We start from the raw sequence: 57065 nt of genomic DNA, 5'->3' as shown, positions 1-57065 counted from the left end.
TGAATTTCACCCTTGATCACATGCGCATTGTTGCGCCCCGTGACGGTTGGCCCAATCCGGCCGCTGTTGCGATGGCCTCTGGCGCGGGCCGGGTTCTGGATGCGGCGCAACTTTGCCCTGATCTGCCCGATGCCCTGTCCGATTGTGATTATGTCTATGCCACCACGGCGCGGGGCCGTGATCTGACCAAACCGGTGTTCAGCCCCGAAGCCGCGATGCGCGACGCCGCCGCCCGGATCGGGGAAGGACAACGTGTTGCGGTTCTGTTCGGGCCGGAACGTGCGGGTTTGGAAAACGATGACGTGGCCCGCGCAAATGCCATCGTAACCGTGCCGGTGAATCCGGAATTTGCCTCGCTCAACCTCGCGCAATGTGTGTTGCTGATGGGCTATGAATGGATGCGTGCCAGCGCCGAGGTGACGGATCTGACCGTCGAAATGGCCGGCACCGATTGGGCCAAGGGTCAGGACATCGAACATCTGGCGGGCCATTTTGAGGACCGTCTGGAGGAGGCCGGGTTCTTTTTCCCTGAACACAAGGCCCAATCGATGAAGATCAACCTGCGCAATATGTGGTCGCGCATGCCGCTGACGCGGGCGGATGTGCAAATGCTACATGGTATGATGCGTCAAATGGTACGCTGGAAAGAGCGCGACTAGACCTTTCGCGCCCGCTGCCCTACCTATCTGTGCAAGATGAAAAGTGAGGCGCAGCATGGCGGAAAAACGCAAGTTGTTCGAAGAGGTGGGCGCGGCAGAAGCCGAACGCCCCATGGCACAAACCGGAGTGATTGACCGGGGCAGGGGCGGCGCACGCGGCGCCATCCGCATCTGGCTCATGATCCTCTTTGCACTGGTGTTTGTGATGATCGCTGTGGGCGGTCTGACCCGTTTGACCGACAGCGGATTGTCGATTACCGAATGGCGCCCCCTGACCGGCGCAATCCCACCGCTGAGCGAGGCAGACTGGCAAAGCGAATTTGCCAAGTATCAAGAGATCGACGAATTCAAGGTCCAGAATGCCTGGATGCAGCTGTCTGATTTCAAAACAATATACTGGTGGGAATGGGGGCATCGCCAATTGGGCCGGGTGATCGGCCTTGTCTGGGCCATCGGCTTTCTCTGGTTCCTTGTGCGGCGGCAAATTCCCACCGGCTGGACCGGACGATTGGTGTTCATCGGTGCGCTTGGCGGTGTGCAGGGCGCGATCGGCTGGTGGATGGTTGCCTCCGGCGTGACCAGCGGCGAGGGCATCACCGATGTGGCCAGCTACCGCCTTGCCACGCATCTGGGGCTGGCCTTTGTGATTCTTGGGTTCATCACCTGGTATGTGCTGTTGCTCGGGCGCAGCGAACGCGACCTGATGCAGGCCCGCCGCGCCAAGGAGGGCAAACAATTTGGGCTGGCAACAGGCCTGCTGCATTTTGCATTCCTGCAAATCCTGCTTGGTGCCTTGGTCGCGGGCATTGATGCGGGCCGCTATTTTGTTGATTGGCCGCTGATGCAGGGGCAGTTCTTTCCGCCTGACGCCTTTGACATCGCACCCGCATGGCGGAATTTCTTTGAGAACCCCGGTTTGGTGCAGTTTATGCACCGGATTGCGGGGTATCTGCTGTTGGTTTTCGGGATTGTGGTCTGGCTGCGCGGGCGGCAATCGGCCCATCCCAACACCCGCTTTGCCTTTAATGCGGTGATGGCGGCCCTGGCGCTGCAAATCGCAGTTGGCATCACCACGGTTGTTTATGCCGCGCCTGTGCATATTGCCCTTGTCCATCAGGCACTTGCCGTGATCCTCTGGGTCTTGATCCTGCGCGCCCGTTTTCTGGCCGCCTATCCCGTTGCAACATCCCTGAGAGGAAATTGAGCATGTCTGCCTATGATGAATTGATGGCGTTCCAGCGCGACACAGAGGCACTGTCGCAAGTGGCAGGCCGCCTTGGCTGGGATCAGGAAACCATGATGCCGCGCGGCGCAGCGCCCCAAAGGGGCGAGGAAATGGCAGCCATGGAAGGGGTGCTGCACGCCCGCCGCACCGATCCGCGCATGGCGGACTGGCTGGACTCCATTGACGAGACCAGACTGGACGACGTCGGCCGCGCCAATCTGCGCCACATCCGCCGGAGTTATGAGCGAGCCAGCAAGGTGCCCGCCGCATTGGCCGCCCGCATCGCCCGCGTCACATCGGAGGCGCAGGGCACTTGGGCAGAAGCCCGCGCCAACGACGATTTCAAAGCTTTCGTGCCAACCCTGACCGAGGTCGTCGCCCTGAAACGCGAGGAAGGGCAGGCGCTGGCCTCTGGCGGCAATGCCGATGTCTATGACGCGATGCTGGCCGATTATGAACAAGGCACCACGGGCGCGGAACTTGAGGCGATGTTTGGCGCACTTCGCCCCGAACTGACCGAATTGCGCAGCGCAGTACGCGATGCCAAGGCGCCGCCGAAACTGGAAGGCACATTCGACGAGGGCGCGCAGATGAAACTGACCCGCCACCTTGCGCGCTGCTTTGGCTACGACATGAGCCATGGGCGCGTTGACAAGGCGGTGCATCCCTTTGCCTCCGGCTCTGGCCTTGATGTGCGGATCACAACGCGGACCAATGACACCGATCCGTTTAATTGTTTTTACTCAACAATTCACGAGACTGGTCATGGCGCCTATGAGCAAAACATCAACCGCGATTACCTGTTGACCCCACTGGGGCGCGGCGTGTCGATGGGGGTGCATGAAAGCCAAAGCCGGATCTATGAAAACCAGCTGGGCCGCAGCCGCGCATTTACCGGGTATATCTTCGGCCAGATGAAAGACGCCTTTGGCGATTTTGGCGTGGCGGATGAAGAAACATTCTACAAGATCGTGAACAGGGTTTCTGACGGCTTCATCCGCACCGAAGCGGACGAGCTGCAATACAATCTGCATGTGCTGATGCGCTTTGACATGGAACGGGCGCTGGTGAGCCATGATCTGCAGGTGCCGGACCTTGAAGCGGCCTGGAATGACCGTTTTGAGGCCGACTTTGGCTTTGCTGTCGACAAGGCCTCAAACGGGGTTTTGCAGGATGTGCATTGGTCGGTTGGCCTCATCGGATATTTCCCCACCTACAGCCTTGGCAATGTCTATGCCGGCTGTTTGAACGAAGCGATGCGCAGCGCCGTGCCGGATCTGGATGATCAACTTGCCAAGGGTGACACCACCGCCGCGACAAGCTGGCTTCGCGATAATGTGCAGGTGCATGGCGGTCTTTATGAACCCAAAGAAGTGATCACACGGGCCTGCGGAAAAGCGCCAAGCGAGGCACCTTTGGTCAGCTACCTCAAAGCCAAATTCTCGGACCTTTACGGGTTGGGCTAAGGCCCGACAGGGGAAGCGCGAACATTTGTTCGCATTTTGTTCCAAATCTGATAATCTTCACAAAACGGGAGACATCAGATGGACAACAGAGCGGAAAAATACAAACGGTTCAAAGGCCTGCACCATCAGGGGCGGGCCTTTGTCATGCCAAACCCATGGGACGCAGGCACGGCGCGCCTGCTGACCCATGCGGGGTTCGACGCGCTTGCCACCACCAGCGCGGGCTATGCCTTTGCCGCTGGCAAGCGGGACAGCTTCTCAAGTCTGACCCGCGATGAAATCATGATCAATGCGAAGGCCATAGTGGACGCCACGGACCTGCCGGTTTCGGCCGATCTGGAGGATGGGTTTGGCCGAGATCCTGCGACTTGTGCCGAAACCATCGCATTGGCAATAGACATCGGGCTGGTGGGCGGCTCGATCGAGGATGCAACGGGCGATCCGGACGCGCCTGTTTTGCCTATAGACCTTGCCGCAGACCGGATCAGGGCGGCGGCGGAAACGGCAAAGGACCGGGGTTTCCTGCTGACCGGACGGGCCGAAAACTTTATCTCCGGATGCCCGGATCTGGCTGACACGATCAAGCGTTTACAGGCCTATTCGGAGGCAGGTGCAGATGTGCTTTACGCGCCCGGATTGCCCGATCTAGACGCAATAAAAACAGTTTGTGCCGAGGTGGATAAGCCGGTGAACGTGGTGATGGGGCTATCAGGACCGGCCTATACCGTTGAGCAGCTTTCCGCTGCCGGTGTCAGCCGGATCTCGGTGGGTGGGTCATTTGCCCGTGCCGCTTTGGGCGCATTGCGCCGCGCCGCCGAGGAAGTGATGACCAAGGGCACCTTTACCTACGCAAAAGCGGCCATCCCCGATGGAGAAATGGCCGCTTTGATGGATCAGTCCAAGAAATCTGATCGGTCTTAGAATTACGCCTCTTCACCGCCAGAGCCGTCTTCGGCGTCTTCGTCGCCCTGATCGGCAATCCATGCGACGCTGACAACTTCCTCGCCCTTGCCGGTGTCAAAGACTTTGACCCCGCCCGCAGAGCGCGACCGGAAAGAAATGCCCTCAACAGGCACGCGGATTGACTGCCCCTTGGAGGTGGCCAGCATGATCTGATCGTCCATTTCAACCGGGAAGGAGGCAACAATGTCACCGCCGCGCATCGCCTTGTCCATGGCTGTCACACCCATACCGCCGCGCCCGCGCACCGGGTAATCATGGCTTGAGCTGAGCTTGCCAGACCCTTTGGCGGTGATGGTCAGGATCAGGTTTTCATGAGCGGACATTTCCGCATAGCGTTCCTGGCTGATGGTGGCATTGGCATCGACCGCGTCCTCATCGGACACATCAACATCATCCGCCAAGCCCGCAACCGCACGGCGCATTTTCAGATAGGCGGCACGTTCATCTGCCCCCGCATCAAAGTGACGGATGATCGACATCGAGACCACTTTGTCAGATCCGCTGAGCTTGATCCCGCGCACCCCGACCGAGGCGCGGCTGTTGAACACCCGCACATCGGTCGCCGGGAACCGGATCGCGCGGCCCGAATTGGTGGTCAGCATCACATCGTCATCATTGGAGGCAATCCGCGCGTTGATCAGCGTGGTCTCGGCGTGTTCGTCCTCGAATTTCATTGCGATCTTGCCGTTCGACTTCACATTTGTGAAATCAGACAACTTGTTGCGGCGGACCGTGCCTGCGGAGGTCGCAAAGACCACCTGCAGATCGTCCCATTCCTTCTCATCGCGGTCGACCGGCATGATCGCGGCAATGGAAACGCCCACTGGGATCGGCAGGATATTCACAATCGCCTTGCCCTTGGAGGTACGTCCGCCCTGCGGCAAACGCCATGTCTTGAGCTTGTAAACCATGCCATCGGTGGTGAAGAACAACAGCTGCGTATGGGTGTTGGCCACAAAGAGGGTGGTGACAACATCCTCTTCTTTGGTTTGCATCCCCGATACACCTTTTCCGCCGCGCCGTTGGCTGCGGAAATCGATCAGAGGGGTCCGTTTGATATAGCCGCCCGATGTAACGGTCACGACCATGTCCTCACGCGCAATCAGGTCTTCGTCGTCCATATCGCCGGACCAATCGACAATCTCGGTGCGGCGCGGCACGGCAAAGAGATCACGCACTTCGCGCAGCTCATCGGCGATGATGCCCATGATCCGCTCGCGGCTGCCGAGAATCTCGAGGTATTCCTTGATCTTGGAGGCCAGCTCTTCCAACTCGTCGGTGACTTCCTTGACGCCGATCTGGGTCAAACGCTGCAACCGCAGCTCCAGAATGGCGCGGGCCTGGGTCTCGGACAGGTTATAGGTGCCGTCTTCGTTGGCCGTATGGGTCGGATCGTCGATCAGCTTGATATAGTCCAGAATGCTGGCGGCAGGCCAACGGCGCGTCATCAGTTTTTCACGCGCCTCTGCGGCATCGGCAGAAGACCGGATGGTCTGTACCACCTCGTCAATGTTGGTCACAGCCACGGCCAGACCACACAACACATGTGACCGCTCACGCGCCTTTCGCAGCAGATACGCGGTGCGCCGTGCAACAACATCTTCGCGGAAATCAATGAAGGATGTCAGGAACCTGCGCAGTGTCAGGGTCTCTGGCCGGCCGCCATTGAGTGCCAGCATATTGCAACCGAAATAGGTCTGCATCGGGGTAAAGCGGTACAGCTGGTTCATCACCACTTCGGCTGTGGCGTCACGCTTCAGCTCGACCACAACCCGCACGCCGTTGCGGTCGGATTCGTCCTGCACATGGGCGATGCCTTCGATCTTTTTCTCGCGTACCTGCTCGGCGATTTTCTCGATCATCACCGATTTGTTCACCTGATAGGGGATCTCTTCGATGATAATGGCCCAGCGGTCCTTGCGGATCTCTTCCACACGGGTTTTGGCCCGGATGATGACACTGCCGCGCCCTTCTAGATAGGCTTTGCGCGCACCGGAGCGGCCCAGGAGGATACCGCCCGTGGGAAAGTCGGGACCGGGCACGTAATCGATCAATTGCTCGGAGGTCAGGTCAGGCTCTTCAATCAAGGCCAGCGTGGCATCGATCACTTCACCAAGGTTGTGGGGTGGAATATTGGTGGCCATACCAACCGCAATACCGCCAGCGCCATTGACCAGCATATTGGGGAAGCGGGCGGGCAGAACCGTGGGTTCCTTATCCTTGCCGTCATAGTTGTCCTGGAAATCGACAGTGTCGCGGTCGATATCCTCCAACAGATATTGCGCGGCTTTTTCCATCCGCACTTCGGTATAACGGTAGGCGGCTGCCTTGTCCCCATCCATGGAGCCAAAGTTGCCCTGACCATCCAGAAGCACCAGTGACATCGAGAAATCCTGCGCCATCCGGACCAGCGCATCATAGATCGCGCTGTCGCCATGCGGGTGGTATTTACCCATCGCCTCGGCCACCGGCCGCGAGGACTTGCGGTAGGGTTTGTCGTGGGTGTTGTTGGTCTCGTGCATGGCATAAAGGATGCGCCGGTGCACAGGTTTCAGACCATCCCGCAGGTCGGGAATCGCACGGCTGACGATCACGCTCATCGCATAGTCGAGATACGAATTGCGCATCTCTTCTTCGATGGTCACAGACGGGCCGTCATAAACGGGGCGCTGTGGCGTATTTTCGTCTTCGTTTTCAGGGGTTTCTGGCGTATCGCTCACGTTCACTGCTCAGCTGTTGGGGCGCTCTATATCTTGCGGTGATTTATAGCAGAAGCGGAAGATCAGGTGCAATGCCTGTGGCCCAAACGCACTGGCAGCATCCCACTTTGAGTGCCAACACACTGTTTTCATTGAAAAGTAATTCGTTCCGGTCAAACTGGTCCGGCAACAGGCCAAAGAGGAGGGAAAAATGACCCCGAGCGAAACCGAATTGATGCTCAAGGGCTATGGATTAACCACTGCTGAGATCTTTTACCGGATGCCCGATTACACCCATGTGCTGAACAGTTACATCTGGCAGGATTACGATCTGGCGCCAGATCACGAGAAACTGTTTGGATTTGTCGAGTTTTGGCAATCGGAGATCGAGGGCAAGCTGCACTCCCTGCGGTTTACCCATCGCAAGCTGATCGGCCCCGGTGAATGGCAAAATCAGGTGGGTGAATTCACCCTGCATTGATTTTCTCACGCAACGTCGCGGAAAAATCGCTGGCGACAGCGAAAGCGGCTGCCCTAGGCTGTGACAAACAGCAACTTGAGGGCCGACATGCACAGACTTCTGGTGGACCACCGTAATATCACGCAGACAAAGCTGGAAGCCGTGGACCCTGCGCCACTGTCTGATGGTCAGGCGCGGCTCAAGCTGGAAAGCTTTGCCCTGACGGCCAACAATGTGACCTATGCCGCCTCCGGCTTTGCCATCGGGTATTGGAAGTTCTTCCCGACGGGCCAAGACGGTCAGGGTTTGGTGCCGGTTTGGGGCGTGGCCGAAGTGACCGAAAGCACCAGCGATGATCTGGCGGTTGGCACCCGGCTCTATGGCTATTACCCCATGGCGGAGGAACTGGTGATCACCCCCAAGGCCGACGCCCATGGCAGCATTCTGGACGCCGCGCCGCACCGCAAGGATTTGCCGCTGATCTACAACCAATATGTGCCTGTCCATGGCGGCACGGCAGAGCAAGACCACCTGCGGGCGATTCTACAGCCGCTGTTGGCAACCTCCTATCTGCTGTTTGACTGGCTGCTGGACAACGATTGGTTTGGCGCAGAACAGATCATCATCGGCAGCGCGTCCTCAAAGACCGGGCTGGGCCTGTGCAAATACCTCGCTGAGCCGGAACAGCGCCCTTACAAGATTGTCGGCCTCACGTCAGAGCGCAATCGCGCCTTTGTCGAAGGTTTGGGCGCCTGTGATCAAGTACTCAGCTATGATGAAGTGGGCGATCTGGTGCAGGTGCCTTCGGTTTATGTGGATATGGCGGGCAACACTGAGGTCAAGGCAGCGCTGCACAGCCATCTGGCCGATCAACTGCGCCATTCCGCCGCCGTGGGCCTCAGCCATTGGGACAAGTTTGAGCAAAAGCAAGAGCTTGCCGGGCCAAAGCCGGTGTTTTTCTTCGCCCCCGCGCAAGTCGCCAAACGCCGTGAGGATTGGGGGCCCGGCAAGATTGAACAGCAGATCACGCAGGCTTGGAAACGCATCGCGGCGGATGCATCGGGCTGGATGAACGTGGTGGTGCATGACGGCATCGCCGCCTCGGATCCGGTTTACAAATCGCTCGCGGATGGCAGTGCCAATCCCCGCGATGGCCATATCATCCGGCTGTGAACGGCAAGGGTGGGGCAGGGCGCAATGCCCTCAGGCCGAACAGCTTGCCCCGCCCAACACGCAGAACTTTGCACAATGCGGGTGGTTCAGCGCCACGTCGCGCTCTGCCTCTTGCAAGGTCGTGCCCAGCTCGAATTCGGGATCATAGGGCAACAGGGTACAGGCCAGAACTGCCGGGGCCGCAGCACCCTTGCGTTTGACCACCATGCGCGAGGACGAACACATCACCGCGTCGGGCGATTTGTCCAAAATGCCCCAGCAGGCCGTGGTGATTTCAGGCACTTCCACACTTTCGTCCATCTCGGGGAAAAGTACTGTTTTGGCAGGGTCTTGCGCGTCGATCTTAAATCCATGCTCGGCAAAGAACCGGCCATAGCCCGCGCGGCTGTCTTCATCGCTGTCGGCAAAGACCGAACGGCCCGCAACCGCCATCTGGAACCCGTTGTCGCGCAGCCATTTCATGCCGGTCAACGTCTTGTCAAACGCCCCTTCACCGCGCTCTGCGTCATGCAGATCCGCGCGGTAGTGATCGACGGAGATTCGCAAGGTCAGCTTGCCCGGATAGGTCTTGTTCAGCCGCAACAAACCAGCCTGCATGGTCTTGCGCATCATCGGACGCATCGCATTGGTCAGAATCAAAACCTCATAACCCGCCGCCAGCGCGGCCTCGGTCATCTCGATCATTTGGGGGTTCATAAACGGCTCACCACCGGTAAAGGCGATTTCGCGCACCGGCCAGTCGCGGGCTTTGATCTGGTCCAGATAGTCACGCACCTCGTCCGCCGAGATATAGACCAACGCATCATTGCTGGGGCTGGAGGCAATATAACAGTTCACACATTCGATATTGCACAGGGTGCCGGTGTTGAACCAAAGCGTCTCAGGATGGGTCAGCGCCACCCTCGCACGCGCCTCGCCCTTGGCCGTGACAGCGGGATCTTTGAATTTGTCGAGATTTGCCCCGGCAAGATCTTTCATGTTTGGTCCTTGTGCGATGGGTTGTGATGTCCATTATCTGCTAAGGTATAGCGGCAGTGCGCGAAAGTCCTAGCATGAGGTGATGCACAACCTTGTGATGCCGCGTAGAATATGCATGTTAGCGATAACATTCCTGGTGCAGGTACGTTTGGAACAAGAAAGGTCACAGCGATGGTTTCGAGAGTGATTCCCGTGGATCCCTTTGATCTCGTGATTTTTGGCGGCACCGGTGATCTGGCGCGGCGCAAAATCTTGCCGGGACTGTTCCGCCGTTTCTGTGCCGGTCAGGTCCCCGGCGATGCCCGTATTGTCGGCGCCGCCCGTACCGAACTGGACAGTGACGGCTATCGCCAGATGGTCCGCGAAGCGCTTGCAGAATTTGGCCGTGACATTGCTTGCGATGAAGGCACGCTCAGCGGTTTTCTTGATATGATCCAATACCTTGCCATCGATGCCCGTGGCGAGACCGGATGGGCCGAGCTGGCCGAACTGATGGTCGGCAAGGGCAGGGTGGAAGCCTTCTATTTCTCAGTTTCTCCGGCCTTGTTTGGCGATCTGGCCGAACGGCTGCAACACTGGGGGATGGCCGATGAGGACAGCCGGATTGTAGTTGAAAAACCCTTCGGGCACGATCTGGCCTCTGCCAAGGCATTGAATGCGACGCTGGCCCGTTATTTTGACGAAAAGCAGATCTACCGGATTGATCACTATCTGGGCAAAGAGACCGTGCAAAACCTGATGGCTGTGCGCTTTGGCAACATGCTGTTTGAACCTTTGTGGAACGCTCAATACGTCGATCATGTGCAAATCACCGTGGCCGAAACCGTCGGCGTTGGTGGGCGCGGCGAATATTACGACAAGGCCGGTGCGATGCGCGATATGGTGCAAAACCACCTGATGCAACTGCTCTGCCTGATCGCGATGGAGCCGCCCGCGCGGTTTGACCCGGACGCGGTGCGTGACGAAAAGCTCAAAGTGATCCGTTCCCTCGATCCGGTGCTGCCGCACCACATTGCGCGGGGCCAATATGATGCCATGCCCGGCAATGAGGCCGAGATGCCCAGCTATCGCGAGGCGGTCGATCATCCGCGCAGCCGCACCGAAAGCTTTATCGCGCTGAAAACCCACATCAGCAATTGGCGGTGGGCCGGCACGCCGTTCTATCTGCGCACTGGCAAACGCATGGCGGCACGATCCTCCGAGATCACAGTGATTTTCAAGGACACCCCGCATTCGATCTTTGCCGAAGACGCCGGACGCCACCGCAATGTATTGTCCATCCGCCTGCAACCGAACGAAGGCATCACGCTGGGTGTGACAATCAAGGAACCGGGGCCGGGCGGCATGCGTTTGATCGACGTGCCGCTGGATATGACCTTTGCCGAAACCCTGGGCGTCGATGGCTCTGACCACGTAGATGCCTATGAACGGCTGATTACGGATGTGATCCGGGGCAACCAGACCCTGTTCATGCGCGGCGATGAGGTCGAGGCCGCCTGGGCCTGGACCGATCCGATCATCGAAGGCTGGGAGGCCCGCAACGACGTTCCGAAACCCTATGACATCGGGTCCGACGGGCCCACCGATTCAACCGAGATGATGCGCCGCGACGGACGTGAATGGCGAAAGGTAACACCATGAAATTTATCGAATATCCAGACCGTGAGCTTTTGACCATGCGGGTTGCGGACGAACTGGCAGGCGAAATCGAAAATGCGCTTTTCACCCATGCCAGCGTGTCTTTTGCCGTGCCCGGCGGCACCACACCGGGGCCGATCTTTGACATTCTCAGCGGCACCGATCTGGGCTGGGAAAAGGTCAATGTGATGCTCACTGATGAACGCTGGGTGCCCGAAGATCACGATCTGTCCAACACACGGCTGGTGCGCGACCGGCTGTTGACCGGTCCTGCCGCTGCCGCGACCTTCCTGCCGTTCTACCGCGCGGGTCAAACGGCGGCAGACGCCTGTCCGGAAGTGGCGGAGACGCTGACGCCTCATATGCCGCTTTCGGTTCTGGTGCTGGGGATGGGCGATGACATGCACACCGCATCGCTGTTTCCCGGCGCACCGGGGCTTGAGGCCGCTTTGGATGGCCACGCCCCCTTGCTCTGCCCGATATCGCCGCCCGATCAGGACATTGACCGCGTGACCCTGCCGGCCCATGCGCTCAAAGGGGCCTTGTCCACGCATGTGGTGATCTTTGGCGCCCTCAAGCGCAACGCACTGGAAAAGGCACAGCATCTCGCCCCGAAAGACGCGCCCATTGCCGCAGTTCTGGGCAACGCAACTGTACATTGGGCCGCATGATGGACAATTGGACCCGCCTGAAAAGCCGCTTTGACGCCACCAGGGATCGCCCGCTTCTGGCGCTCTTCGAAGAGGAAGGCCGCGCCGCACATTACGCCGTGCAAACCGAACACATGCGGTTTGATTATGCAAAGACCAACATCGATGCGGACACCCGCGCCGATCTGATCGCCCTGACCGAAGCCGCGGATGTGCCGGGCAAACGGGACGCAATGTTTAGCGGCGCAGCGATCAACAGCACCGAAAACCGTGCCGTATTGCACACCGCCCTGCGCAATCTGGATGGTGGGCCGGTCTATGTGGAGGGGCAGGATGTGATGCCGGGCATCCATGCCACTTTGGCCCGGATGCGCGCCTTCGCAGATGAGATCCGCAGCAGCGACATCACCGATGTTGTCAATATCGGCATTGGCGGTTCTGACCTTGGTCCCGCGATGGCCACGGCCGCGCTCAAACCCTATCACGATGGCCCGCGCTGCCACTTTGTTTCAAACGTCGATGCCGCCCATATCGCCGATACGCTGGCGGGGCTCGACGCCAAAACCACGCTGGTGATTGTCGCCTCCAAAACCTTCACCACGATTGAAACCATGACCAACGCCCGCACCGCACGGGCCTGGATGCAGGATCATGGCGGCGATCCCAAAACCCAGTTCGCCGCGCTCAGCACGGCAGAAGAAAAAACCAACGCCTTTGGTATCGACCCCAAACAGGTCTTCGGTTTTGAGGACTGGGTCGGCGGGCGTTATTCCGTCTGGGGGCCGATCGGGCTTTCACTGATGATCGCCATTGGTCCCAAAGCGTTTGACAGTTTCCTGCGCGGTGCACAGGCGATGGACCGGCACTTCCGGGCGGCAGAACCGTTGGAAAACATGCCGATCATGCTGGCGCTGGTCGGCATTTGGCACAACCAGATCTGCGGCTATGCAACCCGCGCCGTGCTGCCTTATGATCAACGACTAGCATTGCTGCCCAGCTACCTGCAACAGCTTGAGATGGAATCAAACGGCAAATCTACCTTGCTCGACGGCTCGGATCCCCTGCGCCACAGTGGCCCCGTGGTTTGGGGCGCGGCAGGCACCAATGGCCAACACGCCTTTTACCAGCTGATCCACCAAGGCACCCGCGTCATTCCTTGCGAATTCATGGTCGCCGCCAATGGGCATGAGCCGGATCTGGCCCACCACCATCAACTGCTGATCGCCAATTGCCTTGCCCAATCCGAAGCGCTGATGCGCGGCCGGTCCCTGACGGAGGCGCGCAAATTGATGCAGGCCAAAGGCCATGAAGGGGATGAGCTGGAACGCCAGGCCCGCCACCGCGTCTTTCCGGGAAATCGCCCCTCCACAACGCTGGTCTATGACCGGCTTGACCCCTTCATCCTTGGCCAGATTATCGCGCTTTATGAACACCGCGTCTTTGTCGAGGGGGTGATCCTCGGCATCAACTCCTTTGACCAATGGGGCGTTGAACTGGGCAAGGAACTGGCCACCTCGCTGCAACCGCTTGTCGAAGGCAGCGCGCCCGCGACCGGCAAAGACGGATCAACCGCCGCGCTGCTGGATTATATCCTCAACCGGCGCAGTTAACCTTCTTCATTTGGCCGGAAAAACCTCCGGGGTGTTTGAGGGGCAGCGCCCCTCATTCCCGAACAGATCAAATGCGGCGCAGCCGCGCCTTTGGCTACATCAGATCCGGGGCGCGACCGACGCGATTGGCCAGCTTGCCCACCGTAAGCCCCTGCACAATAATGGAAAACACCACCACGATATAGGTGCAGGTCAGGATCAGCGGCTTCCATTCCCCATCCGGCAGGGACAGGGCCAGCGCCACTGATATCCCGCCTTTCAGGCCACCCCAGGTCATGATCGGGGTCACGCCCTGACTGAACGTGCGAAACGGCTTCAACATACTGATCGGCACGGCCACAGCAGCCAGACGCGCCAAAAGCGCGATAAAGATCGTGACCACGCCGGTCAGCAACATATCGCCGGAAAAAGCGATGGCAAAAACCTCGAAGCCGATCAAAAGGAACAGAACCGCGTTCAAGATCTCGTCGATCAGCTTCCAGAAGGCATCAACATACCGACGGGTTTCCTCGGACATGCCCCGTGCCGCGCCGACATCACCGATCAGCAAACCGGCACACACTGCCATAATCGGCGCCGAGACATGCAGCGCCACAGCCAGCTCATAGCCGCCAAAGGCCAGCCCAAGCGTCAGCAGCACCTCAAGCGAGTAATCATCAATCCGCCGCATCACCCGAAAGGTGATCCAGCCCAGCACAAGTCCCAGCACCGCGCCGCCAAAGGCCTCCTGCACAAACAGCAAGACCGCCGCGTTCAGGGGGCTGCCGTCACTGCCGTGGTGTGCGCCTGATGGAAAGGCCAGCCCCACCAGCACCAGGAACACAACATAGCCAACCCCATCATTAAACAGGCTTTCTCCGGCGATCTTGGTCTCCAGCGTCTTGGGCAGATCCGCCTCACGCAGCACCCCAAGGACCGCCACAGGATCAGTGGGAGAGATCAGTGATCCAAAGACCAGCGCAATCAGGATCGGCATGCCGGTCAGCCATGAAAAGGCAAAGCCCACCACCAAGGTGGACAGCGCCACACCCAGTGTCGCCATCAAAAACACCGTCACCCATTCGCGGCGCAGATCGCTCAGCTTCACATGCAGCGCCCCGGCAAACAGCAGCAGGCCCAGCATCCCCTCCAGCAGCGCTTCGGAAAAGTCGATGCCGGTGACAAAGCCGCGCACAGTGTCCGCGATGCCAAGGGCGGGCCAAATCAGATCAAGGCCCAGCAATCCAAAGGACGCCAAAAGAGAGACCACCAAAATCCCGATCGCCGCAGGCAGTTTGAGATAGAGGTAATTGATCGCCCCGAAACACCCCGCCAGAACAATCAACAACGAGGTGACTTGCAGGACATTCATGCCCCCGTGGCCATGTCATAGGTGATCCACATGGTGCGCGTCGCCAGTTGATCATAAACGCCGCGCCCGCGGTAATTGTCATCTGCGGTGATCCAGCGCACCACGGTCCAGCCGTTTTGCTGCGCGATCTCGCCTACGCCTTTGATCAAGGCCTGCGCCGCACCGCTGCCGCGTGCGGCCGGATCCACGAACAAATCATCCAGAAAACACTTCACAGCGGCGCTCAAAGGGCTGGCGAAGGGGCGATAATGGGTCAGTCCGATGGCCGCGCCCTGCTGATCCACTGCCAGCAGTCCGTTCACCTCATGGGCATCATCCATCAGCCAGCCGAACACGCGATCGCGCATCTCTGCGGTTTGCTCCACCTTATAGAATTTCGCATATCCGACATAAAGGCGATCCCAATCAGCGCGGTCTTGGGCGGTTACGGGGCGAATGGTTACACTCATGGCATTTCCTTTGGTTGCAGTGGGGGCAGGGGTTTGCGCTACCTCTACACAGATGCACGTTCAGGGCAACATCACCTGGCCCCCGATGCCCCGCAGATCGCCAGCCGATAACGCCTTACGACATAACGTCATTTCCCCCCCGGCAGAGTGACCGCGCTTGCAAGACCGGGGCAGATTGTTCAATCTGACGCGAAAGTTCACGGAGGAGAACCCGAATGCTTGGTCAAATGATGTCCAAACCCCTGCTGATTTCCAGCCTGATCGAACACGCCGAACGTTATCACGGCGAAGCGGAAATCCATTCGGTCAACACCGGTGGCGGCATCGAGGAAACCAGCTGGGGGCAGGTGGCCCGCAATGCCCGCGCATTGGCATCGGCTCTGACCGCTTTGGGGCTGGAACCCCAGGCCCGTTGCGGCACCATCGCATGGAACAACCGCCGCCATCTCGAGCTGTATTTTGGTGTCTCGGGCGGCGGCTTTGTCTGCCACACGATCAATCCGCGGCTGTTCCCCGAACAATTGGTCTACATCCTCAACCACGCTGAAGACAAAGTGCTGTTCATCGACAAGACCTTTGTGCCGCTGGTGGCCGCGATCCGTGACAAGCTGGAGCATCTGGATCACATCGTTCTGATGGAAGGCCATGACGCCGAAGCCGAAAAGACGCTGCCGGGACTGAAGTTCTATGATGATCTCGTGGCCTCTGGCGATCCGGAGTTTTCCTGGCCGGAACTGGATGAAAACATCGCCTCAAGCCTTTGTTATACTTCGGGAACAACGGGAAATCCCAAGGGCGTTCTTTATTCCCACCGCTCCACCGTCTTGCACAGTTTTGCGGTGAATTTCGCCGACAGCATTTCCTTCTCTGCCGCTGACATCGTACTTCCTGTGGTGCCGATGTTCCATGTCAACGCATGGGGCGCACCCTATGCCTGTGCGCAGGTTGGCGCGCGGATGGTGATGCCGGGGCCGGGCTTGGATGGGCCCTCGCTTTTGGGGCTAATTGAAGATCTCAAAGTGACCGTGGCTTTGGGCGTGCCGACGATCTGGCTGGGCCTTTATGCGGAGGCTAAGAAATCCGGCGCCAAGATGGCCAGTTTGCAACGCACTGTTGTGGGGGGGTCGGCCTGTCCGCCATCGCTGATCACCGCCTTCCGTGAGGAATACAATGTCGACACCATTCACGCTTGGGGCATGACAGAGATGTCACCCGTCGGGTCGGTGAACCGCCCGCTGGCCAAACACGGCGATCTGCCAATGGAAGAGCAGCACAAGCTGCGCGAAAATCAGGGCCGTCCTGTGTACGGGGTGGAGCTGGAGATCCTCGACGAGAACGGTGCGCCGCTGCCTCATGATGGCGTCACCCAAGGCGATCTGGTCACGCGCGGGTATTGGATTGTGGACAGCTACTTCCGTTCCAGCACCGAAGAAACCCTTGAGAACGGCTGGTTTCACACCGGCGATGTGGCGACGATGGATGCAGACGGCTATGTGACGATCCGCGACCGGTCCAAGGACATCATCAAATCGGGCGGTGAATGGATCAGCTCGGTCGAGCTGGAAAACATCGCAATTGCCCATCCTGATCTGGCCGATGCGGCAGTGATTGGCGCGACCCATGAAAAATGGGACGAACGCCCGATCCTGATCGCGGTCAAGGCCGAAGGGGCCGACCCGGCAGAGGCCGATGTTCTGGCGTTCTTTGATGGCAAGATTGCCAAATGGCAGGTGCCGGACCGCGTTGTCTTTACCGATGTTCTGCCGCGCAACGCCACGGGCAAGGTGCTCAAACGCAACCTGCGCGATGAATTTGGCAAGATCCTGCTGGGTTGATCAGGCTTTCCAGCGCTCCAGACGGGGAATGCCGCGCGTGAACATCCACGCCATCACTTTCGGCATGCCCGAACGCATCAGCGCTTCAACGCAGTGCTGCTGAAATTCCTTTACTGTTGCATCGGGGTGCCGAAAGGCGCCCTGATCATAGCAAATGGAACAATATGTCTGGCTTTTGCTGCCGTCGGCCTCCAATCCGCCGCCCTGCGGATCCTTGGACAGCGGCATTCCGCAGCTTTGACAACTCCCTGACATGGTTTTCTCCCTTCCTCTCTTGCGTCACTGCTGGGACCATTCTATAAACCATGGACCACTGTCAATGGTTTTGAGGGAAAAATGCGCATCGGTGAACTGGCCAAACGGGCAAAAGTGTCTCGAGATACGATCCGGTTTTATGAACGCCACGGTTTGATCCGCTCAGACGTCGACCCGGAGGCTGGCAACAGCTACCGGATTTATCCCGAAGACGCGGTGCTGACCTTGGATGTCATCCGCGATGCCCAGGCCGCAGGGTTGAGTATTGCCGACATCAGCATGTTTCTGGCGCAGTTTCTGGCCCAAGCCCCGGAGACCGAGGCCGGGCAGGGGTTTCTGGAGACCAAGATTGCCGAAGTGCGAAGCCGGCAAGAGGCGGGCGCACGGTTCTTGCAAATGCTCGAACAAACCAAAGCCGCACTGGACCGCGCGCCGCAAGATGGTCTGGATGAAATGACAGGCCGCGCCAAGGAGTGATCAAGAACCTGCGTCTTCACGGCCCGTGGCAAACTGCTGCATCTGTTCAAAGGGCGGCAACCACGCCGCGCGGCGCGTGCACCACAACTCATAAGTTGGCGTGAACTGATCGGGTGCATCCATCGCGCCCAGGTGCAGCTCAACCTCATCACCGCTGCAGGCAAAAACGGACGAGCCGCACACAGGACAAAAATGCCGTCCGTTGTAGTCGCGGGTCTCCCCCTCGATCTGAACAGAGGTCACAGGAAAAACCGCTGCCGCATAAAACAGCGCTCCGTGATGCTTGCGGCAATCCACACAGTGACACAGACCCACGCGCACTGGCGGACCCGCCGCCTCAAACCTGACCTTTGCGCAGGCACATCCGCCGGTAATCTGTTTCATCTGCCGAGATCCATTGAAACTTGCTGCCACAGGATAGGACAAGACCGGCTGAGATGCCATGCCGGCCAGCAGGGTCATTCCATCGCGTGAACCCAGATCTCAGCCTCTGGTTCATGGGGCGCCCGCGTTCCGTCCGTCTGCGCGCCCAGTCTTTTCGCCACCGCCTGCGACTTTGTATTGTCGCAGTCTATATAGCTGAAAAGCTGCGTTAATCCCAGATTTTCGCGGGCCCATGATTTGACGGCCACCGCAGCTTCGGTGGCGTAACCTTTGCCCTCAGCACCTTCAAACAGATGCCAGGCCAGCTCAATCTCGGGCCAATCTGAATGCTTGATCAATCCCACGCGGCCAACGGGCTGCCCTGTTTTCTGTTCGACCACCATGAAAAAGCCAAAGCCGTGCCAATGCCAGTGGCCAACACCGGCCATGAAACCGAACCAAGCCTGCTGCGGAGTTCCGGTTTCGCCCTGCGCGACCATAGACGGGGCGCTGGTCATGAAGCGGGTGAATGCTGGCAAATCCGCCCGGTCCGGTCCACGCAGGATCAGCCGCGCCGTGGTCAACACGGGTGCTGTTGTAAGGTCTTGCATCACGGGCTTTCTATTGGCGGTCCTAGGGTGAGGCGATCATAGCGTGGGTCGCCCCCGGCAAAAAGGCAGTGTTGATCGCGAAAGACTGTTTTTCAGGTTGCTAGACCGTCGCTTGATCCGCCTCTATGGGCAGGCTTTCGTCCGGGCCCCATTCGCTCATTGAATTTTCATAGACCGCAACATCGTCATATCCAAATTGATGAAGCCAGAACGCATCGACAGTGGCGAAAATACCGCCGCCGCAATAGGTGATATACCGATCCGCCCCATGACCCGTAGCGCGTTCGAAAGCATGCGATATTTTCTCGGGGGGCAAAAAGGCATGGGTCTTCGGGTCCACCAGCTCGGCCTGCGGGACATTTATGCTTCCCGGGATGCGTCCCGGCCTTCCATAACGTGGATTTTCCCCTAAAAAGACATCGCGACCAAGCGCGTTCACCAGGCATGTCGCCGGGTTCCCGATTGAGGCACGCACCTCATCTTTGCCGACAAAAACCTCCGGTCTTAGCCGGACGGAAAGATTGCCTCTTGGGTAAGTGCTGGCGTCAGTGGATTGCGGGCGATCCTCCGCCACCCACTTTTCAAAGCCGCCATCAAGCACGGACGCATTATCAAATCCCAACCACCTTAACATCCACCAGAAACGGGTTGCCCATGATGGGCTTCTGCGACTGTAAAGAATAACGCGCGTGCCATCGCCTATGCCGGCGCTCTCGAATGCAGCGGCCACGGTTTCGGGGGCAGCCAAGGTCATCCCAAACGGACTGTCATCCTCGGAAAAGTCCCGCTGAAGGTCGAAATAATGCGCGCCGGGGATGTGACCGGCGCGATGCTCATCCGCGCAATTGAGCACGCGATAGGGCCGTTTTCCGCCTTCCTCGAACTGTAAAACAGTCGAGCAGTCAAATATTCTTAGATCGGGATCATGCAAATGATCCGCGAGCCATCCGGTCGTGACAAGGGCATCGGGATACCTGAGAGAACGGCCCATCAGCCTTCCACCAGATCGTAATGCTTGATCGTTCGTGCTTGGACCAATTCGGCCTCTGCCGGATCGACGTGAGGGCTTTGGTAATCATCGCCCACAAATGCCTTCAAGGCGTCCAGACTTTCCCACACCATGACGAAACTGAACTCTCTGGGGGAGTCAGGCCGGGGCGCACCGGGCAGCACCTGCACGATCCCCTTGGTGCCTTTCATCAATGGGATTGCCGTTTCGTGGAAGAAGCGTCCGAACTCCTCCTCCTTGCCAGGTTTGGTCAATACCTGAAATATGCGCATGATCATCCATCCGTCCTCCTTGTTGCACGGCTCTTGGATGTATGACTGCCTCGTATCTCAAGAGCATAGCACATCCTGCACGGCCTGTCTGACTAAGGTCAGGCATTGGGATAAGACACTAGGATATATCAATATTTTTGACGAAGCCGAGCTGTCTGGTCAAAAGCCGTGGTGTTTCACCGGTGGATGGTTCAGCAAATCGGCCGAGCCCGCCAAGTGTTTTCGATGATTAGGAACGTGACAAACCGGTTGCGCCATCGCAACTGGAACTTGTCGCGCAATTTGAGAAGGGTTTGGAGCGGGTAACGAGAATCGAACTCGTAACTAAAGCTTGGGAAGCTGCCGTGATACCTTTTCACCATACCCGCGCTCAGGTTTGAAATATGCGTGGCGGGCAGGGGCGTCAAGGGCAGACCAGCAGCCTGCCCGATATTTCCAGCCGCTTCATTTTATCCGCGCCGCCGCCGTCTGCGGCCGCCGCCAGCCTCTCCGCCATCGCCGCCGCCGGTGTTAAAGGTCTCGCTTGGCAGCGTGACGATGCTGTTCAGGATCGGGAAGGGCTCCACCGCATTGGGGATGGCGGAGGCATTCACAAAATGCTCCTGAAAGCGGGGTTCAATTGCGGTTTCGATCTTGTGGATGGCCCGCACGGTTTGTTCGATCTCGGCCCGTGCCTCGCGATTCAGCAGGGCAATCCGTGCCCCGGTGCCCGCCGCATTGCCCGCCGATCTCACCTTGTCCAGCGGCGCATCAGGGATCATGCCCAGAACCATCGCATGTTTGGTGCTGATATGGGCGCCAAAGGCCCCGGCCAGCACAATGCGATCCACGTTCTGAACGCCAAATTTGTCCATCAGCAAGCGCGCACCGGAGTAAAGCGCCGCCTTGGCCATCTGGATCTCGCGGATGTCGCGGTTGGTCACGGTGATCTTGGGGCCGCCCTGGGCCGTGCCGTCATAAACAAGGTAGGAATTGGTGCGCCCGTCGGCGAAAACCATCGGGGATCCCGTCTGTTCAGCCGTGCCAATCAGACCGGGCGCATCGACGATACCATGGATGCGCATTTCGGCCACCATTTCAATGATACCGGAGCCGCAGATGCCGGTGACACCCGTGGTGGCAATGGCCGCGTCAAAGCCCGCTTCGTCGGACCATAGATCGCAGCCGATGACCTTGAACCGCGCAACCTTGGTGGCGGGGTCAATCTCAACCCGTTCAATCGCGCCGGGTGCGGCCCGCTGACCGGATGAGATCTGCGCCCCCTCAAATGCAGGGCCAGTGGGCGAGGAACAGGCAAGCACCTTTTCCTTGTTGCCCAGCAGGATTTCGGCGTTGGTGCCCACGTCCACCACCAACACCAGATCTTCAGATTTATCCGGCGCCTCGCTCAGCGCCACGGCGGCGGCATCGGCGCCCACATGGCCTGCAATGCAAGGCAGCAAGTACACCCGCGCAGATCGGTGAATGTTCAGCCCCAGATCCGCCGCCCGCAACCGGATCGCATCAGAGGTGGCCAGGGCAAAGGGCGCCTGGCCCAGCTCAAACGGATCAATTCCAAGGAACAGGTGATGCATGACCGGATTGCAGACGAACACCGCATCGACGATCAATTCCTTGTCGATCCCGCCTTCGGTGGCGATCTGGCTAAACAGACCATTCATGCCCTCGCGCACTGCGCGGGTCATTTCATCAGCGCCAGAGGCATTCATCATCGAATAGCTGACCCGGCTCATCAGATCTTCACCAAAGCGGATCTGCGGGTTCATCACACCGGAGGAGGCAATCACCTCGCCCGTGGCCAGATCGCACAGATGTGCCGCAATGGTGGTGGAGCCAAGATCGACCGCAAGACCGTAAACCGTACCCTCATAGTAACCCGGCCAGATCGCCATGATGCGTGGGGCGTTTTCGGCATCCCCAAGATGCACGGCAACCGTCACTTTCCAGTTGCCCTTGCGCAGCACCGGTTGCATCACCTGCAGGATATGCAGATCGGCGGTCACATTCTCCAGCTGCCATTGATCTTTCAGCGCGGCCCGCAGCCGCTCCAGATCGCCGGAAGGGTCGTGCATGTCAGGCTCCTGCACCTCGACATAATAAAGCTTGGTGGTGGGGTTGATGACGATATCGCGCGCCTCGGCGCGTTTGCGCACCACCTGTTTGTGCACCTGGCTTTCTGGTGGCACATCGATCACCACATCGCCCTGAACCGCCGCCTGACAGCCCAGACGCCGCCCGTCGATCAGCCCGCGCTTGTCCTTGTAGCGCTGTTCGACGGCATTCCATTCGGACAGGGCATCATCGCGCACGGTGACTTTATGTTTGGAAAACTCGCCATAGCTTGGCGTGATCTGGCATTTGGAACAAATCCCGCGCCCGCCGCAGACGGAATCGAGATCAACCCCCAACTGCCGCGCGGCGGTCAGAATGGGGGTGCCAACCGGAAAATGCCCGCGCTTGCCGGATGGGGTGAAAATCACCAGAGGATCACTGCTCATTGCCTGCACCTTTGACTGCCTTTGCGGGCAGCATAGCGAGGCAGACCGGAAGGGAAAGCCAGCCTGCGGCAAAAAGCAGGCCAGACCCGTCATTTAGAGAGGGATTTTAGATCTTTACTTGAATGATCTCGCCCTGATCGCGCCCGTTGAAACACGCCACGAATTCCAGAACGTCGATAAGGGCTTCGTCTTTGTGATTTGACGTCACAATAAATCGGTCTTGCGCGGTCCCACTCCCAAGGATCAACGCATCCACATGGTCTTCAAGCGCTTCACATCCTTCGCCAAATATCGCGATGAGGCTGGCCCGCTGCGAAAGCCACTGCTCTACCATGCGCGAAAGAACAAGGAAATCTGATACCGGACTATGCAGAACAATCTTTGGGCCGCCATCACATGTCATCCAAGAAATCCGAAACCAAGGGTGCATTCCGCAGCACCGCGGCCATCAACATTTATTCAACCAAAGAGTCTCCTCAACAAACTTTGTTTGACCGGTGCATTCAAGCAATGGAACTGATCGACTTCGCTCGCCTCCAAGTAACTATCATAGCGGAAGCCGATTAGCTCTTCGATCAATTCAACAGGAATCTCAAAAACAAAATCGACACCTGTTTCTCCGCGTTGTTCGTTGAACAAAGCAGATCTTCTCAATTCATATGTATCAGGTAGATCGCCGGTCGCTTCGATCTGGAAAATGTCGTCCCCGTCGCCGGCATGCGTGACCCGCCAAAGCTCTGTCCCACCCCTCCAGAAAGTGGCCGAACTCCACATCGTTGTCTCGTTGATCTCGCACAGACAGATGTCGTGATCTTCGGAAAAAGCCTCAATCTCTGCAAGTTTGGTTTGACCGAAAGTTTCCTCTTCGCTCCACAAAACCGTCCAGCCAGAGGACTTGATCTGAGCCACCCACCATTCTTCCTGTGGCATTTCGCTGCACAGCTGTTCAGCCGATAGTCCGAAGGCATTCAAGACCTGCGCAGGGCTGGCCTTCGCTCCCAGAAAACAAATGCGAAACCCCATGGCTGGCCCTCCCTAAAAACGCGAATTACCTAGCAAAAAACATGTTTGGCGTGTGTTGACAAGTCAGCTTGGGTTTTGCTCCGATTGATCCTGATCTGGACATTTCACCACCAATGCGCCATCACACGCCCTATGAAAACCTTGCATCAAAAACCATGCGCCCGCTGTGCGGCGCGAATTACCATCCCGGCCTGATCTGCCGGGCCGGGTCGGTTCCTGATTTTGATGTTTCAACGCGCAAGCTGCGCTTCCACAAGGTTTTTCTCACCATGACACATATACCAACGCTGCACATGCTTTGCGGCAAGATCGCCGCTGGCAAATCGACACTGGCCAACCAGTTGGGCCAAGCGCCCCGCACCGTTCTGATCTCGGAGGATGAATGGCTGGCGGCGTTATTTCCCGGTCAGCTCAACACGTTGGATGATTACATCGCCCATAGCCGCCATCTGCGAACCATCATGGGGCCGCATGTGACCGGGCTGCTGAGTGCGGGGGTGTCCGTCGTGCTGGATTATCCGGCCAATATGGTGCGCACCCGCGCGTGGATGCGCGAAATAATCCGGACCTCTGGCGCAGCCCATGTTATGCACCTGTTGGACCCGCCCGATGCGGTGTGCCTCAAAAGGCTGCGCAAACGCAATGCGCAGGGCGATCATGCCTTTGCCGCGACCGAGGCGCAGTTTCATCAGTTTGCCAAGTTCTTTGAACCGCCCCAGCCGGAAGAAGGGTTTGAGGTCGTGGTGCATCAGGACATAGGCGCCGATCAAAGCTGATCTCAAATGGGTGGGGCAGCCCGCCCTTGGGATTTGCCCGCCCGCGCGCTATCCACGCCCCAGCCACCCGGAGCCGTCCTGATCGCCCTTATTGGCCTATTTCAGCGCCGCGCTGATTGCCGCGACCCTGCTGCCAATGCAATCCGTGGCAGCGCTGGTTGCCCTTTTCCCATCGGCAAATGATCCGGGCACAGCGCTGGTACGCCAGATTTGGCCGCTGGTCGCTGCTGGGCAGTTCGCTGCCGATTGTGGGCGATCCGCTGACCCTTATGGCCAGGGTGATGCGCACGCCGCTGCCGGGGTTTATGTTGCTGGTGACCCCTGGCCAAGGGCGGCAGATACCAGGCCCTGACCGCTGCTACATTGGCTTGGAAGTAGGGCATCTAAACGGGCCCGCTTAAGCGTGTCTTCACACCCATAGCGGTCTGCAACCCTATTCGCGATTGATTGCGCCGCTCTCAGCTATACAAGGAGGTTTTTATCACTATTCTGCCAACCTTTGGCGAAAAAGAAGGACATGTTCGATGATTGCAAGATACAAGGCGTTGCTTCTGTTCCTTTACTTGCTTCCCTGCACAGCCACGTGGGCTGACCCAATTGGCAGAGACTGGTCCAAGCTCGGATCTCTCACCATGCCAAGTTGGCAAACGGTCAATGACCCCTTGGTGGAGAGCGTCTATGACAGGCAAACCACTTTGAACAAAGGCCGTAGGCTCACCATTCATGAGCTTATGCCAAAGGGAAACTCAGGCCCAAACTGGCGAAAACGCCATTGGATCGTTATCATCGAAGACAGCCCGCGCTCGGTGCAGGCGGTGATGGCCAGCTTTGTCAAACGGATTGGGAAAAACTGTTCGGGAAAAGTCTCTTACGCTGACTTCAAAAGACCCCGTGGCGCTTGGCTCTATGTTATTCAGTGCGGGAAGCTCAAAGGTGAAAACCTTGGGCAGGTCTCAATGATCTGGCTGAACAAAAAACGTGGGCACATGGTTAGGGTCTCGGAAGACTGGCGCGGTAAGCCATTTGACCCAGACGGCGCAAACAAATTCTGGAATGAAAATGAGCTTCAGAAGGCAATCTCATTACTTGCTCAGAACAGGATGAAGTGACCGGCCGATCAAGAGCATACCAACCTGGCTTTCTTGTTCGTCCCGATCCTGGTCTCCCGCTCTAAAACTGGCTCCGCTCATGAAAGATAAAGCCCAGAAAATTCAGCAAAATCTGCGCCGCGAGGATCGTGGTGCTGCCCGATTGGTCGTAATCCGGCGCCACCTCGACCAGATCAATGCCGACAATCTCATGCCTTTGAGCTGCCGCCTGCAGCAGCTCAAGTACCTCATAGTATAGAAACCCACCGTGGGATGGCGTGCCCGTGCCCGGCGCGATAGAGGGGCAGAAGGCGTCAATATCGATGGTCACATAAAGCCGCGCCCCTGCGGGCACATGTCCAAGCACCCCGCGCGGCCCCAACTCGCGGGCCTGCCGCACCGAGATGATATCGGACCCCATGGCGCGGGCGTCGTCATAGCCTTCTTTCGAGGTGGAACTGACATTGCGAATGCCCACCTGCGTCAAACCCGTCACATAATCCTTTTCCGCTGCCCGCCGCATCGGGTTGCCGTGTCCATGCCGCACCCCGTGGCGCACATCGACAAAATCCAGATGCGCATCGATTTGCAGGATGTGGATGTCGCCCTGATCGTCAAAGGCACGGATACAGGGGATGTTCACCGAATGATCACCGCCGATGACCACGGGCAGGGCGCCCGCCGCCAATATCGCCCGCACGCCAATTTCGATGTTCCGGTGGCTGGCCTCGGTGTCGGTGTGCACGATATCTGCATCACCGATATCGACGATGTTCACATCGCCGGGCAGATAGGTCACGTCGTCCTCATGGTCATAGGCGCCGGCATGGCCAAAGCTGAACAGGGTCGAAGCCTCACGCACCCCGCGCGGACCAAACCGCGCCCCTGAACGCCACTGCGTGCCCGCATCAAACGGCGCACCCAGCACGGCCACATCCGCATCCAGCGCTTCCCAATCAGGCTCATATGGGCGCTTGCCAAAGGTCGAAATGCCCACAAATGGCAGGTTCAACCTGCCCGCATCATATCCGTGTTCTGCCATATTGCCCCCTTTGCCCGGATCATTGACCAGCACGCCCAACCACGCAAGCACCTTGCACGTGATCAAGGGCGCAATTGCCCCTTTCCAATTGTGGCCATCCGTGAAATAGCAAACCGCCAAATGAACCCATGACCCGAGGTGTATGATGGAGATTCGTGAGGCCCTGACCTTTGATGATGTGCTGCTTGTTCCGGGGGCGTCCTCCGTTCTGCCTTCCACGGCGGATACACGCACATTTGTGACCAAATCCATTGCGCTGAACATTCCGCTGCTCAGCTCCGCGATGGACACCGTGACCGAAAGCCGGATGGCCATTGCCATGGCGCAGGCCGGGGGCATGGGCGTGCTGCACCGCAATCTCGATATCGAACAGCAGGCACGCGAGGTGCGCCGTGTCAAACGTTTCGAAAGCGGGATCGTCTACAACCCGATTACCTTGACCCCCGATCAGACATTGGCCGACGCCAAAGCCTTGCAGGAACGCTACAACGTCACCGGTTTTCCGGTGGTGGATGGCTCTGGCCGGGTTGTCGGGATCGTGACCAACCGTGACATGCGCTTTGCCTCCGATGACAAGACCCCGGTCAGCGTCATGATGTCCACGGACAACCTTGCCATTTTGCACGAACCGGCGGACCGTGAAGAGGCCATCAGCCTGATGAAATCGCGCCGCATCGAAAAACTGCTGGTGACGGACAAAGATGGCAAGCTCACGGGTTTGCTGACCTTGAAAGACACCGAACAGGCGGTCCTGAACCCAACCGCCTGCAAGGACAATCTGGGCCGTCTGCGCGTGGCGGCGGCAACCACTGTTGGCGATGCAGGCTTTGAACGCTCGCAGGCGCTGGTCGAGGCGGGTGTGGATATGATCGTGATCGACACCGCACATGGCCATTCCGAAGGGGTGGCCCATGCCGTGACCCGCGCCAAGGCCCTGAGCAACGAAGTGCAGGTGGTCGCGGGCAACGTTGCAACGGGTGCCGCAACACGGGCGCTGATTGATGCGGGCGCGGATGCGATCAAGGTCGGCATCGGACCCGGCTCGATCTGTACCACCCGTATGGTGGCCGGTGTGGGTGTGCCCCAGTTGACCGCGATCATGGATTGCGCCGCGGCGGCTGGCGACATTCCGGTGATCGCCGATGGCGGCATCAAGTTCTCCGGCGATTTTGCCAAGGCGATTGCGGCGGGCGCGTCCTGTGCCATGGTCGGTTCGATGATCGCGGGCACCGATGAAAGCCCCGGAGAGGTGATCCTTTACCAGGGCCGCAGCTTCAAAAGCTATCGCGGCATGGGATCACTTGGCGCGATGGCGCGTGGATCAGCGGATCGCTATTTCCAGAAAGACGCCGCCAGCGACAAACTGGTGCCCGAAGGCATCGAAGGGCAGGTGCCTTACAAGGGCAGCGCGGGCGCGGTTGTGCACCAGTTGGTTGGCGGCCTTCGCGCGGCGATGGGTTACACAGGTTGTGCGACCGTGGCGGAGATGCGCAAGGATTGCAGCTTTGTTCGGATCACCGGCGCTGGCCTGAAAGAAAGCCATGTCCATGACGTTCAGATCACCCGAGAGAGTCCGAACTACCGGATTGGATAAACACTTATGAACAGCAACTTATCACGCAAATTTAAGGTAGTGATTGCGCCATGACACCGGGTGCACGGGTTGCTGCTGCGATCGAAATACTGGGGGATATGGCCGATGGGCTGGCGGCCGAACAGGCGCTGACCCGCTGGGCGCGGCGCAGCCGTTTTGCCGGGTCAAAAGACCGTGCCGCGATCCGCGATCACGTGTTTGATGTGCTGCGCTGCCGACGCACTGCGGCGCACTACGGTCAAGGCGATACCCCTCGGGCCTTGATGATCGGCGTCCTGCATCAACAGGGTGCAAAACTGGATGATCTTTTTACCGGCGATGGCCATGCGGCTGCGCCGCTGTCGGACCACGAACGGATGTTCCCGGATCCCCCGACGGATCAGGCTATGACATGGAACCTGCCCGATTGGCTGATACCTGCTTTTGTATCCTCGCTTGGCGAAACGGCAGATCAGGTGGCCATTGCCCTGCAAGACCGGGCACCGGTTTTTCTTCGGGTCAACAGCCTCAGGACCAGCCGTGAACAGGCACGGGCATCACTGGCCGCTGAAGGTGTTGACACCGCTGATAACCCCCTGTGCGACACGGCCCTGACTGTCATCGACGGCGCGCGCAAGATCCGCAATTCCAATGCCTACCTCCAAGGACATGTCGAACTGCAGGACGCCGCCAGTCAGGCGGTTGTGGCAGCACTGCCCGCAGCTGGCCGCGTTCTCGATTATTGCGCAGGGGGCGGCGGCAAGGCCCTGGCGATGGCAGCAGACCCGGATCGCAAGATTTTTGCCCATGATATTGACCCGCGCCGTATGGCCGATTTGCCGGGGCGGGCGGAACGTGCGGGCGCTGAAATCAAGACTTTAACCACCGAACAAACTGTTCAATCCGAAAAGTTCGACGTGGTCCTGTGCGACGCGCCTTGCTCGGGCTCCGGCGCATGGCGGCGGGCGGCAGAAGGCAAATGGACCCTTTCGGCGGACCAACTGGCGAGGCTCAACCAAACCCAGGACGATATTCTGGACAAGGCGGCGGCATTGACGTCCTCCGGCGGCCTGTTGGCCTATGCCACCTGTTCGGTCTTGCGGGCCGAAAACGAAGACCGGGTCGAGGCGTTTTTGGCGCGGCATCCGCGCTGGTCCATGACCTATTCCCGCCGGTTTGACCTTGGTCCAGACGGCGATGGGTTCTACACAGCACACTTGACGCAAGATTAATTGACACGGTATGCAACTCAGGGGTGCATAATGAGCGATAGTTAATCGTCGATTAACTCTTCGTGCCCCTAATGCGAGCGGAACTCGTTTGGGGGGACTGGCTTGAATACCGCTAAACCGCAATTGGATCCAACGGAACCGCCGCCCACGGCGGGCCGGATCAGGATGTTTGTTGTGCTGTCCGTGTTGCTGGCTGTATTGGCCGTGATCGCGCCGCACCGCATCGCGACATTGTGTTTGCTCACGGCTGCAACGACGATATTGGCCTTTGCCTGCCTGCGTGCCTATCGGGATGCCCGCCGGATGAAAAAGGACGTTGGCAAGGTCAATATCGTGGCTGATTTTATCGCCAATGACACGGTGGCCAGTCTTGTCACCACGCGGGATGGAACTGTCACGCTGCAAAACGCTGCCGCAACGCGCATGTTCAAGAACGACGATAATGTCACGCTTGCCAATGTCTTGTCCGGCACTTTTGCCAGCCCGCAGGCCATTTTGTACCGCCTGCAATCGCGTGCAACCGTCACCGGAACCGCCCATGAGGATATCGTAACCAAAACCGGCCATATGCGCATCGGCGTCCATGATATCGGGCAGGGCGGTCTGGTCTGGCGCATTGATCAGATACCGGACCGCACACCGCCACGCCAACCCCAAGAAGGCCAGCAATTGCCGATGGTTATGGTGGGACGCACCGATGCAATCCTGTTCATGAACGATGCCGCGCGGCGGCTGGTGGGCGGGCGTGTCAAATCGCTTGACCGGATGTTCACGCGGCTGCCTTTGCTGCCCGGCACACAGGCCGAGATTACCACCGCAGACGGTCCGCAAAAGGCGCTTGTTGCTGAGATCCAGGCCGGGGCAGGCCGACGGGCGATCTATCTTTTGCCGCCGCCCGATGTGCTGCAAACCGGCGAACAGGGATGGCAGGCTTTCCATGATCTGCCCGTTCCGATGATCAAGGTCGCCCCGGACGGGGCCGTCCAATCTTTCAACAAAATGGCCAAGACACTGGTCGGTGTGAATCTGTCCGAAACCGCGCATCTGTCTGATTTGATGGAAGGGTTAGGGCGCTCCATCACCGATTGGCTGAACGACACTTTGGCCGGTCGCAAGGTGCAAAAATCCGAATTTTTGCGGCTTCGGCGCGAGGACAAGGAGGTTTTTGTGCAAGTCGTGCTGAACCCGATCAACGAAGACGGCAACCCCGCATTGATCGCGGTCATGCATGACGCGACTGAGCTGAAATCATTGGAGGCGAAGTTTGTACAAAGTCAGAAAATGCAAGCGATCGGACAACTTGCGGGCGGCGTTGCGCATGACTTCAATAACCTTCTGACCGCGATCTCTGGCCATTGTGACCTGCTGCTGTTGCGCCATGATCAGGGCGACAGTGATTATGGTGATCTTGTCCAGATCAGCCAGAACGCCAATCGTGCCGCCGCATTGGTCGGGCAATTGCTGGCCTTCTCGCGCAAACAGACCCTGCGGCCCGAGACGTTGGATATGCGCGATACTTTGGCCGATCTGACCCATCTGTTGAACCGACTGGTGGGCGAAAAGGTCACGCTCACGCTCAGCCATGATCCGGTTTTGCAACCCATTCGGGCGGACAAAAGGCAGTTGGAACAGGTGCTTATGAACCTTGTGGTCAATGCCCGTGATGCCATGCCCGAGGGCGGAGAAATTCGGATTGTTACCGAATCCATCACCCTCAAAGATCCGCTGCTCCGCGATCAGGTTTCCGTGCCGCCAGGCCAATATGTCACCGTCAAAGTCATCGACGAGGGGTCAGGCATTGCGCCCGACAAACGTGACAAGGTGTTTCAACCGTTCTTCACAACCAAACGCACGGGCGAGGGAACGGGCCTTGGCCTGTCCACGGCTTACGGCATCGTCAAACAATCGGGCGGCTTCATCTTTGTCGATTCCATTGTCGGCAAAGGCACAACCTTTGCGCTCTATTTCCCGGTTCTGGATCTGCCCGCCACGGTGCAGCCCGCAGCGGCAGCCAAATCGCTACCTCAGCGGGCCCAGACCGAAGATGGCGTTATCTTGCTGGTCGAAGACGAGGCGCCGGTGCGGGCCTTTGCCAGCCGCGCCTTGCGTTTGCGTGGCTATACCGTGCTTGAGGCCGATTGTGCCGAGGCCGCGCTTAAAACCCTCGAAGATGCGAGCCTGAGCATTGATGTCTTTGTGACAGACGTGGTGATGCCGGGCATGGACGGGCCAAGCTGGGTGCGCGAAGCGCTGAAAGTGCGGCCAGACGTGCGGGTGGTCTTTGTGTCAGGCTATGCCGAGGACAGCCTTGCGGAGGCGCAGACAAAAATCCCCAACTCCGTGTTCCTCCCCAAACCCTTTTCACTGAGCGAGCTGACAGACACGGTGGGGCAGCAACTGCACTGACGCCAAGGGCCAGAAATCACGATATCGAATCGTAAAGCAGAAATTCCTCCGCACATTTGCGGCGCAGCCGGTCTTCGACCGATGTGGACAGATGTAACTGCATCGGAGGAGAGACATTGAGCTGCTGCAGATCAAGACGCACCTCAAGCCGATCTTGCAGAAAGGCCTGCAACCGGTCTTGATCCTCATAGCGGAACAAATGGCTGATCCCGGTGCCATTCGGCTGTGATTTCAAAAAGTTAGCTTGACTTCCAACATCGGCAAACCCCGGCTTTTTGCCCTTGAGATAGCCCAAAACGAAGTCATCAAAACTGATTCCCGCCGTGCTGTTGGGCTTGCCCGCCATAAAGGGACGCTGGCGATAACGGTACCAACTGCCCAGCCACGATACCGGCTCCCGCATGACCGCCATCAATTCAAGCTCAACTCCGCACACCTTGTCAAACATCGGCCGAAAGAACCGGTTGTAGCGATAAACCGGCGCATGCTTCAGCATCGGCGGATCCGAAACCACCATATCCGCCCGATCCGCCAAAGCCGCCTGATAGGCCGTTGTCCCGGTTTTGGGAACAGACAAAAACGCCAGACGTTCTTTAACAAAAACAAGCACTTTCGGCTCTCCACTTCGCAAATCAGATCATTCAATCAGATGTAAACTACTCCTTAACCAAAGTCGGAAAAAGATAGCAAAGCAAAGAAATTGATTGAAATGTTCTCTTTTTGGTCCCATATGGAACATTAGCAGAACAAAACAGGGTGGCCGGTCAGCGATTGCGGCAGGCAGGCCACTATGACACTAAGGGGCTAGGCAAATGGCAACGGCAGATCTTTTGACAATGGACAATAAGAAATCAGCGGAAAAGCAAAAGGCGCTGGACAGCGCCCTGGCACAGATTGAGCGGCAATTTGGCAAAGGCTCAATCATGAAATTGGGCGCTGAGGGCGCCGTTCAGGACATCACAGCCAGCTCCACCGGCTCGCTTGGTCTCGACATCGCGCTCGGCATTGGCGGTCTGCCGATGGGGCGGATCATTGAAATTTACGGGCCGGAAAGCTCCGGTAAAACGACATTGACCCTGCACTGCGTGGCAGAGCAGCAAAAGAACGGCGGCGTCTGTGCTTTTGTGGATGCGGAACACGCGCTGGATCCGCAATACGCCCGCAAGCTGGGCGTCGATATTGACGAGCTGTTGATTTCGCAGCCCGACACCGGTGAACAGGCGCTTGAGATCACTGATACGCTGGTGCGCTCCGGTGCGGTGAACATGGTCGTGGTGGATTCTGTGGCCGCCCTGACCCCAAAATCCGAACTTGAGGGTGACATGGGCGACAGCTCTGTTGGTGTGCAGGCTCGCTTGATGAGCCAGGCAATGCGTAAATTGACCGGTTCTATCTCGCGCTCCAACTGCATGGTGATCTTCATCAACCAGATCCGGATGAAGATCGGCGTGATGTTCGGCTCTCCCGAAACCACGACAGGTGGCAACGCGCTGAAGTTCTATTCCTCCGTCCGTCTGGACATCCGCCGCATTGGCGCATTGAAAGACCGCGACGAGGTTGTCGGCAACGCCACCCGCGTCAAGGTCGTGAAAAACAAGGTTGCACCGCCGTTCAAACAGGTCGAATTCGACATCATGTATGGCGAAGGCATCTCCAAGATGGGCGAACTGCTGGATCTGGGCGTTAAGGCAGGCGTGGTCGATAAATCCGGCTCGTGGTTCTCTTACGGGGATGAACGGATCGGGCAGGGCCGCGAAAACGCCAAGACCTTCCTCAAGGAAAATGAGGCAATGGCCCGCGAGATCGAGGATAAAATCCGCGCCGCCCATGGGCTGGATTTCGAGGGCTCCGAAAACGACGATATCCTCGAAGCCTGAGGCAAAGCGCGGGCCGGACCGTGCATCATATTTTGCAAGAAGGGCGCAGCATTGAGTTGCGCCCTTTTTTCATGGGTGGCCCTGTGGACAGCCCTCCCTTGCGCGGCTATTTGAAAAGGAAGATTTTTGCCCCGGAAGGCCTGACCCATGAAGACGTTGAACGAGATCCGCTCCACCTTTTTGTCCTATTTCGGCAAACAGGGCCACGCGATTGAGCCATCCGGCCCATTGGTGCCGCGCAACGACCCGACTTTGATGTTTGCAAACTCCGGCATGGTGCAGTTCAAGAACCTCTTTACCGGGGTTGAAACGCGCGACTATGTCCGTGCCACCACCGCGCAAAAATGTGTGCGGGCAGGGGGCAAACACAACGATCTGGACAATGTCGGCTACACCGCCCGCCACCACACCTTCTTTGAAATGCTCGGCAACTTCAGCTTTGGCGACTATTTCAAGGCCGAGGCCATCGCCTTTGCCTGGGAATTATTGACCAAGGACTTTGGCATCGACGCCTCGCGCCTGTTGGTCACGGTGTACCACACCGACGATGAGGCCGCCGAGATCTGGAAGAAGGTCGCCGGCCTGCCCGATGACCGGATCATCCGCATCGCCACCGACGACAACTTCTGGCGTATGGGACCAACCGGACCCTGCGGCCCCTGCACCGAGATTTTCTATGACCACGGCGATCACATCCCTGGCGGCCCTCCCGGCACACCAGAGGAAGACGGCGACCGGTTCATCGAGATCTGGAACATCGTTTTCATGCAGAACGAACAATTTGAAGACGGCTCCATGAAGCCGCTCGCGATGCAGTCGATCGACACCGGCATGGGGCTGGAACGGATTGGCGCATTGTTACAGGGCCAACACGACAATTACGAGACCGACACCATGCGCGCCCTCATTGAGGCCAGCGGCAATGCGCTGCACATGGATCCGTTCACCAGCGGCAACGTGCATCACCGTGTGATCGCTGATCACCTGCGATCCACCTCCTTCCTGATTGCCGATGGCGTGATGCCCTCCAACGACGGACGCGGCTATGTCCTCCGCCGGATCATGCGCCGCGCCATGCGTCATGCGCATCTGCTCGGAGCAAAAGACCCGCTGATGCATCAACTGGTTCCCGCATTGGTAAGCCAGATGGGCTCGGCCTATCCAGAGCTTGGACAGGCGCAGGCACTGATCACCGAGACCCTGATGCTCGAAGAGACCCGCTTCAAACAAACGCTTGAGCGCGGTTTGAAACTGCTCGAAGACGAGGTAAGCACCTTGGAAGAGGGCGCCGCCTTGCCGGGCGCGGCAGCGTTCAAACTGTATGACACCTACGGCTTCCCGCTGGATCTGACCCAAGATGCCCTGCGCGAACAGGGCCGCGCTGTGGACACAGACGGGTTTGACACCGCAATGGCCGAGCAGAAAGCCAAGGCGCGCGCAGCATGGTCCGGTTCGGGCGAAGCGGCAGATGCCACGGTTTGGTTCGATGTGGCGGACAAACACGGCACCACGGATTTCCTCGGCTATGACACCGAAACCGCCGAGGGCCAGATCGCTGCGATTGTGCAAGGCAGCGATCTGACCGAGAAGGCAGGCAAAGGCGACACAGTGCAAATCGCCCTGAACCAGACCCCATTCTATGCAGAATCCGGTGGTCAGGTGGGTGACAGCGGCACAATCCGCACCGAAACGGGCCGGGTAGAGATCACCGATACCCGCAAAACCGCCGGCGTTTTCTCCCATATAGGCAAGGTTTTAGAAGGCGAAGTTGAAGTCGGTCAAGCCGCCGTTCTCGAGGTGGATCACAGCCGCCGGACCGCCATCCGCGCCAATCACTCCGCCACGCACCTGCTGCATGAAGCCCTGCGCGGCGCATTGGGCGATCACGTCTCGCAGCGCGGCTCGCTCAATGCCGCTGACCGGCTGCGCTTTGACTTCTCCCATGCCAAGGCGCTCAGCCCGGAAGAGCTATCTGGCGTGGAACGCGAAGTGAATGACTACATCCGCCAGAACACACCGGTGGAAACCCGCATCATGACACCGGACGATGCCCGCGCTCTCGGCGCGCAGGCGCTCTTTGGTGAGAAATACGGCGACGAGGTGCGCGTGGTCTCCATGGGGCGGCAAGACGGCTCCGGCAAAGGCACGGACAAATCCACCTATTCACTGGAGCTTTGCGGCGGCACCCATGTGCGCCAGACCGGCGATATCGGCGCCTTTGTCCTCTTGGGCGACAGCGCCAGCAGCGCCGGCGTGCGCCGCATCGAAGCCCTGACCGGGGCCGAGGCGTTGAACTGGCTGCGCGATCAACAGGCCGCGCTCTCCCGCGTCGCAGAAACCCTCAAAACAGCCACAACAGATGTGCCAGACCGCGTCCGCGCCCTGATGGATGAACGCAAGGCGCTGTCCAACGAGGTGGCGCAGCTGCGCCGCGAATTGGCGATGTCCGGCGGCGGCAGCGCAGCACCAGACGTGCGCGAGGTCAATGGCGTCAAATTCATCGCCCAGGTGCTCAGCGGTGTTACCGGCAAGGATCTTCCTGCGCTGGTTGATGAACACAAGGCTCAGCTGGGCTCCGGCGCAGTGCTGCTGATTGCCGACGCGGGCGGCAAGGCGGCTGTGGCCGCAGGCGTTACCGATGATCTCAAGGGCGAACTGTCTGCCGTTGATCTGGTCAAGGCGGCAGTGGCCGAATTGGGCGGCAAGGGCGGCGGTGGCCGCCCCGATATGGCACAAGGCGGCGGCAAAAGCGCCGACAACGCGCAAGCGGCCATCGCCGCTGCCGAAAACACAATAAAAGGATAAGACCCATGGGCGCACTTTGGATTGCACATGTCACCGTCACCGACGAAGAGGCATACAAGAAATACGCCGCAGGCGCGACCGTCGCCATTGCCGAACACGGGGGCGAGTTTATCGCCCGTGGCGGCCGTTTCGTTCAGCTTGAAGGCAAGGAACGGCCGCGTAATGTCGTGGCCCGGTTCCCCGACGTGGAAACCGCAGAAAAATGTTACCACTCAGAGGCTTATCAGGCGGCACTGAACCATGCCCGCGGCGCTTCGGAGCGCGAGCTGATGATCATCGAGACCAACGAATAACGCCTGTCTCCAACCTTTCTGGCCTTAAATACTCCGGGGGGTGCGGGGGGCTGGCCCCCCGCTGCGGTCCGGTCGCATCAAGCGACCGGAACCTGATTTAGCCCGCTTTTGCCATGCGCTTGCGCTCATGGGGATCCAGGTAACGCTTCCGCAGACGGATCGCATTTGGCGTCACTTCCACCAGCTCATCATCGTCGATATAGGCAATCGCCTCTTCCAGCGACAGGATCTTTGGCGTGGTCAGGCGCACCGCTTCATCGGTGCCAGAGGCCCGCACGTTGGTCAGCTTTTTACCCTTCAGCGGGTTCACTTCCAGATCGTTCTCGCGCGAATGCTCGCCAATGATCATGCCGGTGTACACATCGGCCTGTGCACCGATCATCATCTTGCCGCGCTCTTCGAGGTTCCAAAGGGCAAAGGCCACCGATGTGCCGTTTTCCATGGAGATCAGAACACCTGCACGGCGGCCCGGAATTGGCCCCTTGTGCGGTGCCCATTCGTGGAACACCCGGTTGATCACGCCCGTGCCGCGCGTGTCGGTCAGAAACTCACCGTGATAACCGATCAAGCCACGCGATGGCACATGGGCCACGATGCGGGTCTTGCCGGCGCCGGCTGGTTTCATCTCGACCAGCTCACCCTTGCGCACGCCGGTGATCTTTTCGATCACGGCGCCGGAATATTCGTCATCCACGTCGATGGTGGCCTCTTCAATCGGCTCATGGCGAACCCCATCAATTTCGCGGAACAGAACCTGTGGACGCGAGATCGACAGTTCAAAGCCTTCGCGGCGCATGTTTTCGATCAGAACGCCCATCTGCAATTCGCCGCGGCCCGCAACCTCAAAGGCATCGCCGCCCGGCGTGTCGCTGATCTTGATCGCGACGTTTGATTCCGCTTCCTTCAACAGACGTTCACGGATCACGCGGGACTGCACTTTCTTGCCGTCACGGCCCGCCAGCGGGCTGTCGTTGATGCCAAAGGTCACGGTGATGGTGGGCGGGTCAATCGGCTGCGCCGGGATCGCCTCACTGACCGATTGGTCGGCCAATGTGTCGGCCACGGTGGCTTTGGTCATCCCAGCAATGGAGACAATATCGCCCGCTTCGGCCACATCGATTGCGGTTTGATCCAGACCACGGAACGCCAGAATCTTGGTGCAACGGAAGTTTTCGATCAAGGAGCCATCACGTGACATCGCCTTGATTGTTTGGCCGGCTTTCAACGTGCCTGATTCAACACGCCCCGTCAGCAACCGCCCCAGGAACGGATCACCGCCCAGAGTTGTTGCGAGCATGGTAAACGGCTTGTCGGTTTCGCTGATCTGCTTGGGGGCAGGGACGTGATCCAGGATCAACTGGAACAGATCGTCCAGACCCTCGCGTTTGCCGTCAAGTTCGTGATCGGCCCAACCGGCGCGACCGGAGGCGTACATCGTCGGGAAATCCAGCTGTTCGTCTGTCGCATCAAGGCTGGCAAAAAGGTCAAAACATTCGTCCAGCGCCCGGTCCGGTTCGCCATCCGGCTTGTCGACCTTGTTGATCACAACGATCGGTCGCAGACCCAGCTTGAGCGCCTTGGAGGTCACAAATTTGGTTTGGGGCATCGGGCCTTCAGCCGCATCCACCAGCAGGACAACACCGTCCACCATCGACAGGATCCGCTCAACCTCGCCGCCAAAGTCGGCGTGGCCGGGGGTGTCCACGATGTTGATACGTGTGCCTTTCCATTCGACCGAAGTCGGCTTGGCAAAGATCGTGATGCCGCGTTCGCGCTCCAGATCGTTGCTGTCCATGGCCCGTTCGGTGGTGGCCTGGTTTTCACGGTAGGTACCGGATTGTTTCAGAAGCTCGTCCACCAGCGTGGTTTTGCCGTGGTCAACGTGAGCGATGATTGCGATATTGCGCAGGTCCATGGGATCAGCCTTTGTGTCAAAGTTGCTGCCCCCTAACGTGCAGGCGGGACAAAGGCCAGCCCAAAAGCGGATCACTCGGCGGGCTGTTGCCCGCTGTCATCCACTTGCCGCAGCGTCATAGCGCAACGGGCCTTTCACAACGCGGCCCGGCGGCCCGACGGTCCTGCGCGGTTCAGTGGGTTTGACTGCCGGAAAACAGATGGATCACAACGATGCCAGAGATGATCAGGCCCAGCCCCAAGATCGCGGGCAGATCCAGCTTCTGACCAAACAGGACAAAGCCGATCCCCGCGATCAGGACAATCCCGAGGCCAGACCAGATCGCATAGACAATGCCCACTGGCATCACCTTGAGCGCCAGCGCCATGAAATAGAACGACAGCCCGTAAAACAGCACGACCGCCACCGATGGCCAGAACCGCGAAAATTGTTGAGAGGCTTGCAGTGCGGTGGTGCCAAGGGTTTCGGTAACGATGGCAACAATCAGCCATATATAGTGAACGGGCATGTCAAATCCTTCTAAGCACGGGCAGTTGCGTGGTTTCCTTGATCTCTTCCATCACAAAACTGGCCGAGACATCGGACAATGGCACCTTGCGGATCAGCGCCTGATAAAGACGATCGTAATCCGCCATATCCGCCACGCGGGCCCGTATCAGATAGTCCAGATCCCCGGTCATCCGGTACACACCCAGGATCTCCGGCATGCCAAGGGTGGCCTTGGAAAAGGTATCCAGCCAATCGGGCGCATGGGCGTTGGTGCGGATCTGCATGAATACCGTCAGACCAAGGTTGAGTTGCACCGGATCGAGCAGCGTCACCCGCGACCGGATCAGCCCGCTGTCTTCCATGGCCTTGATCCGGCGCCAGCAGGCATTGCGCGACAGGCCAACGACCTCACCCAGTGATTCCAGTGATTTGCCCGCATCGCGTTGCAATTCGGCAAGTATTCTCCGGTCTATGTCGTCAATTGATCCCATAAATCCGAGTATCACGGGAAAATTTCACGTGATCAAGAAAATTGGCGCAGACTTTGGGAAAAATGCACAGGCCACTGCGGTTACATTGGGCAAACGCAAATTCAACGTGGAGCCCCCTCATGATCGCACGTCTTTTCCTCGACCATCCGGCCAAAGTGGATGAAACTTTCCTTGAACATATGCTCTTCGCACTGAAATTCTCTGGCCTGCTGTTCGCTGCGGCGGGTGCGGCGCTGATCCACGCCTTTGTGCCTGCCTTGTGTGAAAAGACCGCCAGCGGGATCATCAAGACGCTCTATGAGCGCACCTGCAACCGGGGCTGATCTCTATGTGCAGATGGGCGGCGTGGCAGGGCAAACCCCTGTTTCTAAGCGAAATCCTGACCGCCCCGGATCATTCCTTGATCCAGCAGTCCCGCGAGGCCAGCAAATGCAAAACCGCGATCAACGCGGATGGTTTCGGGCTGGCCTGGTATGACCAACATCCCAATCCCGGCCTTTACCGGGATGTCTATCCGGCCTGGTCGGATGCAAACCTGAAATCATTGGCCGAACAAGTGCGCGCGCGTCTGTTTCTGGCCCATGTTCGCGCCTCGACCGGAACCGCGACCAGCCGCAACAACTGCCATCCCTTTGTGCAGGGCAAGTGGTCTTTCATGCACAACGGGCAAGTGGGCGGCTTTGACAGCTTTCGCAAGGACGCCGACATGATGATCCCTGACGCGCTTTATGCCCATCGCAAGGGCGCCACCGACAGCGAAGCGTTGTTTCTGGTGGCCTGCGGCATGGGGTTGGACCACGACCCAAAAGCCGCCATGCAAGCCGCCGTTGGCGCGTTTGAGGCCCGTTCCCTGCGATCAGGGCAGGGGCCACATATGCGCATGGCGGCAGGGTTCTCGGACGGGGTAACGCTTTACGCACTGCGCTATGCCTCCGACGATCTTGCCCCGTCGATGTTTTATCAGTGGAATGATGACTGGCAGGGCTGGTCGGTGGTCTCAGAACCCTACGACACAGCCTTCGGCAATTGGATCGAAGTGCCCAAGGGCAGCTTTTGCCGGTTCACCGCCACAGAGGTCAAGATTGAGCCTTTTGCGCCCATCTACGCGCAGGCCCAAACGCCGGAACTGCGTGCCGTCTGAACGATAAGGGCCGCAACTCTGCGGCCCATTGTTTCTTACCCTGCCAACGCCTTGCTCAGGTTTTCGTCGATTTTCTCTAGGAACCCCATGGTGGTCAGCCACCCCTGATCCGGGCCAACGAGCAGGGCCAGATCCTTGGTCATCTGCCCGCTTTCGACGGTGTCCACGACCACCCGCTCGAGCGTTTCGGCAAAGTTGGTCAGAGCCGCGTTGTCGTCCAGCTTGCCGCGATGCTTGAGGCCGCCGGTCCAGGCGTAGATCGACGCGATGGAATTGGTGGAGGTTTCTTCCCCCTTTTGGTGCTGGCGGTAATGGCGCGTCACTGTGCCATGCGCCGCCTCGGCTTCAACGATTTTTCCGTCGGGGGTCATCAACTGCGAAGCCATCAACCCAAGCGAGCCAAAGCCCTGGGCAACGGTGTCCGATTGCACATCGCCATCGTAGTTCTTGCAGGCCCAGACAAAGCCGCCGTTCCATTTCATCGCGCAGGCAACCATGTCGTCGATCAGGCGATGCTCATAGGTGATGCCCTTTTCCTTGAACTGGGCCTCGAACTCTTCTTCATAGACCTTCTGGAACAACTCAAGAAAGCGGCCATCGTATTGTTTCAAAATGGTATTTTTGGTGGACAGATAGACCGGCCACCCAATATTCAAACCATAGTTCAATGAGGCACGCGCAAAATCAATGATCGAACTGTCGAGGTTGTACATCCCCATGTAAACACCGGAAGAAGGGGCGTCATAGACCTCCTGCTCCATCACCGTACCGTCCTCACCGACAAATTTCATCGTCAGCTTTCCGGGGCCGGGGAATTTCATGTCGGAGGCGCGGTATTGATCGCCAAAGGCATGACGCCCGATGACAATCGGCTTGGTCCAACCGGGCACAAGGCGCGGCACGTTCTTGCAGATGATCGGCTGGCGGAACACCACACCGCCAAGAATGTTGCGAATTGTGCCATTGGGCGAACGCCACATCTTCTTGAGGCCAAATTCCTCTACCCGAGCCTCATCGGGTGTGATGGTCGCGCATTTGACACCGACACCATACTTCTTGATCGCCTCTGCGGCATCAATGGTGATCTGGTCTTCGGTCTCGTCGCGGGCTTGAATGCCAAGGTCATAATACTTCAGATCCACATCCAGATAGGGCGTGATCAGCTTTTTCTTGATGAAATCCCAGATGATCCGGGTCATTTCGTCACCATCAAGCTCGACGATGGGGTTTTCTACCTTAATCTTCGTCATGGATCGGTTCCTTTGGTATTGGGTATCTTTGAGGCAGGCCATAGCCCAGAATGCCGTGCAGGGGAAGTCTGTATACCTTTGTATACCGCGCAATCCAACCGATCTTGTTCATCATTCGGCAAAAGATCAGGGACAGATGTTATCTGTCCAACGCCGCAAAAAACACCGCGATGCGCTGCTTGGCATAGTCCCACAAGCGCGGGGCACCTATGGCAATTTTGCTGCCGACGCGCTCGGCGATTTGGTCTTGGGTGACGTTGAACTCGGTCCAGCTACCGCCACCCGATTGCAGGTTTTGCATAGGCGGCTGAAACCGGTCGAGAGATTTGGCAAATTGCGCAGATGGGCTTTGCGCCGCTTCGAACTCTTCCCAGATGGCGCGCAACTCATCGCGCAAATCGTCCGGCAACAGCCCAAAAATCCGGTCCGCCGCAGCCTGTTCCAAGGCTTCCATCTGTGCAATGTCGTGATCGCCAAAAATTGGATTGTCGCCTGCGTCAATCTCAACCAAATCATGCAAAATCAACATCTTGATGACCAAGTTTAAATCAACATCCGGGCCGGCCTGATCTGCCAGCACCAACGCGTAAAGGGTCAGATGCCACGAATGTTCCGCCGAATTTTCGTAGCGCGAGTTGTCACAAAGCTCGGTCGCGCGGATCGTGTTCTTGAGCTTATCCGCCTCGTTGAGGAAGGCAATCTGCCGGTCCAGCCGGGAAAGGCCACCGCCGTCTTTCACGAACCGCCCGCGGCGCGATGCGCCTTGAGTTTCTGCGCCAGAAACGACCGGCCTTTATCATTTGCCATCCGGGTTCGGATCGCGGTCAAAAATGCCTCTTCAAGGGTCTGGGAGGAGGCACCAAGCACGGTGCCCACCTCCATAAACAACCGGTCTTCACCGATCTCGTTTTGAACCGCGAGGCATTCTTCGGCCAGTTTGTTGGCCATTTCGATGACGACGGGATCTGCCATCAGCGTGTGGTCTCGGTCAGGCGGCGTTTGACGTAATCCGTGGTCGAGGTGATCAACGTATCCATATGCGGCTCTTCAAAGAAGTGGCCCGCGCCCTCGACCTCCTGGTGGGTGATGGTGATGCCCTTCTGCTCATGCAGCTTGTTCACCAGATTGACCGTATCAGGTGGCGGCGCGACACGGTCGGCGGTGCCGTTGATGATCAGACCCGAAGACGGGCAGGGCGCCAGAAAGCTGAAGTCATACATGTTCGCAGGCGGCGCGACCGAGATAAACCCGGTGATTTCGGGCCGGCGCATCAAAAGTTGCATACCGATCCAGGCCCCAAAGGAGAAACCGGCAACCCAGCAATGCTTGGAATTGTTGTTCATTGACTGAAGGTAATCCAACGCCGAGGCCGCATCCGACAGCTCGCCAATGCCCTGGTCATATTCGCCCTGGCTGCGCCCGACACCGCGGAAGTTAAACCGCAACACGGTGAAACCCATGTTGTAGAAGGCATAATGCAGGTTGTAGACCACTTTGTGGTTCATGGTTCCGCCAAACTGCGGATGCGGATGCAGGACGATCGCAATGGGTGCGTCACGTTCTTTTTGGGGGTGGTAGCGGCCTTCGAGGCGGCCTTCTGGTCCGGGGAAAATGACCTCTGGCATGAGCGTCCCTGTCTGGATGGTTCAAAGCGGCCCGCGAATAGTTGACAAATTCGCTAAGGCTCCTTAGAACGGTTCTAATCTTGTGCCCGAGCGCTATTCACGCGGGCCAGTCTAAGCGTTTATGCATTTTCATGCGCCCGCGTCAATCAAAGCGGGTGCAAATTGGGGGGTCAGCGATGAAGCTGTCAACAAAAGGCCGCTATGCGATGGTCGCCCTTGCCGATATTGCCCTTCAGCCGGAAGGGGCTTTGGTGTCGCTGGGCGATATTTCCGAGCGCCAGTCGGTCTCGCTGCCCTACCTTGAGCAATTGTTTGTGAAGCTGCGCCGTGCCGAACTGGTCACGTCGGTGCGCGGACCGGGGGGTGGCTACCGGCTGGCGCGGCCCACATCGGAGATCCGGGTGGTGGATATTCTGGCCGCCGTGGATGAAACCGTTGACGCGATGCACAAAGGTGCAGGCGCATCGGGCGGGTCGTCAGGCAGCCGCGCACAATCCTTGACCAACCGTCTTTGGGAAGGTTTGAGCGCCCATGTTTACGTCTTCTTGCATCAAACCCGCCTGTCGGATGTGATCTCCAACGAATTGGTCCCCTGTCCGGCTGTACCGAACCTGTTTGCCGTGGTGGACGAGCCATGAGCCGTTATCAAAAGGCCGCGCAAGCGCGACATGATTTTAAAGGGAATGAGGGACGCTGTCCCTCAAACTCCCTGGAGATATTTGAGGCCAAAAAGAAAACATGAGGGTCTATCTGGATCATAATGCCACCACCCCCGTGCGGGCAGAGGCCCGTGCGGCGATGATTGCGGCAATGGATGTGGTGGGCAATCCATCATCGGTGCATGCCGAGGGCCGCGCGGCGAAGGCACTGGTGGAAAAGGCGCGGGCGCAGGTGGCTGCGGCGATGGGCGCGGAAGGGGCGGATATCGTCTTTACCTCCAGCGCAACCGAGGCGGCGGCATTGGCGATGCGCGGGCGTGAATTGGCTGGCGCAGCGATTGAGCATGACGCGGTGCGGGCTTGGCTTGGCGGGGATCTGCAGGTGAACGGTGATGGGCATGTCCAGATCGCCGATCCCGCGCATTCGACCCTGCAATTGGCCAATTCCGAAACCGGTGTGCTACAGGATCTGCCTGCTGGGCTTGCTCTGAGTGATATGACGCAGGCCTTTGGCAAGATACCGGTGGACTTTATCGGCTCCGCTGTGCGCATGGCGCTGGTCTCGGCTCATAAACTCGGCGGGCCAAAGGGCATCGGCGCATTGGTGTTGCGGCGCGGCCAAGAGGTGCCGGCACAGATCAAGGGCGGCGGGCAGGAAATGGGCCGGCGGTCGGGTACCGAGAACATCATCGGCATGGCCGGATTTGGCGCAGCAGCCGAGGCCGCAGCGCGGGATGTGGCCAATGGTCGCTGGGAAGAAATTGCCCAATTGCGCGATATTCTACAGCAGGCTCTTGAGGCTGGCGAAAACAAGACTATTTTTGTCGGGAAAGACGCGGCGCGACTTCCCAATACGCTATGCATGCTAACCCCCGGCTGGAAAGGCGAAACACAGGTCATGCAGATGGATCTGTCAGGATTTGCGATCTCTGCCGGCTCGGCCTGTTCCAGCGGCAAGGTGCGTGCAAGTGCTGTCTTGCGGGCGATGGGCTTTGATGACACTCAGGCCGCGAGCGCGATCCGCGTTTCGCTGGGTCTGGAGACGACACAAGATGACGTGCTGCGGTTTGCGGACAGCTGGACGGCGAAACTGAAAAAACACGAGCAACGGGCCGCCTGAACGCGCCTTCGGAAAGGAACAAGACCTTGGATACTGTGACCCTGAACGAGAACGATGGCGTCAAAGAGGGCGTCGATCAGGAGACCGTGGATGCCGTGCGCGAAGTGGGCGGCAAGTATAAATATGGCTGGTCCACGGACATCGAGATGGAATATGCGCCCAAGGGTCTGACCCCCGACATCGTGCGCCTGATCTCCGAGAAAAACGAAGAGCCGGAGTGGATGACCAACTGGCGGTTAGAAGCCTATGAGCGCTGGTTGACCAAAACCGAGCCGGACTGGGCGATGGTGGATTATCCCGAGATCGATTTTCAGGATCAATATTATTACGCTCGTCCCAAAAGCATGGCCGAAAAGCCGAAGTCTTTGGATGATGTAGACCCCAAGCTTTTGGAAACATACAAGAAACTTGGCATTCCGCTGAAAGAACAGATGATCCTTGCCGGTGTCGAAGGCGCCGAGGATGCGCCTGCGGAGGGCCGCAAGGTTGCTGTAGATGCGGTGTTTGATTCCGTATCCGTTGGCACCACCTTTCAGGAAGAACTGAAGAAAGCGGGCGTGATCTTCTGCTCCATCTCTGAGGCCATTCGCGAACATCCCGAACTGGTGAAAAAATACCTCGGCACAGTGGTTCCGGTTTCTGACAATTTTTATGCGACGCTGAACTCTGCCGTGTTCTCGGACGGATCTTTCGTCTATGTGCCGCCCGGTGTGCGCTGCCCGATGGAACTGTCGACATATTTTCGCATCAATGCCGAAAACACCGGCCAGTTCGAGCGCACGCTGATCATCGCCGACAAGGGATCCTATGTGTCCTACCTTGAGGGCTGCACCGCGCCGCAGCGCGATGAAAGCCAGCTGCACGCTGCCGTGGTCGAGATCATCATCGAAGAAGACGCCGAGGTGAAATATTCCACCGTTCAGAACTGGTATCCCGGTGATGAAAACGGCAAGGGCGGCATCTATAACTTTGTCACCAAACGCGCCGATTGCCGGGGTGATCGGGCCAAGGTGATGTGGACGCAGGTTGAAACCGGCTCTGCGGTGACGTGGAAGTATCCAAGCTGCATTCTGCGCGGCGACGACAGCCAGGGTGAGTTTTATTCCATCGCCATCGCCAACAACATGCAGCAGGCCGACACCGGCACCAAGATGATCCATTTGGGCAAGCGCACCAAATCGCGGATCGTCTCCAAGGGGATCAGCGCGGGCAAGGCGCAGAACACCTATCGCGGGCTGGTGTCCATGCACCCCAAGGCCAAGGATTCGCGCAACTACACCCAGTGCGACAGCTTGCTGATTGGCGATCAATGCGGGGCGCATACGGTGCCCTATATCGAGGTCAAGAACAACAGCAGCCGGGTTGAGCATGAGGCGACGACCTCCAAGGTGGATGATGACCAGATGTTCTATTGCCGCTCGCGCGGGATGGACGAGGAAGAGGCGGTTGCACTGGTCGTGAACGGGTTCTGCAAGGACGTTTTGCAGGCCCTGCCGATGGAATTTGCAATGGAAGCGCAGGCGCTTGTGGCGATCTCTCTGGAAGGGTCTGTGGGGTGATGAATCAACCGTCGAACCACACCAGATTGCATGCAGATGCAGGTCCGGGGCTGGCGCAGACGCCGGTTCTGGGTGCGCTGAGCTTGTTTGTTCTGGTCGGTTTGGGGGGGATGTTCTGCGCCGCCTGGTTTGGCTTGCCGCAGCCCGGTTTCTGGGGCGCGGCGGGCGCTGTGGTGGTCGCGATTTTCTGGATCGCAATCAAAGGTTGGCGCAGGCGTCATTTGCAGGCGCGTGGCGAAGCGCTTCAAGCGCAGCTGCACGAATTGAAACAAGAAGAATTTCGTCTGAAATACGCTCAGGCGCAGCAAGATGGAGAGATCCCTTTTGCCGCCAACGGCAAGGAGAGTGATACGTGATCCTTACAACAACCAATTCGGTCGAGGGCCGCAGCATCGCCGCCTATCGCGGCATTGTCGTGGGCGAGGCGATTATGGGGGCCAATATCGTGCGCGATATGTTTGCGCGGGTCACGGACATCGTGGGTGGCCGCTCCGGCCAGTATGAAACCAAGTTGCGCGATGCGCGCGAAACCGCGATGTCAGAGCTGGAAGACGAAGCCAGATCCAAAGGCGCAGATGCGGTTGTGGGCATTGACATTGATTATGAGATTATTTCGGACAGCATGATGATGGTGTCCGTCTCGGGAACAGCTGTCAGCCTAAGCTGACACATGAAGAATTAGCCGTAAGGCACGGAATAGGAAGAATAACATGCTGAGCATCAAGAACCTGAACGTAAAGCTCGAAGAAGAAGACAAGCAGATCCTCAAAGGTGTGAATCTTGAAGTTGAGGCGGGCAAGGTCCATGCGATCATGGGGCCCAACGGCTCTGGCAAATCCACGCTGTCCTATGTCCTGTCCGGCAAGGACGGCTATGAAGTGACCGAAGGCTCCGCCACGCTGGAAGGCGAAGATCTGCTGGATCTGGAGCCGGAAGAACGCGCCGCGGCTGGCTTGTTCCTGGCGTTCCAATATCCGGTTGAGATTCCCGGTGTGGGCAACATGACCTTTCTGCGCACCGCGGTGAATGCACAGCGCAAGGCGCGGGGCGAAGAGGAAATGTCGGCGGCCGAATTCCTCAAGGTGGTGCGTGCCAAGGCCAAAGACCTGAAGATCGACGCGGATATGCTCAAACGGCCCGTCAACATGGGCTTTTCCGGCGGTGAGAAAAAGCGCAACGAAATACTGCAGATGGCCATGCTTGAGCCAAAGATGTGCATTCTGGATGAAACCGATTCCGGGCTTGATGTAGACGCGATGAAACTGGTTGCCGAAGGGGTGAATGCCCTGCGCAGCGAAGGACGCGGATTTCTGGTGATCACCCATTATCAGCGTCTGCTGGATCACATCAAACCGGACGTTGTGCATATCATGGCCGATGGCCGGATCGTGAAAACCGGTGGTCCTGAACTGGCCCTGGAAGTCGAGAACAACGGCTATGCTGACATTCTCGCCGAGGTGGCCTGAACATGGCAGATGCAGCAGAAAAACTCTCGCCCACCGAGGCGATGATTTCCGGGTTGGAAATGCCCGGTGCAGGTTGGTCCAAAACGGCCCGCGAAGAGGCTTTGGCACGGTTGCGGGCTATGGGTCTGCCGGAACGGCGCGATGAATATTGGAAGTTTACCCGCCCGGACACGCTGATCCAGCCAAGCCCACTTCCCGCCGCGGTCCTTAGCAATGACGAAGCGCCGTTGTTCGACGACATGGACCGCCTCAAGGTGGTGTTTGTAGACGGCGTTTTTGATGCGGATGCCTCGGATGATCTGAGCCTTGAAGGGATCACGATCGAGCGGCTGGCGACAGCCACAAGCGATCTGCATTGGGCGCGTGATCTTTATGGCGCACTTGAGTTGAACGGCCAAGATCCGGTGGAACGCCCCTTGGCCAGCCTCAACACCGCTTTTGCCACAGACGGTGTTTTGATCCATGTGACCGGCAAGCCATCCAAGCCAGTCAGCCTGATTTACCGCCATGTATCAGAGACTTCTGATGCGATCCTGCACCATTGCATCAAGCTTGATGCCGGGGCGGAGCTTACAGTTCTGGAAAACGGACCGGCCGCTGCGCGGTTGAACAAAGTCATGGAAGTCGATGTGGCGGATGGCGCCAAATTCCATCATGTGCGCGCGCAGGGGCGCGATCATGAACGCCGCGCTGCCACCCATATCTTTGCCCGACTTGGGGCGGAATCGCTGTTCAAATCCTTTACGCTGACCGTCAATGGCGTGTTGACCCGCAATGATTGCGTGATCGAATTGACCGGTGACGATGCCAGCGCCCATGTGGCGGGCGCCTGTGTTGGCGATGGGGAATTCCATCACGATGACACGGTGTTCATCACCCATGATGCGGTGAATTGCGAAAGCCGCCAGGTGTTCAAGAAAGTGCTGCGCAACGGGGCAACCGGCGTGTTTCAGGGCAAGATTTTGGTCAAGAAAGATGCCCAGAAAACAGACGGTTATCAAATCAGCCAATCCCTGCTGCTGGACGAAGACAGCCAGTTCCTCGCAAAGCCGGAGCTTGAGATCTACGCCGATGATGTGGCCTGTTCACATGGCTCCACCTCCGGTGCGATTGATGAGGACGCTCTGTTCTACCTGCGGGCCCGTGGGATCTCCCATGCCGAGGCCACCGATTTGCTGACGCTGGCATTCCTGGCCGAAGCGGTTGAAGAAATCGAGCAAGAAGAGCTGCGCGAAGAATTGATTGGGCGTTTGTCGTCCTGGTTGCAACGCCGCAGCGCCTGATGTCGGCAACCCGCGATATCGTGGCCACCTACCGGGGGCCGGGGCAGGTTGTGCGCCGGCTGACCGGGCAGGGGCCGCGCGAGGACCGTGCGTTGATCTACCTGATGCTGGGATGTCTGATGGTGTTTGTCGCCCAGACCCCGCGCCTGGCGCGGGAGGCCCATGAGACAGGTGCTGATCTTGGCATGTCAATGGGCGGCACCTTAATGGCGTGGCTCTTTATCGCGCCTCTGTTGCTGTATCTGATTGCCTCGCTCAGCCATTTGGTGGCGCGGGCGCTTGGCTCATCGCTGAGCGGATTTGGTGCACGGGTCGCACTTTTCTGGGCGCTGCTTGCGGCCTCTCCCATCCTGCTGCTGTGGGGGCTGACTGCCGGATTTGTCGGCCCCGGCATTGAAATGACCTCTGTGGGCGTGATCTGGGTTGCGGTGTTCTTGTGGTTCTGGCTGGGCGGATTGCGCGGCGCGGCCAAAGGTGCGCCATGACACCCGATGTTCTGATCCCTCTGGCGCGGACCACCCTGCGCGAGCCACGGCGTGCCGCTGAAACAATCCTGAGCTGGCAGCTTAGCCGCGAAACCCTTTGGACCGCGATGGCGCTTGTCGCCGCGCTCTATACCTTTGTTCTGTCACTGCTCATTGCACTGACGCCAAACGCCATGAGCCTGCCCGGCTATGCAAATTCGCCACTGGCGTTGTTTGTTCTGGTGGCGGGGATCATGGTTGTCTATGTGCATGCCGCCTATTGGACGGGGCTAGCAATGGGCGGCAGTGGCACGCTCGACGGGCTTTTGGCCGTTATGGTCTGGCTTCAGGTGATGCGGGCCGTGGCGGAGCTGGGCTTGATCGTGCTCTCCTTTGTGATGCCCGCGATGGCCACACTGGCCTCCATAGTGCTGACCGGGTGGAGCCTTTGGGTCATGCTGCATTTTTTGGTCGCCGCCCTGCATCTGCCCTCGATGGGCAAGGCGTTTCTTGTTTTGATCCTGTCCGGTATCGGGCTGGTTGTGGGTCTTGGGATCCTTCTTGCATTGATCGGGCTGACCGCCCAAGGAGTTTTGAACTGATGTATGATGTTGCGCAGATCCGCCGCGATTTCCCGATTCTGTCGCGGGAGGTCAACGGCAAGCCCTTGGTTTACCTCGACAATGGCGCCTCGGCCCAGAAACCACAGGTGGTGATCGACGCCATCACGCAGGCCTATTCGATGGAATATGCCAATGTGCATCGCGGTCTGCATTTCCTGTCCAATCTGGCGACCGACAAATATGAGGCGGTGCGCGGCAACATTGCAAAATTCCTCAACGCCAAGACGGAAAACGAGATCGTGCTGAACTCCGGCACAACCGAGGGGATCAATACGGTTGCCTATGGCTGGGCCATGCCGCGCATGAAAGCCGGTGATGAGATCGTGCTGAGTGTCATGGAACACCATGCCAATATCGTGCCTTGGCATTTCCTGCGCGAACGGCAGGGCGTTGTCCTCAAATGGGTCGACACCGACAGCACCGGCGCGCTTGATCCGCAGGCGGTGATTGATGCCATCGGCCCCAAGACCAAGCTGGTTGCAATCACCCAATTGTCCAATGTCCTGGGCACCAAGGTCGATGTCAAAGCGATCACCGAGGCGGCCCATGCCAAGGGTGTTGCGGTTCTGGTGGATGGATCGCAAGGCGCGGTGCATATGCCTGTGGATGTGCAGGACATCGGCTGCGATTTCTATGCGATCACCGGTCACAAGCTTTATGGCCCGTCCGGCTCGGGCGCGATTTACATCAAATCCGAACGCATGGCCGAGATGCGCCCGTTTATTGGCGGCGGCGACATGATCAAGGAGGTGCACAAGGACAGTGTCACTTACAACGACCCCCCAATGATGTTTGAAGCCGGCACACCGGGCATTGTCCAGACCATCGGCTTTGGCGCGGCACTGGATTATATGATGCAGATCGGCATGGATCGTATCGCCGCACATGAAGACGCCCTGCGCGATTATGCTGTCTCGAGGCTTGGCGGGCTGAACTGGCTGCAGGTGCAGGGCACCACGGCGGACAAAGGCGCGATCTTCAGCTTCACGCTGGACGGCGCGGCGCATGCCCATGACATCTCAACCATTCTCGACAAAAAGGGCGTGGCGGTGCGGGCAGGCCACCATTGCGCCGGTCCGTTGATGGAACATCTGGGGGTCACCGCCACCTGCCGCGCGTCCTTTGGGATGTACAACACCACCGGTGAAGTGGACGCATTGGTGGACGCGCTCGAACTTGCGCATGATCTCTTTGCCTAAGGTTTGATTTTCGATTGCAGGGGCGGGGCAGGCTGGCTATACCGCCCCTTGCGGGACCATTAGCTCAGCTGGATAGAGCGCTGCCCTCCGAAGGCAGAGGCCAGAGGTTCGAATCCTCTATGGTCCGCCATTTTTCCGCCCCTGTACTTGTCGCAAGTAACAGAAACCTTTCCCCCTCAAGATAGGTCACTCGGAGCGCAGCCCAATAGTCCAGCCTAGCCCCAATTTGGATCCACCGCTTTCGGTTGCCCACTTGCCGCCTCGATCACTGCACCTGCGGCCAGCAGGATATCCTCGCGGTACCGCGGGCCGACCAGTTGGACACCATTGGGCCGCCCTGCGGTTTCCCCCATCGCCACGGCGAGGGACGGCACGCCTATCGTCGGCACTGCCCTTTGGGTGAGCTGCGCCTCATAAAGGGCGGCAAAGCCTTCGGGGGATTGCACGTCCTGCTGTTGATCAAAGGGCAGGGTGCCGGACACAGGACAGATCAACACAGGGTACTCTTGCAAGAACATATCCCATGCGCGCATGAGGCCCACGCGGGTTTGCAGGGCATTCATCAGCTCTGCCTGGCCCACGTCACCTGCATCTTTTGACATCTGTTCAAATACGAACTGCGCCTCAACGTCGCCTTCCTTTTCGATCATTGCGGTTGCGGCCATTTGCGTGTCGGCCATCCACAGGCAGGCGTTTGTCTCTGCGGCACGGCGCATGGGCGGGCCGCGGACCTCATCCACCGTCCAACCTGCATCTTTGAGCTGATCGGCGGCCAGTCTCAGTGCCGCTTTGACCTCATCATCAACGGGCATGCCGTCCGGCGCGGTGACGAGGGCGGCACGTTTTGGAAACTCAACACCTGTCAAAGGTGCCGCTACATGCCACGGATCGCGCAGATCGGGGGCTGACATGGCCATCAAGGACAGCTCGATATCCGCAACACTGCGGGCAATAGGTCCGGACACCGCCATCAATTGCGCACCGATCAAACGATCGGGGGCCGATGCATTATAGGCCGGAACCCGGCCCAGGGTGGGCCGCAACCCCTGCAATCCGCAGGCATAGGCCGGATAGCGGATGGAGCCGGCAATATCCGTGCCATGTCCGATCGCGCCAATGCCCGCCGCAACCGCCGCCGCCGCACCGCCGGAAGACCCGCCGGGGGTAACGGCCTTGTTGCGGGGATTCAACGTCAGCCCATGCAGATTGTTCTTGGTGAACCAGCGCATCGAAAAGGCGGGTGTGTTGGTGCGTCCGATGATGACCGCGCCGGCCTTGCGCATGTTGGACACCACCGGGCTGTCGGCCTCGGCGATCAGGGTTTCCTGCAACTGGAGGCCGTTTGTCGTGGCATGCCCGGCCTGATCGACATTGACCTTGATGGTGACAGGCACGCCGCACAGCGGGCCGGGATCAACGCCGCGCGCGATGGCCTGATCAACCTTTTGTGCCGCGCTCAATGCCTCGTCGGGGAACTGCTGCACCACGGCGTTGATCTTGGGGTTCACCTCCGCCATGCGGTCCAGATGCGCTTGCGTCACTTCGGTGGCCGAAATGTCCTTGTTGCGGACCGCAGTGGCCGTCTGGGCGGCGGTCCATTGCCAAACCTGGGTCATGTCAGCTCTCCTTTTGTCCGCAAAACCGGATCTACGCCGACCAGTTGGCGCGGCGTTTCAAGGGCAGTTTAGGCTGTTGCAGGATGCTGGCAACCAAGATGCTGTCAAAGCGGCGGGGCAGCGTCCCGGCCTGGATTATTGGCCTGCGGTTTATTGACCTTAACTTGAGTGAAAAGGGCGTTGTTTTTGGGCTTCACAATAACAATTGACTGATCTCAGGTGCAGGCGTAATGACTCATCTGCGCCTTGATCATGACCCGGATTCGGCATGGGGCAAGGCGGTGCGTGTCGCTTTGGGGAGTGATGCAATGAAATTTTCTAAACTGTTGTTTCCGCTTGTATTTTGCATGTTCTCTGCCGGTCCGGTAGCGGCAGATTGGCCTGTGGGCTTGTGGCAATCACCGCCTGACACATCCGGTCTTGTCGTGCATGTGCGCACCAAGCCTTGCGGCCGGTCGATCTGTGGCCAGATTGAGCGGACAAAAGACAGGTTCGGCTATGACACACCGTCCAGTTTTGTCGGCCGCCGGATGCTGCTGGATATGCAGATCCAGCCAGATGGCAGCTATCAAGGCAAGATATGGGAGCCGCAAGGCAACCGCGTCCTGGCCTCGCGAATGCAGGTGAGCGGAAACATTATGCGGTTCCAGAACTGCGACAGCGGAACCTGTGTGAACGTCGACTGGACCCGCCTGCGTTGATTTACGCAAAAGGTGTTGAAACGAAAAAACAGCCGCGCAGGACAATAACAATGTGAGGTGCAAAAGTTGTTTGCGCTCTAACAAATGCTGGTTGCGCTAACCTGTCGGGCGCAGCAGGGCAAAAATATCCTCAAAAATAGCTTTTCCTAGGTCAATGTTACCGCTAGCCTCCTAAGCTTGGGAGGATATTACATGAAATTAATGAACACTCTTTTGTCTGGTGCGGCTTTTTCGCTGACTTTGGCCATCGCCGGACCCGCCGCCGCTGAGGATTGCCCGCGCGGTGATCTGGACAAGCGATTTTGCGATGTGAACGGGGATCTGATTGCGGACACGCCCACAGATCCGGCCGATCAGGTCGATCCCGATACACTGATCTTTGCCTATACACCTGTCGAAGATCCCGCCGTCTATAAAGAGGCATGGTCTGATTTCCTGACCCATCTGGAGAAAGAGACCGGCAAGTCTGTGGTCTTCTTTCCCGTTCAGAACAACGCCGCCCAGATTGAGGCGATGCGGTCGGGACGTTTGCACATTGCGGGCTTCAACACCGGGTCCAACCCTTTGGCTGTGAACTGCGCCGGGTTTAACCCCTTTACCATTATGGCGTCCAAAGACGGCAATTTCGGCTACGAGATGGAGATCATCACGTACCCCGGTTCCGGCATCGAAAAGGTTGAGGACATCAAAGGCAAACAATTGGCCTTTACCTCGCCCACGTCAAACTCAGGCTTCAAAGCGCCAAGCGCGATTTTGAAAGGCGACTTTGACATGCTGCCAGAGCGGGACTTTGAACCGGTCTATTCGGGCAAGCATGACAATTCGATCCTGGGTGTGGCCAACAAAGACTACATGGCGGCCTCTATCGCCAATTCGGTCAAGGCGCGGATGCTGAGCCGGGACGTGATCACCGAAGATCAAGTCAAGGTGATCTACAAATCGCAAACTTTCCCCACCACCGGTTTTGGCACGGCACACAACCTCACGCCCGAGCTGAAGGACAAGATCCGCAATGCGTTCTTTAACTTTGAGTGGGAAGGCACATCACTTGAGGCCGAATTCGAAAAATCGAACGAGGGCCAGTTCCTTGAGATGACTTATCAGGAATTCTGGGAAGTGATCCGCAAGATCGACGCGGCAAATGGCGTCAGCTACGCTTGCGAATAATTCTTGATCGGGCGGGCCAATGTGCCCGCCCTTTCCAACAAAAATGTGCTTGGGGTAGGGGGGGCTTTCATGCTGCGGCTTGAGAAGCTTGTAAAGACGTATAAGACCGGGGATCAGGCGCTGAAGGCGGTTGATCTGGAAATACCGGAAGGGCAGGTGTTGGCGCTTATCGGCCCATCGGGGGCGGGCAAGTCCACATTGATCCGGTGCATTAACCGATTGGTCGAACCGACCTCGGGCAATGTCTATCTGGGCGATGTTGAATTGACCGGCCTGTCCTCGGGGATGCTGCGCAAGGAACGCCGGCGCATGGGCATGATCTTTCAGGAATACGCCTTGGTGGAACGGCTTTCTGTGATGGAAAATGTACTGTCGGGGCGTTTGGGGTATGTCGGATTTTGGCGCAGCTTCCTGCGCCGGTTCCCCCAAACGGATGTCGACGAAGCGTTTCGCCTGCTGGACCGTGTTGGCCTTGCTCATATGGCGGACAAACGCGCGGATGAACTGTCTGGCGGGCAACGGCAACGGGTCGGCATTTGCCGCGCCTTGATCCAAAACCCCGCGCTTCTGCTGGTCGATGAACCGACCGCATCACTTGATCCCAAAACCTCCCGCCAGATCATGCGCCTGATTTGTGAACTGTGCAAAGAACGCGGGCTGGCTGCGATCATCAACATCCATGATGTCGCCTTGGCCCAGAGGTTTGTTCAACGGGTGATTGGCCTGCGCTTTGGCGAGATGGTCTATGACGGGCCGCCCGATGGGCTGACGCCGGACAAACTGACCGAGATTTACGGCGAAGAAGACTGGGAAGCGACCATTGAGGCCGTCGATGAGGACGAGCTTGAGACCGAAGGTGCGGTGTTATGAGCGATACAGCCTTTGACGTCGCGGGCCGCATTGGCAAACCGTGGAAAAAACCGCCCTTCATTCAGCGGCCCTGGCTGCGATGGACATTGCTGCTGGCCGCGCTCGCCTATCTGATCGCCGCATATATGACCATCGAAGTAAATTGGACGCGAGTCTATGAGGGGCTAGAACGGGGTAAAAAGTTTGTTCTTGCCTTTGCCAACCCCGACTTCACCACCCGGTCCTCTGACATCTACGAAGGCATGATGGAAAGCATCGTAATGACCGTCGCTGCCTCTGTGGTGGGGATCGCAATCTCGATCCCGATTGCCTTGGGCGCCGCCCGCAATGTTGCGCCTTTGCCGGTCTATCTGATCTGCCGCGGCATCATCGCCATCAGCCGCGCCTTGCAAGAGATCATCGTCGCCATCCTGCTGGTTGCGATCTTTGGCTTTGGGCCGCTTGCAGGTTTTCTCACGCTCAGCTTTGCCACCATCGGTTTTTTGTCCAAACTGCTGGCCGAAGACATCGAAAGCATGGACAAGGTGCAAGCCGAAGCGATCAAGGCCTCGGGCGCACGCTGGACGCAATGGATCAATTACGGCGTGCAACCGCAAGTCATGCCACGGCTTATCGGTCTTTCCATGTACCGTCTCGACATCAACTTTCGGGAAAGTGCGATCCTCGGACTT

58 protein-coding genes and 2 tRNA genes (2 of these 60 only partly in view) are annotated in these 57065 nt (G+C 58.3%); 37 read left to right on the top strand and 23 right to left on the bottom strand.

What is annotated here, in order from left to right; genetic code table 11:
- The 4 genes from K3754_RS10010 to K3754_RS09995 form a co-directional block, all read left to right on the top strand.
- On the top strand, positions 1-659 hold the 3' portion of the coding sequence (locus tag K3754_RS10010; protein ID WP_259936930.1) for an RNA methyltransferase. It extends 94 nt beyond the left edge of the window; 659 of the gene's 753 nt are visible here — the last part of the coding sequence; the start codon falls outside the window, past its left edge; the stop codon is at positions 657-659.
- A gap of 55 nt (positions 660-714) precedes the next feature.
- A complete protein-coding gene (ctaA, locus tag K3754_RS10005; RefSeq protein WP_259936928.1) occupies positions 715-1863 on the top strand; it encodes a heme A synthase in 1149 nt (382 codons plus the stop codon).
- A gap of 2 nt (positions 1864-1865) precedes the next feature.
- Positions 1866-3350 carry a carboxypeptidase M32 gene (locus K3754_RS10000; RefSeq protein ID WP_259936927.1) on the top strand — a complete coding sequence of 495 codons (1485 nt, stop codon included), beginning with the start codon at positions 1866-1868 and terminating at the stop codon, positions 3348-3350.
- 78 nt (positions 3351-3428) lie between these two features.
- The gene (locus K3754_RS09995) at positions 3429-4271 is read left to right on the top strand and encodes an oxaloacetate decarboxylase (RefSeq protein WP_259936925.1); all 843 of its coding nucleotides are present in this window, start codon (positions 3429-3431) and stop codon (positions 4269-4271) included.
- 2 nt (positions 4272-4273) lie between these two features.
- On the opposite strand, the gene gyrA is transcribed toward K3754_RS09995, so the two are convergent.
- Positions 4274-7033 (bottom strand): DNA gyrase subunit A, encoded by a 2760-nt coding sequence (gene gyrA, locus K3754_RS09990; protein ID WP_259936923.1) that lies wholly within the window; start codon positions 7031-7033, stop codon positions 4274-4276.
- Positions 7034-7223: 190 nt separating this feature from the next.
- On the opposite strand from gyrA, the gene K3754_RS09985 reads away from it, so the two are divergent.
- Together K3754_RS09985 and K3754_RS09980 are read left to right on the top strand one after the other, a co-directional pair.
- Positions 7224-7493 carry an usg protein gene (locus K3754_RS09985; protein ID WP_037907216.1) on the top strand — a complete coding sequence of 90 codons (270 nt, stop codon included), beginning with the start codon at positions 7224-7226 and terminating at the stop codon, positions 7491-7493.
- Positions 7494-7580: 87 nt separating this feature from the next.
- The gene (locus K3754_RS09980; RefSeq protein ID WP_259936919.1) at positions 7581-8645 is read left to right on the top strand and encodes a DUF2855 family protein; all 1065 of its coding nucleotides are present in this window, start codon (positions 7581-7583) and stop codon (positions 8643-8645) included.
- 30 nt (positions 8646-8675) lie between these two features.
- Here the strand turns inward: K3754_RS09980 and K3754_RS09975 are convergent, their stop codons facing one another.
- Complete coding sequence (locus tag K3754_RS09975; RefSeq protein WP_259936918.1) at positions 8676-9623, bottom strand: radical SAM protein; 948 nt, start codon at positions 9621-9623, stop codon at positions 8676-8678.
- Positions 9624-9794: 171 nt separating this feature from the next.
- Between K3754_RS09975 and zwf the strand changes: the two genes are divergently transcribed.
- The 3 genes from zwf to pgi are packed head-to-tail and all read left to right on the top strand — an operon-like array spanning position 9795 to position 13521.
- Positions 9795-11264, top strand: a complete 1470-nt coding sequence (zwf, locus tag K3754_RS09970) for a glucose-6-phosphate dehydrogenase (RefSeq protein WP_203211197.1) — start codon at positions 9795-9797, stop codon at positions 11262-11264.
- Positions 11261-11932, top strand: a complete 672-nt coding sequence (pgl, locus tag K3754_RS09965; RefSeq protein WP_259936917.1) for a 6-phosphogluconolactonase — start codon at positions 11261-11263, stop codon at positions 11930-11932. Before zwf ends, pgl begins: the two co-directional genes overlap by 4 nt.
- The gene (gene pgi, locus K3754_RS09960; protein ID WP_259936915.1) at positions 11929-13521 is read left to right on the top strand and encodes a glucose-6-phosphate isomerase; all 1593 of its coding nucleotides are present in this window, start codon (positions 11929-11931) and stop codon (positions 13519-13521) included. The genes pgl and pgi overlap by 4 nt, the downstream gene beginning before the upstream one ends.
- Before the next feature lie 94 nt (positions 13522-13615).
- On the opposite strand, the gene K3754_RS09955 is transcribed toward pgi, so the two are convergent.
- Together K3754_RS09955 and K3754_RS09950 are read right to left on the bottom strand one after the other, a co-directional pair.
- Positions 13616-14872: a sodium:proton antiporter gene (locus K3754_RS09955; protein WP_259936914.1), complete on the bottom strand. Its 1257-nt coding sequence runs from the start codon at positions 14870-14872 to the stop codon at positions 13616-13618.
- Positions 14869-15321, bottom strand: a complete 453-nt coding sequence (locus K3754_RS09950; RefSeq protein WP_259936913.1) for a GNAT family N-acetyltransferase — start codon at positions 15319-15321, stop codon at positions 14869-14871. Before K3754_RS09950 ends, K3754_RS09955 begins: the two co-directional genes overlap by 4 nt.
- A 215-nt stretch (positions 15322-15536) precedes the next feature.
- On the opposite strand from K3754_RS09950, the gene K3754_RS09945 reads away from it, so the two are divergent.
- Positions 15537-17156 carry a long-chain-fatty-acid--CoA ligase gene (locus K3754_RS09945; protein ID WP_259936912.1) on the top strand — a complete coding sequence of 540 codons (1620 nt, stop codon included), beginning with the start codon at positions 15537-15539 and terminating at the stop codon, positions 17154-17156.
- On the opposite strand, the gene K3754_RS09940 is transcribed toward K3754_RS09945, so the two are convergent.
- The gene (locus K3754_RS09940; RefSeq protein WP_203211203.1) at positions 17157-17411 is read right to left on the bottom strand and encodes a zinc ribbon domain-containing protein; all 255 of its coding nucleotides are present in this window, start codon (positions 17409-17411) and stop codon (positions 17157-17159) included. It abuts the gene before it with no gap.
- Positions 17412-17492: 81 nt separating this feature from the next.
- Here K3754_RS09940 and K3754_RS09935 point away from each other — a divergent pair, with 81 nt between their 5' ends.
- Complete coding sequence (locus K3754_RS09935) at positions 17493-17888, top strand: MerR family transcriptional regulator (RefSeq protein ID WP_259936910.1); 396 nt, start codon at positions 17493-17495, stop codon at positions 17886-17888.
- On the opposite strand, the gene K3754_RS09930 is transcribed toward K3754_RS09935, so the two are convergent.
- The 8 genes from K3754_RS09930 to K3754_RS09895 all read right to left on the bottom strand — a co-directional run bounded on the left by K3754_RS09930 (position 17889) and on the right by K3754_RS09895 (position 23664).
- Complete coding sequence (locus K3754_RS09930) at positions 17889-18272, bottom strand: GFA family protein (RefSeq protein ID WP_259936908.1); 384 nt, start codon at positions 18270-18272, stop codon at positions 17889-17891.
- Positions 18273-18346: 74 nt separating this feature from the next.
- Entirely contained in the window at positions 18347-18862 is a 516-nt protein-coding gene (locus tag K3754_RS09925; protein ID WP_259936906.1) for a GNAT family N-acetyltransferase, read from the bottom strand.
- A 100-nt stretch (positions 18863-18962) separates the two neighbouring features.
- A complete protein-coding gene (locus K3754_RS09920) occupies positions 18963-19853 on the bottom strand; it encodes a sulfurtransferase (RefSeq protein ID WP_259936904.1) in 891 nt (296 codons plus the stop codon).
- Positions 19853-20149, bottom strand: coding sequence for an antibiotic biosynthesis monooxygenase (locus K3754_RS09915; RefSeq protein ID WP_259936903.1), 297 nt, complete (start codon positions 20147-20149; stop codon positions 19853-19855). Before K3754_RS09915 ends, K3754_RS09920 begins: the two co-directional genes overlap by 1 nt.
- A 288-nt stretch (positions 20150-20437) precedes the next feature.
- Positions 20438-20511 (bottom strand) — tRNA-Gly (locus K3754_RS09910).
- Positions 20512-20592: 81 nt separating this feature from the next.
- A complete protein-coding gene (locus tag K3754_RS09905) occupies positions 20593-22641 on the bottom strand; it encodes an ASKHA domain-containing protein (RefSeq protein WP_259936902.1) in 2049 nt (682 codons plus the stop codon).
- Positions 22642-22747: 106 nt separating this feature from the next.
- Positions 22748-22975: a hypothetical protein gene (locus tag K3754_RS09900; RefSeq protein WP_259936901.1), complete on the bottom strand. Its 228-nt coding sequence runs from the start codon at positions 22973-22975 to the stop codon at positions 22748-22750.
- Positions 22976-23100: 125 nt separating this feature from the next.
- On the bottom strand, positions 23101-23664 hold the full coding sequence (locus K3754_RS09895) for a hypothetical protein (RefSeq protein ID WP_259936899.1): 564 nt from the start codon (positions 23662-23664) through the stop codon (positions 23101-23103).
- Positions 23665-23732: 68 nt separating this feature from the next.
- Here K3754_RS09895 and K3754_RS09890 point away from each other — a divergent pair, with 68 nt between their 5' ends.
- The 3 genes from K3754_RS09890 to K3754_RS09880 all read left to right on the top strand — a co-directional run bounded on the left by K3754_RS09890 (position 23733) and on the right by K3754_RS09880 (position 25549).
- Entirely contained in the window at positions 23733-24440 is a 708-nt protein-coding gene (locus tag K3754_RS09890; RefSeq protein ID WP_311201421.1) for an ATP-binding protein, read from the top strand.
- 179 nt (positions 24441-24619) lie between these two features.
- Entirely contained in the window at positions 24620-24841 is a 222-nt protein-coding gene (locus K3754_RS09885; protein ID WP_259936898.1) for a hypothetical protein, read from the top strand.
- Positions 24842-25072: 231 nt separating this feature from the next.
- Complete coding sequence (locus K3754_RS09880; protein ID WP_259936897.1) at positions 25073-25549, top strand: hypothetical protein; 477 nt, start codon at positions 25073-25075, stop codon at positions 25547-25549.
- A 61-nt stretch (positions 25550-25610) separates the two neighbouring features.
- Here the strand turns inward: K3754_RS09880 and speB are convergent, their stop codons facing one another.
- The gene (gene speB, locus K3754_RS09875; protein WP_259943309.1) at positions 25611-26570 is read right to left on the bottom strand and encodes an agmatinase; all 960 of its coding nucleotides are present in this window, start codon (positions 26568-26570) and stop codon (positions 25611-25613) included.
- A 145-nt stretch (positions 26571-26715) separates the two neighbouring features.
- On the opposite strand from speB, the gene guaB reads away from it, so the two are divergent.
- From guaB to K3754_RS09860, 3 genes are all read left to right on the top strand, one after another.
- The gene (guaB, locus tag K3754_RS09870; protein WP_203212131.1) at positions 26716-28164 is read left to right on the top strand and encodes an IMP dehydrogenase; all 1449 of its coding nucleotides are present in this window, start codon (positions 26716-26718) and stop codon (positions 28162-28164) included.
- Between the two features lie 50 nt (positions 28165-28214).
- Positions 28215-29375: an RsmB/NOP family class I SAM-dependent RNA methyltransferase gene (locus tag K3754_RS09865; RefSeq protein WP_259936895.1), complete on the top strand. Its 1161-nt coding sequence runs from the start codon at positions 28215-28217 to the stop codon at positions 29373-29375.
- Between the two features lie 165 nt (positions 29376-29540).
- On the top strand, positions 29541-31781 hold the full coding sequence (locus tag K3754_RS09860; protein WP_259943305.1) for an ATP-binding protein: 2241 nt from the start codon (positions 29541-29543) through the stop codon (positions 31779-31781).
- A 16-nt stretch (positions 31782-31797) separates the two neighbouring features.
- Here the strand turns inward: K3754_RS09860 and K3754_RS09855 are convergent, their stop codons facing one another.
- On the bottom strand, positions 31798-32391 hold the full coding sequence (locus K3754_RS09855; protein WP_259936894.1) for a gamma-glutamyl kinase: 594 nt from the start codon (positions 32389-32391) through the stop codon (positions 31798-31800).
- 202 nt (positions 32392-32593) lie between these two features.
- Here K3754_RS09855 and recA point away from each other — a divergent pair, with 202 nt between their 5' ends.
- The 3 genes from recA to K3754_RS09840 all read left to right on the top strand — a co-directional run bounded on the left by recA (position 32594) and on the right by K3754_RS09840 (position 36756).
- A complete protein-coding gene (gene recA / locus K3754_RS09850; RefSeq protein WP_203211215.1) occupies positions 32594-33658 on the top strand; it encodes a recombinase RecA in 1065 nt (354 codons plus the stop codon).
- Positions 33659-33805: 147 nt separating this feature from the next.
- A complete protein-coding gene (alaS, locus tag K3754_RS09845) occupies positions 33806-36463 on the top strand; it encodes an alanine--tRNA ligase (protein ID WP_259936892.1) in 2658 nt (885 codons plus the stop codon).
- 5 nt (positions 36464-36468) lie between these two features.
- A complete protein-coding gene (locus tag K3754_RS09840) occupies positions 36469-36756 on the top strand; it encodes a DUF1330 domain-containing protein (protein WP_203211217.1) in 288 nt (95 codons plus the stop codon).
- Positions 36757-36853: 97 nt separating this feature from the next.
- Here the strand turns inward: K3754_RS09840 and typA are convergent, their stop codons facing one another.
- The 3 genes from typA to K3754_RS09825 all read right to left on the bottom strand — a co-directional run bounded on the left by typA (position 36854) and on the right by K3754_RS09825 (position 39651).
- Entirely contained in the window at positions 36854-38671 is a 1818-nt protein-coding gene (gene typA, locus K3754_RS09835; RefSeq protein WP_259936891.1) for a translational GTPase TypA, read from the bottom strand.
- Between the two features lie 172 nt (positions 38672-38843).
- A complete protein-coding gene (locus K3754_RS09830) occupies positions 38844-39179 on the bottom strand; it encodes a multidrug efflux SMR transporter (protein ID WP_203211219.1) in 336 nt (111 codons plus the stop codon).
- Between the two features lies 1 nt (position 39180).
- Entirely contained in the window at positions 39181-39651 is a 471-nt protein-coding gene (locus K3754_RS09825; RefSeq protein ID WP_203211220.1) for an Lrp/AsnC family transcriptional regulator, read from the bottom strand.
- A gap of 119 nt (positions 39652-39770) precedes the next feature.
- Here K3754_RS09825 and K3754_RS09820 point away from each other — a divergent pair, with 119 nt between their 5' ends.
- Both K3754_RS09820 and K3754_RS09815 read left to right on the top strand, forming a co-directional pair.
- Positions 39771-39974, top strand: coding sequence for a DUF6356 family protein (locus K3754_RS09820; protein ID WP_203211221.1), 204 nt, complete (start codon positions 39771-39773; stop codon positions 39972-39974).
- Positions 39975-39979: 5 nt separating this feature from the next.
- Entirely contained in the window at positions 39980-40792 is an 813-nt protein-coding gene (locus tag K3754_RS09815; RefSeq protein ID WP_259936889.1) for a class II glutamine amidotransferase, read from the top strand.
- A 35-nt stretch (positions 40793-40827) separates the two neighbouring features.
- Here the strand turns inward: K3754_RS09815 and K3754_RS09810 are convergent, their stop codons facing one another.
- The 4 genes from K3754_RS09810 to K3754_RS09795 form a co-directional block, all read right to left on the bottom strand.
- The gene (locus K3754_RS09810) at positions 40828-42042 is read right to left on the bottom strand and encodes an NADP-dependent isocitrate dehydrogenase (protein ID WP_203211223.1); all 1215 of its coding nucleotides are present in this window, start codon (positions 42040-42042) and stop codon (positions 40828-40830) included.
- 139 nt (positions 42043-42181) lie between these two features.
- Positions 42182-42781, bottom strand: coding sequence for an HD family hydrolase (locus K3754_RS09805; protein ID WP_259936887.1), 600 nt, complete (start codon positions 42779-42781; stop codon positions 42182-42184).
- Positions 42778-43014: a hypothetical protein gene (locus K3754_RS09800; RefSeq protein ID WP_203211225.1), complete on the bottom strand. Its 237-nt coding sequence runs from the start codon at positions 43012-43014 to the stop codon at positions 42778-42780. The genes K3754_RS09805 and K3754_RS09800 overlap by 4 nt, the downstream gene beginning before the upstream one ends.
- Positions 43014-43667 (bottom strand): alpha/beta hydrolase, encoded by a 654-nt coding sequence (locus K3754_RS09795; protein ID WP_025046267.1) that lies wholly within the window; start codon positions 43665-43667, stop codon positions 43014-43016. Before K3754_RS09795 ends, K3754_RS09800 begins: the two co-directional genes overlap by 1 nt.
- Positions 43668-43843: 176 nt before the next feature.
- Between K3754_RS09795 and K3754_RS09790 the strand changes: the two genes are divergently transcribed.
- The 11 genes from K3754_RS09790 to K3754_RS09740 all read left to right on the top strand — a co-directional run bounded on the left by K3754_RS09790 (position 43844) and on the right by K3754_RS09740 (position 52170).
- Complete coding sequence (locus K3754_RS09790) at positions 43844-44305, top strand: Rrf2 family transcriptional regulator (protein ID WP_025046268.1); 462 nt, start codon at positions 43844-43846, stop codon at positions 44303-44305.
- Between the two features lie 100 nt (positions 44306-44405).
- On the top strand, positions 44406-45446 hold the full coding sequence (locus K3754_RS09785; RefSeq protein WP_259936882.1) for a cysteine desulfurase family protein: 1041 nt from the start codon (positions 44406-44408) through the stop codon (positions 45444-45446).
- 35 nt (positions 45447-45481) lie between these two features.
- The gene (gene sufB / locus K3754_RS09780; protein ID WP_203212133.1) at positions 45482-47005 is read left to right on the top strand and encodes a Fe-S cluster assembly protein SufB; all 1524 of its coding nucleotides are present in this window, start codon (positions 45482-45484) and stop codon (positions 47003-47005) included.
- Positions 47002-47361: a DUF4175 domain-containing protein gene (locus tag K3754_RS09775; RefSeq protein ID WP_259936880.1), complete on the top strand. Its 360-nt coding sequence runs from the start codon at positions 47002-47004 to the stop codon at positions 47359-47361. The genes sufB and K3754_RS09775 overlap by 4 nt, the downstream gene beginning before the upstream one ends.
- Entirely contained in the window at positions 47358-47672 is a 315-nt protein-coding gene (locus K3754_RS09770; RefSeq protein WP_025046272.1) for a heavy metal-binding domain-containing protein, read from the top strand. The genes K3754_RS09775 and K3754_RS09770 overlap by 4 nt, the downstream gene beginning before the upstream one ends.
- 43 nt (positions 47673-47715) lie before the next feature.
- Positions 47716-48471: a Fe-S cluster assembly ATPase SufC gene (gene sufC / locus K3754_RS09765; RefSeq protein ID WP_203211229.1), complete on the top strand. Its 756-nt coding sequence runs from the start codon at positions 47716-47718 to the stop codon at positions 48469-48471.
- A gap of 2 nt (positions 48472-48473) precedes the next feature.
- On the top strand, positions 48474-49754 hold the full coding sequence (sufD, locus tag K3754_RS09760; protein ID WP_259936873.1) for a Fe-S cluster assembly protein SufD: 1281 nt from the start codon (positions 48474-48476) through the stop codon (positions 49752-49754).
- On the top strand, positions 49754-50239 hold the full coding sequence (locus K3754_RS09755) for a YIP1 family protein (RefSeq protein WP_259936871.1): 486 nt from the start codon (positions 49754-49756) through the stop codon (positions 50237-50239). Before sufD ends, K3754_RS09755 begins: the two co-directional genes overlap by 1 nt.
- Positions 50236-50820, top strand: a complete 585-nt coding sequence (locus K3754_RS09750) for a Yip1 family protein (protein ID WP_259936869.1) — start codon at positions 50236-50238, stop codon at positions 50818-50820. Before K3754_RS09755 ends, K3754_RS09750 begins: the two co-directional genes overlap by 4 nt.
- Positions 50820-52040, top strand: a complete 1221-nt coding sequence (locus tag K3754_RS09745) for a cysteine desulfurase (RefSeq protein WP_259936867.1) — start codon at positions 50820-50822, stop codon at positions 52038-52040. Before K3754_RS09750 ends, K3754_RS09745 begins: the two co-directional genes overlap by 1 nt.
- Positions 52041-52093: 53 nt before the next feature.
- Positions 52094-52170, top strand: a tRNA-Arg gene (locus tag K3754_RS09740).
- A gap of 85 nt (positions 52171-52255) precedes the next feature.
- Here K3754_RS09740 and K3754_RS09735 read toward each other — a convergent pair.
- A complete protein-coding gene (locus tag K3754_RS09735; RefSeq protein WP_259936865.1) occupies positions 52256-53656 on the bottom strand; it encodes an amidase family protein in 1401 nt (466 codons plus the stop codon).
- 308 nt (positions 53657-53964) lie between these two features.
- Here K3754_RS09735 and K3754_RS09730 point away from each other — a divergent pair, with 308 nt between their 5' ends.
- The 4 genes from K3754_RS09730 to phnE form a co-directional block, all read left to right on the top strand.
- Positions 53965-54357 (top strand): DUF2147 domain-containing protein, encoded by a 393-nt coding sequence (locus K3754_RS09730; protein ID WP_259936863.1) that lies wholly within the window; start codon positions 53965-53967, stop codon positions 54355-54357.
- Between the two features lie 192 nt (positions 54358-54549).
- Positions 54550-55524: a phosphate/phosphite/phosphonate ABC transporter substrate-binding protein gene (gene phnD / locus K3754_RS09725; protein WP_259936861.1), complete on the top strand. Its 975-nt coding sequence runs from the start codon at positions 54550-54552 to the stop codon at positions 55522-55524.
- A 69-nt stretch (positions 55525-55593) separates the two neighbouring features.
- Positions 55594-56394 carry a phosphonate ABC transporter ATP-binding protein gene (gene phnC, locus K3754_RS09720; RefSeq protein ID WP_203211237.1) on the top strand — a complete coding sequence of 267 codons (801 nt, stop codon included), beginning with the start codon at positions 55594-55596 and terminating at the stop codon, positions 56392-56394.
- Positions 56391-57065, top strand: partial view of a phosphonate ABC transporter, permease protein PhnE gene (gene phnE / locus K3754_RS09715; protein ID WP_259936858.1) — the 5' portion only. It continues 147 nt past the right edge of the window; the window shows 675 of its 822 coding nt (coding positions 1-675); the start codon lies at positions 56391-56393; the stop codon falls past the right edge of the window. The genes phnC and phnE overlap by 4 nt, the downstream gene beginning before the upstream one ends.

Origin of the sequence: Sulfitobacter sp. M368, from assembly GCF_025141875.1 — a bacterium.
GTDB lineage: Bacteria > Pseudomonadota > Alphaproteobacteria > Rhodobacterales > Rhodobacteraceae > Sulfitobacter > Sulfitobacter mediterraneus_A.
The sequence above is the reverse complement of the archived record's forward strand: the minus strand, read 5'-3'. Positions and strand labels throughout refer to the sequence as shown.

Coding starts and splice junctions, on each gene's coding strand:
- pgl (WP_259936917.1), top strand. CDS start 11,261: ATGAAATTTATCGAATATCCAGACCGTGAGCTTTTGACCATGCGGGTT.
- K3754_RS09930 (WP_259936908.1), bottom strand. CDS start 18,272: ATGAAACAGATTACCGGCGGATGTGCCTGCGCAAAGGTCAGGTTTGAG.
- K3754_RS09945 (WP_259936912.1), top strand. CDS start 15,537: ATGCTTGGTCAAATGATGTCCAAACCCCTGCTGATTTCCAGCCTGATC.
- phnC (WP_203211237.1), top strand. CDS start 55,594: ATGCTGCGGCTTGAGAAGCTTGTAAAGACGTATAAGACCGGGGATCAG.
- ctaA (WP_259936928.1), top strand. CDS start 715: ATGGCGGAAAAACGCAAGTTGTTCGAAGAGGTGGGCGCGGCAGAAGCC.
- sufD (WP_259936873.1), top strand. CDS start 48,474: ATGGCAGATGCAGCAGAAAAACTCTCGCCCACCGAGGCGATGATTTCC.
- K3754_RS09815 (WP_259936889.1), top strand. CDS start 39,980: ATGTGCAGATGGGCGGCGTGGCAGGGCAAACCCCTGTTTCTAAGCGAA.
- K3754_RS09790 (WP_025046268.1), top strand. CDS start 43,844: ATGAAGCTGTCAACAAAAGGCCGCTATGCGATGGTCGCCCTTGCCGAT.
- guaB (WP_203212131.1), top strand. CDS start 26,716: ATGGAGATTCGTGAGGCCCTGACCTTTGATGATGTGCTGCTTGTTCCG.
- sufC (WP_203211229.1), top strand. CDS start 47,716: ATGCTGAGCATCAAGAACCTGAACGTAAAGCTCGAAGAAGAAGACAAG.
- alaS (WP_259936892.1), top strand. CDS start 33,806: ATGAAGACGTTGAACGAGATCCGCTCCACCTTTTTGTCCTATTTCGGC.
- K3754_RS09730 (WP_259936863.1), top strand. CDS start 53,965: ATGAAATTTTCTAAACTGTTGTTTCCGCTTGTATTTTGCATGTTCTCT.
- K3754_RS09900 (WP_259936901.1), bottom strand. CDS start 22,975: ATGGTAGAGCAGTGGCTTTCGCAGCGGGCCAGCCTCATCGCGATATTT.
- K3754_RS09895 (WP_259936899.1), bottom strand. CDS start 23,664: ATGGGGTTTCGCATTTGTTTTCTGGGAGCGAAGGCCAGCCCTGCGCAG.
- K3754_RS09975 (WP_259936918.1), bottom strand. CDS start 9,623: ATGAAAGATCTTGCCGGGGCAAATCTCGACAAATTCAAAGATCCCGCT.
- K3754_RS09825 (WP_203211220.1), bottom strand. CDS start 39,651: ATGGGATCAATTGACGACATAGACCGGAGAATACTTGCCGAATTGCAA.
- K3754_RS09750 (WP_259936869.1), top strand. CDS start 50,236: ATGACACCCGATGTTCTGATCCCTCTGGCGCGGACCACCCTGCGCGAG.
- K3754_RS09950 (WP_259936913.1), bottom strand. CDS start 15,321: ATGAGTGTAACCATTCGCCCCGTAACCGCCCAAGACCGCGCTGATTGG.
- K3754_RS09820 (WP_203211221.1), top strand. CDS start 39,771: ATGATCGCACGTCTTTTCCTCGACCATCCGGCCAAAGTGGATGAAACT.
- K3754_RS09865 (WP_259936895.1), top strand. CDS start 28,215: ATGACACCGGGTGCACGGGTTGCTGCTGCGATCGAAATACTGGGGGAT.
- K3754_RS09995 (WP_259936925.1), top strand. CDS start 3,429: ATGGACAACAGAGCGGAAAAATACAAACGGTTCAAAGGCCTGCACCAT.
- K3754_RS09800 (WP_203211225.1), bottom strand. CDS start 43,014: ATGGCAGATCCCGTCGTCATCGAAATGGCCAACAAACTGGCCGAAGAA.
- K3754_RS09880 (WP_259936897.1), top strand. CDS start 25,073: ATGCCAAGTTGGCAAACGGTCAATGACCCCTTGGTGGAGAGCGTCTAT.
- K3754_RS09810 (WP_203211223.1), bottom strand. CDS start 42,042: ATGACGAAGATTAAGGTAGAAAACCCCATCGTCGAGCTTGATGGTGAC.
- K3754_RS09980 (WP_259936919.1), top strand. CDS start 7,581: ATGCACAGACTTCTGGTGGACCACCGTAATATCACGCAGACAAAGCTG.
- zwf (WP_203211197.1), top strand. CDS start 9,795: ATGGTTTCGAGAGTGATTCCCGTGGATCCCTTTGATCTCGTGATTTTT.
- pgi (WP_259936915.1), top strand. CDS start 11,929: ATGATGGACAATTGGACCCGCCTGAAAAGCCGCTTTGACGCCACCAGG.
- typA (WP_259936891.1), bottom strand. CDS start 38,671: ATGGACCTGCGCAATATCGCAATCATCGCTCACGTTGACCACGGCAAA.
- recA (WP_203211215.1), top strand. CDS start 32,594: ATGGCAACGGCAGATCTTTTGACAATGGACAATAAGAAATCAGCGGAA.
- phnD (WP_259936861.1), top strand. CDS start 54,550: ATGAAATTAATGAACACTCTTTTGTCTGGTGCGGCTTTTTCGCTGACT.
- speB (WP_259943309.1), bottom strand. CDS start 26,570: ATGGCAGAACACGGATATGATGCGGGCAGGTTGAACCTGCCATTTGTG.
- K3754_RS09860 (WP_259943305.1), top strand. CDS start 29,541: ATGTTTGTTGTGCTGTCCGTGTTGCTGGCTGTATTGGCCGTGATCGCG.
- K3754_RS09920 (WP_259936904.1), bottom strand. CDS start 19,853: ATGGGCCGTTCTCTCAGGTATCCCGATGCCCTTGTCACGACCGGATGG.
- K3754_RS09745 (WP_259936867.1), top strand. CDS start 50,820: ATGTATGATGTTGCGCAGATCCGCCGCGATTTCCCGATTCTGTCGCGG.
- K3754_RS09795 (WP_025046267.1), bottom strand. CDS start 43,667: ATGCCAGAGGTCATTTTCCCCGGACCAGAAGGCCGCCTCGAAGGCCGC.
- K3754_RS09985 (WP_037907216.1), top strand. CDS start 7,224: ATGACCCCGAGCGAAACCGAATTGATGCTCAAGGGCTATGGATTAACC.
- K3754_RS09735 (WP_259936865.1), bottom strand. CDS start 53,656: ATGACCCAGGTTTGGCAATGGACCGCCGCCCAGACGGCCACTGCGGTC.
- K3754_RS09940 (WP_203211203.1), bottom strand. CDS start 17,411: ATGTCAGGGAGTTGTCAAAGCTGCGGAATGCCGCTGTCCAAGGATCCG.
- K3754_RS09905 (WP_259936902.1), bottom strand. CDS start 22,641: ATGAGCAGTGATCCTCTGGTGATTTTCACCCCATCCGGCAAGCGCGGG.
- K3754_RS09935 (WP_259936910.1), top strand. CDS start 17,493: ATGCGCATCGGTGAACTGGCCAAACGGGCAAAAGTGTCTCGAGATACG.
- K3754_RS09955 (WP_259936914.1), bottom strand. CDS start 14,872: ATGAATGTCCTGCAAGTCACCTCGTTGTTGATTGTTCTGGCGGGGTGT.
- K3754_RS10000 (WP_259936927.1), top strand. CDS start 1,866: ATGTCTGCCTATGATGAATTGATGGCGTTCCAGCGCGACACAGAGGCA.
- K3754_RS09885 (WP_259936898.1), top strand. CDS start 24,620: ATGATCCGGGCACAGCGCTGGTACGCCAGATTTGGCCGCTGGTCGCTG.
- K3754_RS09840 (WP_203211217.1), top strand. CDS start 36,469: ATGGGCGCACTTTGGATTGCACATGTCACCGTCACCGACGAAGAGGCA.
- K3754_RS09915 (WP_259936903.1), bottom strand. CDS start 20,149: ATGATCATGCGCATATTTCAGGTATTGACCAAACCTGGCAAGGAGGAG.
- K3754_RS09925 (WP_259936906.1), bottom strand. CDS start 18,862: ATGCAAGACCTTACAACAGCACCCGTGTTGACCACGGCGCGGCTGATC.
- K3754_RS09785 (WP_259936882.1), top strand. CDS start 44,406: ATGAGGGTCTATCTGGATCATAATGCCACCACCCCCGTGCGGGCAGAG.
- K3754_RS09755 (WP_259936871.1), top strand. CDS start 49,754: ATGTCGGCAACCCGCGATATCGTGGCCACCTACCGGGGGCCGGGGCAG.
- K3754_RS09830 (WP_203211219.1), bottom strand. CDS start 39,179: ATGCCCGTTCACTATATATGGCTGATTGTTGCCATCGTTACCGAAACC.